Raw genomic sequence first — 57,671 nt, 5'->3', positions numbered from 1 at the left:
CCGATCCTGCCCTTGTGCCAGTGAAAAAATCAGGGCCTGATTCGCGGCAAATCCCGACTGAAACAGTATCGCCCGCGGGAAGCCCAGCCATCCGGCCAGGGTGTCTTCCAGCCGCTGATGAGCCGGAGTATGGCCGGTGACATGTCCGGAAGCGCCGGCCCCGGCGCCCCACTGGCTAAGCCCCTGCTGCCAGGCCGAGAGGATTTCCGGGTGATGACTCAGCCCGAGATAATCATTGGATGAGAAATGGAGAAATTCTTTCCCGCCGGCACGGATCCGTCCTCCGGACAGCGGTGTGACCGGGAGGCGTGTCCGCCAGAGCCCGGCCTCCTGCTGTTGCTGAAGTTCCTGACTCAGGCGTTGCTGCCAGCTCATTGCGCCGCCGCGTTATAAAACATCGGAGTATCGGCGGCCAGCACTGCCTGCCGGAGTGCCTCTTCCCGGGCCACATCCCCCTGGCCGGTCGCACTCTGCTCCGCTCTGAGCCCCAGTTTACGGAACAATTTCATATCATGATCTTCTTCAGGGTTCGGGGTAGTGAGTAATTTACAGCCGTAAAAGATGGAGTTTGCACCGGCCATAAAACACATGGCCTGTGTCTGTTCATTCATCTGCTCCCTGCCTGCCGACAGTCGGACATAGGAGGATGGCATCATGATGCGCGCGACCGCGATAGTGCGGATAAAATCAAACGGACAGACATCGTCGTTATCGGCCAGCGGTGTGCCTTTCACTTTCACCAGCATATTGATCGGGACACTTTCCGGCGGGACCGGCAGGTTCGCCAGCTGAACCAGCAGCCCGGCACGATCATTCACCGTTTCGCCCAGCCCGACGATCCCGCCGGAGCAGACCTTGATCCCGGCCTCTCTGACAGTCCCCAGGGTATCCAGGCGCTCCTGATAGCTACGGGTAGTGACGATACTGCCGTAAAACTCCGGAGAGGTGTCCAGATTGTGATTATAAAAATCCAGTCCGGCCCCGGCTAACCGCTCCGCCTGTGCCGGGGTCAGAGTCCCCAGCGTCATACAGGTTTCCATGCCCATCGCTTTTACCCCGGCGACCATCTGCTCCAGATAGGGCATATCCCGATCATTTGGGTTCTTCCAGGCCGCCCCCATGCAGAACCGGCCGGATCCGGCCTGGCGGGCCTTGCGGGCCGATGCCAGAACTTCCTCCACTTCCATCAGTCTTTCGGATTCGAGTCCGGTCTTATAACGGGCACTTTGCGGGCAGTATTTACAGTCTTCAGGGCAGGCACCGGTTTTGATCGACAGTAACGTGCTGACCTGCACGCTGCCGGGATCGAAATGTTGCCGATGGACCTGTTGTGCCTCAAACATCAGTTCAAGGAAGGGTTTTTCAAACAGGGCGTTCGCGCGGGATAAGGTCCAGCGTTGTGACATGACATGCTCCGGATAGTTAACAACCACGATGATTATGCGTATACTTGTAAATTAAATCTTTTAGTTTTGGTTTACAAGTCTATGTTAACAGCCGAAGATCTTCAATTTGATCGTCAACACATCTGGCATCCCTACACCTCCATGATCGATCCCCTGCCCTGTTACCCGGTGGTCTCAGCGCAGGGATCGACCCTGACACTGGCCGATGGCCGTACGCTGACAGAAGGAATGTCCTCCTGGTGGGCGGCGATCCATGGATATAATCACCCGCGCCTGAACAAGGCCATGACAGATCAGATACACCGGATGTCTCACGTGATGTTCGGCGGTATCACCCATCTGCCCGCCATAGAACTGAGCCGGAAACTCGTTCGTATCACTCCCGACGGACTGGATAAGGTTTTTCTGGCCGATTCCGGCTCGGTAGCCGTGGAAGTCGCGATGAAAATGGCCGTCCAGTTTTACAGCGGTGATCGCCTGCCGCGTAAAAAATTTATGACCATTCGTCATGGCTACCATGGGGATACCTTTGCCGCGATGTCGGTGTGTGATCCGGAAAATTCGATGCATGCCTTATGGAAGGGCTATCTGCCCGAACATCTGTTTGCTCCGGCTCCCCGAAGCCGTTTCGATGGCTGCTGGCAGGACGGGGAAATGGATGAGGCTGAACAGTTACTTAAGGTTCACCATTCTTCTCTGGCCGCCGTGATCCTGGAGCCTGTTGTGCAGGGGGCCGGGGGCATGCGGTTTTATCATCCCGGCTATCTGCGGCGGATGCGTGAATTGTGTGATCATTACGGGGTATTACTGATCGCCGATGAAATTGCCACCGGGTTTGGACGGACCGGCCGGTTATTTGCCTGCGAGCATGCGGGAATTACCCCGGATATTCTATGTCTGGGGAAAGGACTGACCGGAGGCACAATGACACTCTCTGCGGTCCTGACCCGTGAGCAGGTGGCGGAAAAAATCAGCCTCAGCCCTGCCGGGTGCTTTATGCACGGGCCGACCTTTATGGGGAACCCGCTGGCCTGTGCTGTCGCCTGTGCCAGTATTGAACTGCTCGAAGAAGGCCACTGGTCGTCACAGGTGGCGGCGATTGAACGCCAGCTCTGTGCTGATCTGATGCCACTGAAAAGTCATCCTCAGGTCGCAGATGTTCGGGTATTGGGTGCCATCGGGGTGGTGGAGTGTCATCAGCCGGTAAAAATGGCCGAAATTCAGCAATTCTTTGTGGATCAGGGGGTCTGGATCCGTCCGTTCGGTCGGCTGATTTATCTGATGCCCCCTTATATTATTCAGCCGCAGGAACTGGCTCAGCTGACCGCCGCTATCCGTAAGGCCGTCGAACATCCTGAGTTATTCAGTGACTGACAGCGCCTGACTCATCCCCCCGCGGGGCGATATTTCCGCCCTGCGGGATGACCGATGCCGTCCCCGCATCAACCGCCGGTAGCGGTATTCACCCACGACGGGATGCCGGCAAAACCAACACAGGGCGGGCCATGCACAAAATTAGCGGGCACGGCAGGCCCCCGGTTCGCCAGTCACCGGTGGTCCGGCCCCGCGTTATCTGTCAGAGCCCCTCAGCAGACCACGGAGATCTGCTGCCAAACCGTAAATACGGTCACCGGGTTGCCGGGATAACGGCTGAGGGTAAGCGACGGACCGTTTATTCTTTGAAGGTAAGACAGGACAGAGGATGCTCTGGCGGGAGTATAACGGGCTTCACCGTAAGAAGCCCTTCGGAATGTCAGCCGGGAATGGCAGGAACAGCCAGCCTGTGCTGGCGGTGCCTGCGCTAACCTCCCCGGCCGTCATCGCTGGCCGGAGTCAGAGACTAAGCCACCGCCGGCGAATAGAGCGTCACCCACATCGGGCCCTGGCCAACCGCATAGCGGTTAAGAGGCGTGAGCAGGCCATTCTGCTGTGAAATGGCATAGACTTCGATATGATGCGATTTTTGCCCGGCAGCAATCACAAACCTGCCTTCACCGTCAATATTAAAGCCACGGGGCTGTGTTTCTGTCGGCTGGTGTCCTTCAATGGTCAGGACTGCACCGTCTGCGCTGACAGAGAATACGGTGATGGTACTGCTGGTACGGTCACAGGCATAAAGAAAGCGGCCATCCGGGGTCAGATGGATATCCGCCGCCCAGCGCGTCTCATCGAAATCATCAGGCATCATATCCAGAGTCTGCACGGTTTCTGCGCCCTGCGGGGTCAGTTTTAGGACGCTGACCGTGCTATCGAGTTCATTCACCAGATAGGCATAGCGCCCGGCCGGATGAAACGCCATATGACGTGGGCCGGCACCGGCGACTGTAGGGATCTCTGCGCTGGCAGGCTCGGTCAGCTGATGTTCACTGTTCCAGCGGAAAGCACAGACGCGATCCTGCTTCAGGGCCGGAGCAAACAGCAGAGCATCATCGTTGCTGATATTCGTGGAGTGACACCCCTCCAGCCCGCTGATCACCTGACTCACGTCCTGCGGTAATCCCTGACCATCGAGCGGAGTGACACTGATTAACCCGTCATGATAAAACGCGGTGAACAGAGCGTTACCCTGGTGGTCGGTGGAAAGATGGGTCGGGCTGCCCGGAAGTGCCGCCTGACCGGCTTCGGTCAGACGCCCTTCCGCGCCAATATGATAAGCGATAACGCGAAATTCGGGACGCACACCCACATAAAGCACCGGCTTATCCGGATGAACGACCATAGGCTGTACCTGCCCGTTGACATCAATCACCTGCAATAAAGTCAATGCTCCTGCCTCAGAGAGTTGCCAGACATGAATTTGCTGACTTTCGGGGCTGGCGGTATAAATAACTTGTTGCATGTATTCTCCTTACCTGGAATATGTCTTTTTCGGGTTTACCCCACTCTATCGCAATATGCCAGCGCAAAAAATGATTTATTGATGCCCTCTTTTTTGGTAGCCCCTTCGTGACCGGGTTAAACTCTGTGAAACACATCATCTGCAGGTACAGATTTTATGAGCTATCGCGTCATTGCCCTCGATCTGGACGGGACGTTACTGAATTCCGCAAAAACTATCCTGCCGGAAACCCTGGAAGCGCTTCACAAAGCACAGCAGTCCGGCGTCGAAATTATTCTTGCCACCGGCCGTCATCACAGTGCAATTCATCCGTTTTATCAGGCACTGCAGTTAACCACTCCGGCGGTCTGTTGCAACGGTACCTATCTGTATGATTATCCGCAGCAGCGGGTGTCAGACAATGATCCTATGACTGCCGATCAGGCAGAGCTGATCATCCACAGCCTGGAGGCATACAATATTACGGGCCTGCTGTATGCGGATGATGCCATGCTTTACCAGCAACCTACCCCGCACGTCATTCGTACACGGGCATGGGGCGAAACCCTGCCGGAAGCACAACGGCCGGTGTTCCGTCAGGTGCCTTCACTGAGTGAGGCGGCACGTCAGGCTGAGCGGCTGTGGAAATTTGCCCTTTCTCATCAGGATAAACCGCAACTGGAGGCATTTGTGCAGCACATCACCGACGAAGCCGGCGTGACTTGTGAATGGTCCTGGGTGGACCAGGTCGATATCGCTCAGCAGGGGAACAGTAAAGGAAAACGTCTGCAGCAGTGGCTGACCCGTCGGGGGTTTTCCATGCAGGATGTGATTGCGTTCGGTGATAACTATAATGACCTGAGTATGCTGGAAAGTGCCGGTCTCGGGGTGGCGATGGGGAATGCGGATGATGCAATTAAAGCCAGAGCCGATTGGGTGATTGGTGATAACGATCATCCGTCGATTGCCAGGGCAATCTATCAGAAGGTGTTATAAGGCCGCGCGGTTTACAGAGGCGGCCTGCCCCCTGCGGACAGGTCGCATCGTGTCAATCAGTGGGTCGTCGAATGAGACGCCTGGTCATCATTACGACGGGAACCTGAAATCAGGTTAAACAACTCACCCAGTGCATAAATTAATCCCAGAATCAGGGCCGTTACAACCGGCACCATAATAATGGCCATCAACAGGCTTTGCAGCAGTTCCAGCATATGAACCTCAGTCTGTTTACAAAAGAGGTAGTTTATCGACTGCCCCGACGAATGCCCATTGCTTTTTGTGCTTTTATATTTCATTACTCCCCGGCCGCTCGCCTGTTCCGCCGATGATACGCGTCAGGTGAACCCCGGAAAGGAATTATCATGCAGGCAGATATCTCTCTGGTCATCCATCTCAGTAACAAACTGTTTGCCGACCCCCGGCGCATCAGGCTGCTGCTGGCCATCGAACAGACCGGCTCCATCACCCGGGGGGCCAGGCTGGCAGACATCAGCTACAAGACCGCCTGGGATGCGATTGATGCCATGAATACCCTGGCGGAACAGACCATTGTCGAACGGGTTGCCGGGGGGAAAGGCGGTGGCGGTGCCCACCTCACCGTCTATGGCCGACGGATGCTGCAGTTATATCAGTTACTGGAACAGATACAGCAGAAAGCGTTTGATGTGCTTCAGGAAGACGGCCTGCCTCTGAACAGTCTGCTGGGTGCCATCTCCCGCTTTTCGCTACAAACCAGTGCCCGTAATCAGTTATTTGGTACCGTGGCCGATCGGCATACAGACGGTGTGCTGGAAACGATCACGGTATTACTGGGTGATCAACAGACCCGTGTGCAGGTGACGATTACCCACGGGAGTGGTGAACGGTTACAACTGACACCGGATAAAGAGGTGCTGGTACTGATTAAGGCGCGCTGGCTGAACGTCCATCACCGCCCGACGACGCAGGAAAATCAGTTTCCGGTCACGATTTCCGCTATCACCCCCGGCCCCGCCGGGTCCGAAATTCTGATGCAACTGGCAAATGGCGAGGCGCTCTGCGCCACCCTGCCGCCCGGAGACACTGGTTTTACCGCCGGCCAGTCCGCCTGGGCCAGTTTTGATGCCGCCAATGCCTTGCTGGCCAGCCTGAATTAACCTTCGCGGTGACGATAATCGCGTAACCTGAACGTTTGACATCCGCCAGTCTGCCGGATACAACTGTGTAAAACAGTGCGTAAAATGGTATACAACATGGCATCATTGCATATTTCGCAAGGCTCATTCCGTTTAGGTAAACACCGGACGCTTGAGATTGAACAACTGAATATCCGCGCCGGTGAGAGCTGGGCGTTTGTCGGCACTAATGGCAGCGGGAAATCATCACTGGCCAAAGCCATTGCCGGGGAATTGCCGCCGGAAAGGGGTGAACTGACCGGCGACTTCCAGCGGGTGACCCGGTTGTCACTGGAACAGCTTTCGCGACTGGTGGCCGATGAGTGGCAACGCAGTAATACCGATCTGTTCAGTGAAGGGGAAAACGATCAGGGGCGGTTAACCCGCGATATTATCATGGACAGTGTGCAGGATGAGGCCCGTTGCCTGCAACTGAGCGACCTGCTGGGCATCCGATCTCTGCTGGATCGCCCCTTTAAATTTCTGTCCACCGGGGAAACCCGTAAAACCCTCCTCTGCCAGGCTCTGATGGCCGGGCCGGATCTGCTGGTGCTCGATGAACCCTTCGATGGCCTGGATGTGCTTTCCCGGCAGAATCTGACCCGGTTACTGAACAGTCTGTATATGCAGGGGACGACGTTAGTTCTGGTGCTGAATCGTTTCGAAGACATTCCGGAATTTATTGATCATGTCGGTGTTCTGGCAGAATGTACCCTGAGCTATACCGGCCCCCGTCAGCAGGTGCTGGCAGAGGCGCTGGTCGCCCAGCTTGCGCACAGTGAGAATCTGAGCTCCGTGGCCTTGCCCCCGCCGGATAACCCCGCCACGCTGCACAGTGATCAGGACGTGATCCCCCCGGTTATTCTGCGTAATGGCCGGGTCTCGTGGGAAGATAAACCGGTGATTGATGGTCTTAGCTGGCAGGTCAGTCCGGGAGAGCACTGGCAGATTATCGGGCCGAATGGGGCAGGTAAGTCAACCCTGCTTAGCCTGATCACCGGTGACCATCCGCAGGGCTACAGCAATGATCTGACATTATTTGGTATCCGCCGTGGCAGCGGTGAAACTATCTGGGATATTAAACAGCATATCGGGTATGTCAGCAGCAGCCTGCACCTGGAATACCGGGTCAGTGCGTCGGTGAGAACCGTCATTCTGTCCGGTTTCTTTGACTCTATCGGCTTATATGAAGCGGTATCTGACCGGCAGCAGCAACTCACCACCGGATGGCTGGCGTTACTGGGCATGAATAATGCTCTGGGGGATGCACCCTTCCACAGTTTGTCCTGGGGACAGCAACGTTTAGTGCTGATTGTCAGGGCGCTGGTCAAACATCCGCGATTGTTGATTCTGGATGAGCCCTTACAGGGACTGGATGCGATTAACCGGCAACTGGTTCGGCGGTTCATCAATATCCTGATCGGTGAGGGGCGTACGCAATTACTGTTTGTCTCCCACCATGCCGAAGATGCCCCGGACTGTATTACCCACCGTCTGAGCTTTGTGGCTGACGGACAACGCTACACTTATCTGCAGGAGACATTGGCTTCCTGACCCGGCGACGGCGGGAACCCCCTTCCCGTCGTTTTCTCGTCCCTGTTATCCCCCACTCACCGGCACCGGCAAAAATCGCTAAAAACAGAGTAATCCTTCTTGTGTAAACGCTTACATTTATCCACACTGATCGCCAATCCAGCCTATACTCTTTATCAGAGGCAGGCTTTTCTGACCCTGTCGCCAGGCCATTCTCAGGAATATATTATGTCTGAATTTAATCCGGTCGATCATCCGCACCGCCGCTTTAACCCGCTGACCGGTAAATGGATACTGGTTTCCCCGCATCGTGCTAAGCGTCCCTGGCAGGGGGCACAGGAAACGCCCTCAGAAGAAAAACTCCCCGCCCACGATCCGGACTGTTTTTTGTGTGCAGGTAACCCGCGTATCGGCGGAGAAAAAAATCCTGACTATACCGGTAGCTGGGTGTTTACCAATGATTTTGCCGCCCTGATGCCCGATACCCCGCAGGCCCCGGAAAACGGGGATCCTCTGCTGCGCTGTGAAAGTGCCCGCGGCACCAGCCGGGTGATCTGCTTTTCGCCGGATCACAGTAAAACGCTGCCGGAGTTATCCACTGACGCGATTGCGGAAGTTATCCGTACCTGGCAGGAACAGACCCGCGAACTGGGACAGTCATGGCCCTGGGTTCAGGTGTTCGAAAACAAAGGCGCCGCGATGGGATGCTCAAACCCCCATCCGCACGGTCAGGTCTGGGCTAACAGTTTCCTGCCCAATGAAGTGTTGCAGGAAGATCGTATGCAGCGCGAGTATTTTGAAAAACAGGGTTCCCCGCTGTTACTGGACTATGTCAGACGTGAACTGGCTGACGGACAACGGACTGTGGTGGAAACAGAGCACTGGCTGGCGGTAGTTCCCTGGTGGGCCGCCTGGCCTTTCGAGACCTTACTGCTGCCGAAAACCGCGGTCTTACGTCTGAACGAATTATCTGCGGCACAAAGCAGTGATCTGGCGATTGCCCTGAAAAAACTGACCAGCCGCTATGATAACCTCTTCCGGTGCTCATTCCCCTATTCCATGGGCTGGCACGGCGCACCGTTTACCGGTGACTCTGACCGTCACTGGCAATTACATGCCCATTTCTATCCGCCGCTATTGCGCTCGGCCACCGTGCGTAAATTTATGGTCGGTTATGAAATGCTGGCCGAGTCACAACGGGACTTAACCCCGGAACAGGCTGCCGGACAACTACGGGCAGTGAGCGATATTCATTACAGGGAGGCAAACTGATATGCAACTACAGGAAACCACAGTCACTCTTTTCAGAGAGGCGTTTGGGTATTCGCCTGACCGCAAGTTTCAGGCACCCGGTCGCGTTAATCTGATTGGTGAACATACGGACTATAACGATGGCTTCGTGCTCCCCTGCGCTATCGATTACCAGACGGTGATCAGTTGTGCCCGGCGTCAGGATAACCGGGTGCGGGTCATCGCTGCCGATTACGACAATGCGATGGACGAGTTTTCTCTCGATGATCCGATAGTGCCGGTGCAGGAACCTCTCTGGGCCAACTATATCCGGGGGGTATTCCGCCATTTGCGTCAGCGGCAGGACGGATTCGGCGGCATGGACATGGTCATCAGCGGGAATGTGCCACAGGGGGCCGGGCTCAGTTCATCCGCCTCGCTGGAGGTAGCAACGGGGACGGCCATACAGCAATTATGGGGACTGCCACTCACGCCGTCGGAGATCGCACTGATCAGTCAGGAAGCCGAGAACCAGTTTGTCGGATGTAACTGCGGCATTATGGATCAGATGATTTCCGCGCTGGGCAAACGGCATCATGCCCTGCTGCTGGATTGCCGTACTCTCGGGACGCGCGCCGTACCGATGCCGGAAAACGCGGCCGTGGTCATTATTAACTCTAATTTCAAACGCACTCTGGTGGGCAGTGAATATAACACCCGCAGAGAGCAATGTAATACCGGTGCCCGGTTGTTTAACCAGCCGGCTCTGCGCGATGTGACGCTTGCCCGGTTCAGCGCCGTCAGCGCAGATATCGATCCGGTCGTGGCGCGGCGGGTCCGCCATATTCTGACCGAGAATCAACGTACCCTGGATGCTGCCGAAGCACTCAGCAAGGGCGATTTAGTCACTATGGGACGTCTGATGGCCGATTCTCATGCCTCAATGCGGGATGATTTTGAAATCACGGTACCGCAGATAGACACGCTGGTCGAAATCGTGAAATCGGTGATCGGTGACGAAGGAGGTGTACGGATGACCGGGGGGGGATTTGGTGGCTGTGTGGTTGCGCTGATCCCTAAGCATAAGGTGGAAGAGGTCCGTAACGCCGTTGCCGGACAGTACGAAGCCAGAACCGGCATTAAAGAAACGTTTTATGTCTGTCATGCCTCAGAAGGAGCCGGCGAATGTTAACACACGACGCGTCAGGCCCCGACGGCATGCCGTTACGGGTGACGGTATTACGGAATGCCAATGGGATGGATGTCACCTTTATGGATCTGGGGGCCACCTGGCTGTCCGCCAGAGTGCCTCTGAGCGATGGCAGTGTACGTGAAGCCCTTCTCGGATGCGCGACCCCTGCAGATTATCTGCAGCAGTCGGCTTATCTGGGGGCCTGTGTGGGCCGTTATGCGAACCGGATTGCTCAGTCTTTTCTGACCCGGACTCAGCATTCCCTGACCCCGAACCAGCCTCCTCACCAGTTGCATGGCGGACCGGAAGGGTTCAGCCACCGCCGCTGGCTGATAGTCAGTCAGTCCCCGACAGAGGTGCGTTATCGACTGCACTCCCCGGACGGGGATCAGGGGTTTCCCGGTAATCTGACGACAGAGGTGCACTATCAACTGACGGATGACAATGCACTGATCATTACCTATCAGGCTGAAACGGATCAGCCCTGTCCGGTCGCGTTGACGAATCATGCCTATTTTAACCTTGATGCATGTCAAGGTGATGCCCGTCAACATCGGTTAAAAATAGAGGCAGATCACTATTTACCGGTTACCCGTGAAGGTATTCCTGAACGCGGGTTACACCCGGTTGAGGGCACCGGGTTTGATTTTCGTCAGCCAAAAACGATCGCCGATGATTTTCTGAAGGATACCGATCAGCAGACCGTCGGGGGATATGACCACGGCTATCTGCTCAGTCATCAGGGAAATCACTTAACAGAGGCGGCACGACTGTGGTCCGCGGATAATAAGCTGAGTCTGTCGGTCGCGACCTCAGCCCCGGCCTTACAATTCTACTCAGGGAATTTTTTAGACGGTACTCCGGCACGTCAGGGAACCTGGCGGAATTATCAGGGGATCGCCCTGGAGACTGGGTTCCTGCCGGACTCGCCTAATCACCCTGAATGGCCGCAACCGGATTGCTGGTTACAGCCTGGTGAAAAACTGCACTCTGTCACCCGCTATCAGCTGATCCCTGCATAGCCCGTTGACGAAATATACTGCGGACAACCCGCTCCGGACTTACACCGGCCGTTGTTTTCCGCTATGGTAAAGTCCTATTGTCCGGCCTGTCTCCGGCACAGACACAGTTTCCATAATCATAGAACGTTAAAAGCATTAAGGAGTTAAGCGATGGCAGTAACTAAGCTTGTTCTGGTACGCCACGGCGAAAGTCAGTGGAATCAGGAAAACCGCTTTACCGGTTGGTACGATGTGGACCTGTCTGATAAAGGCCGCGAAGAAGCAAAGGCCGCAGGTAAATTACTGAAGAAAGAAGGTTTCAGTTTCGACTTCGCCTATACCTCTGTGCTTAAGCGTGCGATCCACACGCTGTGGAGTGTTCTCGACGAACTCGACCAGGTCTGGCTGCCGGTTGAAAAATCATGGCGTCTCAATGAGCGTCATTACGGTGCCTTACAGGGGCTGAATAAAGCGGAAACCGCCGAAAAATACGGTGATGAGCAGGTAAAACAATGGCGCCGTGGTTTTGCTGTGACTCCGCCGGAGCTGGAGCGCAGCGATGAACGTTTCCCGGGCCATGACCCGCGTTATGCTTCCCTGACCGAGGAGCAACTCCCGACCACAGAAAGCCTGGCACTGACCATTGAACGTGTGATCCCGTTCTGGGAAGACGCTATTCTGCCGCGCCTGAAAACCGGAGAGAAGGTGATTATCGCCGCACACGGTAACTCTCTGCGCGCGTTGATCAAATATCTGGATAAAATGTCTGAAGATGAAATTCTGGAGCTGAATATCCCGACCGGTGTTCCTCTGGTGTATGAGTTTGATGAAAACTTTAAACCACTGAAACGTTACTATCTGGGTGATGCCGATGAAATCGCAGCGAAAGCCGCGGCGGTGGCTAATCAGGGTAAAGCAAAATAATTTCTCAGGCCTCTGCAGGTTCTGATAAAACGGCCGGATGCTCCGGCCGTTTTTTTAACCCGGCATTACTCTGCGCGACGGGTACGAACCGCTTGTGCAAGCTGCTGTAACACCTGTTCGGTAGCCTCCCATCCGATGCAGGCATCGGTGACACTCTGGCCATACACCAGTGTTCCGGCCTCCGGGCTCTGATTCCCTTCCACCAGATGACTTTCGATCATCACGCCCATAATGCTCTGATCCCCGCCAGCAATTTGTCCGGCAACATCCGTCGCCACTTCCAGTTGTTTCTGATACTGCTTAGAGCTATTGGCGTGGCTGAAATCGATCATGATCTTTGGATCCAGACCGGCGCGGACTAATCCCTCACGGACCTCTGCCACATCAGACGCCTGGTAGTTCGGTGCTTTACCGCCACGCAGGATAATATGGCAGTCCTGGTTTCCGGAGGTTTCGACGATCGCTGAATGGCCATATTTAGTCACTGACAGGAAGCAGTGCCCCGCAGCGGCGGCATTAATCGCATCGATAGCGACTTTAATCGTACCGTCGGTACCGTTTTTAAACCCGACCGGGCAGGACAGTCCGGACGCCAGCTCACGATGCACCTGTGATTCGGTGGTGCGGGCACCGATAGCCCCCCAGCTCATCAGATCTGCCAGATATTGCGGGGTGATCATATCCAGAAATTCACCGGCGGCCGGCAAGCCCGTATCATTAATGTCTGATAACAGTTTACGGGCAATTCTCAGACCCTCATTAATCCGGAAGCTGCCATCCATTTGCGGATCATTGATCAATCCTTTCCAGCCAACGGTGGTGCGGGGTTTTTCAAAATAGACACGCATAACAATTTCCAGTTCACCCGACAGTTGCTGGCGCAACTTTCGTAATTTACCGGCATATTCCAGAGCCGCCTGCGGGTCATGGATTGAACAAGGACCGATCACCACAAGCAAGCGATCATCCGTTCCCTGCAGAATCTTTTGGATGGCCTGACGGCATTCAAAAACCGTCGCCGCCGCCGCGTCAGAGGCCGGATACTTTTCCAGCAATGCTATTGGCGGGAGCAGTTCTTTAATCTCCCGAATCCTTAAATCGTCATTCTGGTAGTTCATAACGGTTCCAAAAAAAATGAATGTAGAAAATCCCTATCACTTTAGCCTGCAGCGCGGTCAGAGTAAATTAGCTTTAACCTTGCTATTCTGCTCACTTTAAAGAAGATTGACTGTTAAACCACTCACAGGTGTTAAACACCCCCCCGGATGGCCCTGCCACCGCCACCCGGTCCGGGCAACCTATGCCATACTGATAACATCTTATTACAGGCTGTCTGGCGAGTCTTCAGGGCCGGACAGGGTAACAATAACCACCACCAGGATGAATTTTTCCTATGGCTCATTCACATCAGCACGCCCCTGCCAGTGTTAACCGCTCCCGGTTACTGGCCGCTTTTATCGTCACCACGCTGTTTATGCTGGTGGAAGTCATTGGCGGCTGGCTTTCAGGCTCTCTGGCCTTACTGGCCGATGCCGGACATATGCTGACCGATGCCGGCGCCTTATTACTGGCATTACTGGCGACCCACTTCTCACAGCGCACTCCGGAAAAACATCAGACTTTTGGCTTACTGAGGCTGACTACCGTCGCGGCCTTTGTTAATGCCCTCGCGTTACTGGTGATCATTCTACTGATTGTCTGGGAAGCTCTGCTGCGCTTTCGCTCCCCGCAACCGGTGGCCGGCGGGCTGATGCTGGGGATTGCCGTGGCCGGATTACTGGCAAATATTCTCTGTTTTTATCTTCTGAAGCAGGGGCAGGGAAAAGAAAATCTTAATGTCCGGGCCGCGGCACTGCATGTGCTGGGTGATCTGCTCGGCTCTGCCGGGGCGATTGTTGCCGCCTTACTGATCTTATGGACCGGATGGACACCCTTTGATCCGATTTTGTCGATTCTGGTATCCCTGCTGGTGCTGAATAGCGCCAGGCAACTGATACGCGACAGTCTGCGTGAACTGCTGGAACATGCCCCGGCCAGCATTGATATTGATAAACTCAGCCGGCAGCTGACGCTGAATATTGCGGAAATACGTAATGTGCATCACGTCCATCTCTGGCAGGTGGGCGAAAAAACGCTTCTGACGCTGCATGCCAGAGTTATCCCGAATTACCAGCAGGATGCATTACTCGGCCGTATCCATAACTGGCTTAAAGAAAATTATTCAATCACCCATGCGACGGTACAGCTGGAATATCAGGAATGTACGCAGCCGGAATGTCAGTTAGGCACCGAAGCGGAGTCCGGGAATGATGATCACCACCACTCCCGGGACTATGAGGGATCGTTACATCATTAAGGGCGGCTGAGCGCGCGGGAATGATGTTCCCGCGCACTGGCTATCCATAAACGGCAACCATTTAAAGCAATAAAGGTCAGTACGACATACTCCAGAGACATCGCATACACCCCTTGCAGGGCAAAGACACCGATACTGATAAGATTGATCACCACCCATAGCAGCCAGTTTTCCACATACTTACGGGTCATCAATACCATCGCAACCACCGACAGAACGGTCATGCAGGCATCCCAGAACGGATAGGCGTCCGGCTGTAACGGGGGTACCGACACACTGAAACCGGCCAGCTGAAGCAACTTAACCATGGTGGCAGACAGAGCGCCGAAAACGGGGTCAATAAAGCGGGTCAGTAAGCCGATAGCAATCACCACAACGACCAGCCAGACCAGTGTCTGTCGGCGTGACATCCAGCGGACAGATAAGGTGGGATCGCTGCCGGCCGCATGGCGGGTCCAGGCATACCAGCCATAAATATTGGCCAGGAAAAAGAAGATCTGCAGCAACAGGCTGGAATAGAGTTGGATCTGGAAGAAAATCAGTGCAAACAAAGTGACGTTGATCAGGCCAAAAAGATAATTAATAATTTTTTCTTTACTGGCCAGCCAGATACAAAGTAAACCGCAGAGCGTTCCTATCGCTTCAATCCAGGAGAGGTTATACCCTCCCCGGCCGATAGGAATATGAACCAGCAAATGGTTAATACTGAAAAAATCCATCCTCTCTCCTCCGGGTGACGCCGGACGCCGATTGTTTACTATAAAAAACCAAGAAACCGGATAATGCCACAATATTTACTGATAACACAGTTTTGTTTTATAAATTAAACACCGCCCCGGGAATGAATCTCCTGAATTAACTGACGTCCGTCAGGTAATTCTTCGCCTCGAGCGAGAGTAATTGCTGCTTAACCTCCAGTCCGCCGGCAAAACCGGTCAGACTCCCGTTGGCACCAATGACCCGGTGACAGGGAACGATCACCGATAGCGGATTTCTGCCATTGGCTGCGCCGACCGCCCGCATGGCTTTCGGGCGATGGATACGCCCGGCTATCTCACGATAACTCCGCGTTTCACCGTAGGGAATTTCTCTCAATGCCTGCCATACCTCGCACTGGAAAGGTGTGCCTTCAAACTGTAGCGGTAAATCAAAGGTTTGTCGCTGGCTGTCAAAATATTCTGTTAACTGTTGTGCTGCCCGTTCCAGCACCGGATGATCCGTGACCCGTAATTCAGGAAATGCCCGGATGCGTGAAGGGCGTTCATTTTCCCAGGCCACAGCGGCCAGCCCCTGCTCCCCGGCAATCAGGGTCAGTTCACCGACCGGTGTCAGCAATAATCTGTAATAGTACATATAACATCTCCCTGCGCTGCACGATGCTGAACATTATGCCACGTTCGCGCCGGGTCACCGGCGGTTTTCGGACAGCGGATTATTTAGTTTCCCTGTCCGGAAACCGCCAGCCAGTCAGGCGTTATACTTATACGCTGAGCGCCTGAACAGGAGAGAACCATGAATGATGAAGAGAGTGCTTATCAGGCGATGGTCAGCCGGGACAGCCGGTTTGATGGACTATTTTATGTCGCCGTACGGACAACCGGCATTTACTGCCGGCCGGTCTGCCCGGCGCGTAAGCCCTTACGTAAAAATTGTCATTTTTTTCGCTATGCTGAACAGGCTGAAAAAGCCGGCTACCGGCCCTGCCTGAGATGCCGGCCGGAGCTCGCCCCCGGCAACGCACCGATAGACCAGGCGGCTTCACTCTGCCAGCAATTCATTGATGCTATTGAAGCCGGTCTGCTGGATAGCGACAGTCATCTGCCGGAAATAGCCAGACGCTTTTCGCTCAGTGAACGTCAGTTCAGGCGTATTCTGCATCAGCAACTGGGGATAAGCCCGCAGGAGTTACGTCAGAGCCGGCGACTAAAACTTGCCCGCCAATTGCTGACCGAGACCCGGTTGCCGGTGACGTCCATTGCATTTAGCAGTGGCTTCGGCAGTATCCGTCAGTTCAATTCCGCGTTTGTGACACATTATCATCTGGCCCCGACAGCCTTCAGAAAAAGTCTGCCTGCCCTGCCTGACCCGCAGCAACATCAGACGGAAAAAGTCCGGTTATCTTATCGGCCGCCTTTTGCATGGTCTGCCCTGCTCCGTTTTCTCGCCAGGCGCAGTATTAAAGAGGTTGAGTGGATAGACGGTGAGTATTACCTGCGCACCCTGGCGATTGGCCAGTGCCGGGGGTGGATCCGCGTGGGGGATGATCCCCGGCAACATTGTCTGAGGGTAGAATTCAGCCACTCACTGACCCCCGTGTTACCGGTGTTATTGCAGCGGTTGCGGCAACTTTTTGATTTGAGTGCGAGGCCGGACCAGATAGCCGATCATTTGTCCCGGGATCCTCTGCTGGCGCCATTGGTTCTGAAAAGCCCCGGTCTGCGGGTGCCTGGTTGCTTTGACCCGTTTGAACTGGCAGTCAGGGCTATCCTCGGGCAACAGGTCACCGTCGCGGCAGCGACGACACTGAGTCAGCGGCTGGCGGCCCGGTTCGGACAGCCGGTGGTTACCCCCTTCCCTGAGCTAAGCCGCCTCGCGCCGACAGCAGAGGATTTTACCGGAGCGACCGCGGACGATATCGGCTCTCTGGGGATCGTGGGAAGCCGCATCAACGCGATTCTGGCGCTGGCGGATGCCACCCGGAACGGCCTGTTCAGAGAACTGCAACACGATCCACAATCCCGGGGGCCGCAACTGCTGACTGAATTACCCGGCATTGGCCCCTGGACGGCACAATATATTGCGATGCGGGCCTTTTCGCTGACAGATGCGTTTCCTAAAGAAGACATTGCGCTGCGTAAAGCCCTCGGCGGACTGACACCGCGCGCTGCAGAACAACGCTCGCGGGTCTGGAGCCCCTGGCGGAGTTATGCCGTCATGCTGCTCTGGCAGGCGGAAGAAAATAAGAAAGCGACGGCAAAGCCATAAACGCAGCTCCGGCGACGGAGGCGAAAGAGCCTCTCTCCACAGGCGACGGGTTGTCAGGCAGGGACGGACTCCCGGCCCTGTGCTCCCCTTCCTGCTGACCGCAGGGTATCTGTACAGTGCCCATAACAGGGAGGACCGCCAGCAGATACCCGGCCACGGAGGACAGTCTTAACGGAGAGACTCATTCGCGGACTTAGCGGCCCCTGAGCGACAGGGAGGCTGGCAGAAACAGGCCGGTGACCCGTACGGGTTCCGCATTATCCCGACTCCCCCCGGATTTCCGGCAGATATTTTCACGACAGCGCGAAGAGATTCAGCGTGAAAAGCAGGCCCCCTCCTGAGAGAGGATTTTCCGGGCCGGGGAATTTGCCTGTGTATTAGATTCTGTTCCGGCCGGAGAGCAGCGTGCTGTCACCACAGAAACGCCCGAGCCTGCGCGATTATACCCGTAATACCCCGCTGAACCTGCCGTTGAGGGACAGTGTGCTTTGCAGAGAGAATATGAGTTGCAGAAACGGATGCCGGCTCTGCGGCGGCCACAGATCGCAGCGCAAGACCCGCCAGCTGAATGACCGGTAGGATCCCCGGGGGCAGAAACGAAAAAAGCCCCCTGAGGGGGCTTTTTCCTGAAATTGGTGGGTCGTGCAGGATTCGAACCTGCGACCAATTGATTAAAAGTCAACTGCTCTACCAACTGAGCTAACGACCCCTCGCGGGATATTCCCTTAGCGAATCTTTCTCCGAGAGGTTCTTTAAGTTATCGCTTAAAGAGTGGTGGGTCGTGCAGGATTCGAACCTGCGACCAATTGATTAAAAGTCAACTGCTCTACCAACTGAGCTAACGACCCCTCGCGGGTTGCTTTGTGTCGATGTATTCATCAGATGAATGGTGGGTCGTGCAGGATTCGAACCTGCGACCAATTGATTAAAAGTCAACTGCTCTACCAACTGAGCTAACGACCCGTCAGCCACAAAACAAATAAAAGAGGTTATCACCCCCACCCTTCACAACAGAAAGATGGTGGGTCGTGCAGGATTCGAACCTGCGACCAATTGATTAAAAGTCAACTGCTCTACCAACTGAGCTAACGACCCTCTTTTACCGCCACCGAATGCATATCGCTTATCACCCGGCAACGGCGGCATATATTACTGATTTAACTGGGTAGCGCAACTCTTATTTGAAAAATAACTGACTGGTTGCTTAGCTTTCACCCGCTACGCCCATAAATCGCACGATTACGGGTGGATCCGCTAGTTACTGAACGGCTGCCAGTCGTTTTTTTGCATCCCTGGCCGATACTGTGCCGGGGTAAAGTTTCGTCACCTGTTCAAATACAGCCTTCGCTTTCGCGGTATCTTTTTTATCCTGCATCACAACACCGACCTTAAATAAGGCTTCCGGGGCTTTAGGTGATTTAGGGTAATTTTTGACCACGGTCGCGAAATAGTACGCAGAATCGTCCAGCTGACCTTTGTTGTAATACAACTGCCCCAGCCAGTAATTGGCATTCGGCTGGTACGTTGAGTCAGGATATTTTTTTACCCACGTCTGCAATGCAGAGATTGCCTGATCAAACTTCTTCTGTTTCAGAATAAGGTCAATGGCGGCATTGTAGTCGGAGTTTTCATCTCCTGACTGTGCGGCCGGGCTGGCAGCCGCTGCCGGAGCACTGGCGGGTGCAGACGTCGCCGTAGAGCCAGCACTGTCAGTATTTGCGGGGGTCGCCTGAGAGGTATTATTGCTGCTCAGCGCATCTATCTGCTGATAGATCTGTTTCTGCCGTTCAACCACCTGGTTGAGCTGATAACTGTTTTCCTGAATCTGTCCACGCAGAGAGTCAATATCACTTTGGGTATCATTCAGCTGCTGCTGCAACTGCTGCATAAGTTGTGACTGTGCATTGGAAATACGTTCGAGGGTGGTGACCCGGTCTTCTACCGAGCCAGAGCCAACGCTACTGATTGACGCCTGTGCAAAAGCGGCCGGAACGGCCGCTACACCAATCAGTAACGACAGACTCAGTGCATGACGTCTGAAGTTACTAATCATATGACTCTCTTAGTACACCAGTACGGCGCGACGGTTTTTAGCCCATGCGGCTTCGTCGTGGCCCAGTACTGCAGGTTTTTCTTTACCGTAAGACACGATAGACATCTGGTCAGCAGATACGCCTTTGCCTTGCAGGTACATTTCAACAGCGTTAGCACGACGTTCGCCCAGGGCGATGTTGTATTCCGGAGTACCACGTTCGTCCGCAAAGCCTTCGATAGTCACTTTGTAAGACGGGTTGCTACGCAGGAAGTTCGCGTGCTGATCCAGCATTGCTGCATACTCAGGCTGGATGTCATATTTGTCCAGGCCAAAGTAGACAATATTATTCTGCTGAAGCTGCTGCATTTGCATACGCGCTTGTTCATCAGAAGACATATTGCCACCGTTCTGGCCGCTACCGTAAGCGCTATCAGCACCGGTAGTTGAGCCACTTTGGTCATTGTTATTTTTGTGCGAGCTACAAGCCGCAACAGCCAGTACAGGCAGGGCCAGCATGAGGCCTTTCAGCATTTTATTCAGTTGCATTTCAACACCCTATTATTGTTTGCCATACATATTTACACATGCATCACATATACGGAGACCAGGCAGGCGAAGATACCTGTCCATCAGTCGCCGGAAGACGCGCTTTGAAACGCCCGTCAGTTGAAACCAACTGCAATACGGAGTTATAGCCCTCAGTCGAGCCATAGATAACCATTGTGCCGTTAGGTGCAAGACTTGGCGTCTCATCCAGATACGTGTCCGTTAATTGCTGAACGGCTCCCGTCTCCAGATCCTGTTTAGTGATATGTTGTGCACCGCTTGCGGTACTGACCATCACCATAAATTTACCATCCGATGAAACATCCGCATCCTGGTTCTGACCACCCTGCCAGGTGATGCGTTGCGGAGTACCACCGTTAATATTCATTTTATAAATTTGCGGACGTCCTGCCTGATCCGACGTATAGGCCAGTGTTTCACTGTCCGGGAACCAGGTCGGTTCGGTGTTGTTATAGCGCGCATTGGTCAGCTGACGAATTTGTCCGGACGCCAGGTCCATCACATACAGGTTCAGACTGCCGGTCTTGGACAAGGCAAATGCCAGTTTTTTACCGTCCGGAGAAAACGCCGGAGCCCCATTATGGCGCGGGAAATCAGCGATAGTACGGATAGAACTGTTCGACAGGTTCTGTACAACCAGTGCTGAACGTCCGGTTTCAAAGGACACATAAGCCAGCTGATTACCATCCGCAGACCAGGCCGGTGACATCAGAGGTTCCGGTGACCGATGGACCACAAACTGGTTGTAACCATCGTAATCGGATACGCGCAGTTCATACGGGAACTGTCCGCCGTTGGTCTCAACCACGTAAGCGATGCGTGTGCGGAATGCCCCTTTAATGCCGGTCAGTTTCTGGAACACTTCATCGCTGGCTGTGTGCGCCGCATAGCGTAACCACTGCTTAGTCACTTTATAACTGTTCTGTGACATGACGGTGCCCGGGGAACCGGCGGTATCGACCAGTTGATAAGAGATCTGATAGCTGCCATCGGCATTCGCCTGGATCTGCCCCACAACCACAGCATCAATACCTAACGCAGACCACGCGGCAGGCTGAACCTGTTGAGCGGTGGTTGGCTGCTGTGGTAAACGTGAACGATCCAACGGGTTAAATTTACCACTGTTGCGTAAATCTGCGGCAATAATACCACCAATATCTGCCGGCGCAGGGCCTGAGCCTGTCCACTGGAAAGGCACGACACCGATAGGACGTGCAGTATTTACCCCCTGGGTGATTTCAATGCGGACTTCGGCCTGCGAAACCACCGCCCATAATAGTAAAAATACACCTAACGTTATACGAAATGCCTGCTTCATCTTCTCTCCCTTATCTGAACTCACGCCCATGATAATTCGTATAAATTCCGGTAATTGTCTGGCGTAAGTACCGCCTGCTATACCTAGCATAGACGATACTTACGCCGGAGACACGGTTAAGGTTTAAACTCCAGTGTCGCATCTTTCACTGCCTGCCAGACATCCTGGCTTGGCGGTTTCGGAATATGCGCCATTCTTGCAGCGGTGATCGCGGCCTGACACAATGCAGGATCTCCGCCCGCCGGCGTTGCTGAGATCAATAACCCGTCAGGAGCCAGCTTAATGTGCACATCACAGGTTTTTCCGGCATAGTTATCAGAGTCGTAAAACTTACTCTGGATAGCCCCCTGAACCTGACCGATATAGCTCTGGATAGCCGCTCCGGATGCGCCGGATTTACGCTGGTTACCCTGCCCTGCGGCAGACGCACCTGCGTTTTTGCCTGATTTAGGTGCATTCTTACCGGACGCTAAACCTCCCAGTAAATCATCCACTTCACTGGAATTTTTTGCTGCAGCCGCTTTGGCTCTGGCGGCAGCTTTAGCATCTGCTGCGGCTTTGGCTTTGGCTTCCGCTGCGGCTTTGGCTTTAGCATCTGCTGCTGCTTTGGCTTTGGCTTCCGCGGCTGCTTTGGCTTTCGCCTGCTGTTCCGCCTTTTCTTTAGCTTCAGCAGCCGCCTGAGCTTTCGCCTGCTGTTCCGCTTTTTCTTTAGCTTCGGCAGCCGCCTGAGCTTTCGCCTGCTGTTCCGCCTTTTCTTTAGCTTCGGCAGCCGCCTGAGCTTTCGCCTGCTGTTCCGCCTTTTCTTTAGCTTCGGCAGCCGCCTGAGCTTTCGCCTGCTGTTCCGCTTTTGCTTTCGCAGCTGCGGCTGCAGCGTCTGCTTTAGCCTGTTGCTCTGCCTGAGCCTTCGCTTCGGCAGCAGCGGCTTTCGCCTGTTGCTCTGCCTGAGCTTTCGCTTCGGCGGCCGCGGCTTTCGCCTGTTGCTCTGCCTGAGCCTTCGCTTCGGCGGCCGCGGCTTTCGCCTGCTGGTCTGCCTGAGCCTTCGCTTCGGCGGCAGCGGCTTTCGCCTGCTGGTCTGCCTGAGCCTTCGCTTCGGCGGCCGCAGCTTTCGCCTGCTGATCTGCCCGGGCTTGTGCTGCAGCCTCGGCTTTCGCTTGTGCGGCTTCTGCGGCTGCTTTTGCCTGTTGCGCGGCTTTTGCTTGCGCCTCAGCAGCTACAGCTTTCGCCTGTTCGGCTTTCGCATCTGCATCAGCATCCTGTTGCTGTTCTTCCTTCGCGTCGTCCTGTGAAGGTGTGGCATTTGGCTGTTGCTGTTGTGAGGGCTGACTGGCGCTCTGCTGCTCATTCTCGCGGTTGTACTGTTCAACCACCGCCCCCGGGTCCACCATGACTGCATCGATATCGCTGCCGCCACCGCCACCACTGGTTTCGATATTTTCATTCAGCGAGCTTATAATCAGTATTGCAATCAATATGATATGCAGAATCACCGAAATGATAATCGCGCGCTTTAATTTATCGTTTTGCTCGGTTGCCTTCGACACTCTCGGTTCCCAAAAACGGATTAAACTTAAATCGGCTGCGTCATCAGGCCAACTGACTTAACACCCGCCTGATGGAGTAAATTCAGTGCTTTGATAATTTCATCATAAGGCACGTCTTTCGCTCCCCCGATTAAAAACACCGACTTAGGATTCTCCTGAAGACGACGTTGTGCTTCACTGATGATCTGTTCCGGAGGTAATTGCTCCAGTCGCTGATGATCTTCAACAATGCTGTATTGCCCCACGCCGGAGACTTCAACAATGACCGGCGGATTATCATCCGTTGACACTGTTTTTGAATCTGTTGCATCCGGCAGGTCGACATTGACACTCTGGGTAATAATCGGTGCCGTGGCCATAAAAATCAGCAGCAGCACCAACAGTACATCCAGCAGCGGGACAATGTTTATCTCAGACTTCAGTTCGCGACGAGCGCGACCACGCGTTCTGGCCATGAGTCAACCTCTGCTTACTTAGAACTATCGCTGGTGAATGCCTGGCGATGCAGGATAGCGGTAAACTCTTCGGTAAAGTTATCGTAGCCCTGCTCCAGCTTATTCACCCGCTGATTCAGACGGTTATACGCCATCACTGCCGGGATTGCCGCAAACAGGCCGATAGCGGTAGCAATCAATGCCTCTGCTATTCCGGGAGCAACCATCTGAAGTGTTGCCTGCTTGACGGCGCCCAGGGCGATAAAAGCATGCATAATTCCCCAGACCGTACCAAACAGACCGATATAGGGACTGATGGAGCCTACGGTTCCCAGGAAAGGAATATGGTTTTCCAGACTTTCCAGTTCACGGTTCATCGAGATACGCATGGCCCGGCTGGCACCTTCCACGACAGCCTCTGGCGCATGGTTATTCACACGGTGTAATCTGGCAAATTCTTTAAAGCCTGCATAAAAAATCTGCTCAGAGCCGCTAAGCTCATCGCGGCGCCCCTGACTTTCCTGATAAAGACGTGAAAGATCCACACCAGACCAGAACTTATCTTCAAAGGCTTCGGCCTCACGGCCTGCAGCATTCAGGATGCGTGTACGTTGAATAATGATGGCCCAGGAGGCGATAGAAAACACAATCAAAATCAACATAATGAATTTGACCAGAAGGCTCGCCTTCAGGAACAAATCAAGGATGTTCATGTCAGTCACTGCTTGAACTCCGCGACAATAGACTTAGGAAGCGCAATTGGCTTCATACGATGTATGTTGATACAGGCAATCAGCACTTCAGCTTCGTTAATAATTTTGCCTTCACTATTCACGATACGTTGACGGAATGTCATTGTGACCCGCCCTGTCTCGCTGACTTCGCTCTCAACGTGCAGCAAGTCATCAAGTTTTGCGGCAGCAATATAGTCCACCGTCATACGCCGTACCACGAATGCCACCTGCTGTTCTAACAGCGTCTGCTGCGTAAAACCACACTGGCGCAATGCTTCGGTACGTGCCCGTTCATAGAAAGCAATATAGCTGGCGTGATAAACAACGCCCCCGGCATCGGTGTCTTCGTAGTAGACCCTGACCGGCCATTGAAACTGAAAGTGACTCACTCTGCATCCCGGCATTAATTTTAAACCAGCCTACTATACGCAAGAGAAATCGCCTTTGGAATGGGACAACACTGAGCGGAGAAAATAATTATGCCTTCTGACACAACCTGCACCGGTTTCAGTGTACAACCTGACAAACACTTAACTTTTTTTACCTTTTAACGCACTCAGAATACGTAGCAGACCGCCCGGATTCCGGCTGACCACAAAAAACTCCCCTGAAAGGGAGACTTTCAGGGGAGTTCCGGGTCGACGGACCTAAGATGACTGTTTCAGCTGACTCAGCGAGTCGCACAAAAATAGCAGATAATCGCAGGGAACAAAATAAGCCACGCCAGCAGAGGGCTAAAAATTCCCTGCCAGCAGGTTTTTTGCAGGCGTAAACCGCTCCCATGAATGACGCCGGTACAGACAGACCAGATAAGCGCCAGTCCCCACCACAGGATATAGGGAGGAGGAACGACAGAAAAACGGGTCGGGTCCCACATCACACATCCGGCCACCAGCAGCGCGAGGATCAGCGAAAGGGCCCGCAAGGGGCCCTTATCGGTCAGCTGATAGATCCGGTGAATAATACCGGCCATCAGGACGGATCACTCTCGTTATCTTTATTGGCATTCTCAAAGGCCAGTGCAGCCATGACACCGAAAGAACAGGCCAGAAGCGTGCCGAGGATCCAGGCAAAATACCACATAATTGACCTTCCTGATTAATATAATGAATGAGAGTTACGTTCGATATCTTCTTTCGTGATACGACCATACATTTTGTAATAGCACCAGGCGGTGTAGGCCAGAATGATAGGTACGAAGATTATCGCGGCAAATGTCATCGTCGTCAGCGTACGCAGGCTCGAGGTGGCATCCCACATCGTCAGGCTCATGCCCGGGTTGGTCACCGAAGGCATAATGAACGGGAACATCGCAATACCGGCCGTCATAATGACGCAAGCGATGGTCAGTGACGAGCTGATAAATGCCAGCGCACCCTTGTTCTTACCTGAGAACAGCACGGTCAGTAACGGTAATACAACGCCCAGGACAGGGAATACCCATAACACCGGAGACTCTCTGAAATTCACCATCCAGGCACCCGTCTCACGGACAACATCTTTACCGATCGGGTCAGAAGCTGCGTGATGGTCAATGACGCTTTTCAGTACATAACCTTCAATACCGTAGGCGACCCAGATACCGGCCAGGATAAAGCAGACCATCATGACCAGTGTCGCAATCTGCGTCACCCGGCGGGTACGCAGGTGAAGTTCACCTGTTGTACGCATCTGTAAATAGGCGGCACCCTGGGCAAGGATCATCGTCAGGCTGACAATCCCGGCCAGTAAGGCAAAAGGATTCAGCAGCATAAAGAAGTTACCGGTATAGAACAGGCGAAGGTACTCATCCATATGGAAAGGCACACCCTGCAGTAAATTACCGAAAGCGACACCAATAACTAATGGCGGGACAAAGCTGCCGATAAAGATCCCCCAGTCCCACATTCCCCGCCAGCGGCTGTCACCCAGTTTCGAGCGATAATCAAAGCCGATAGGACGGAAGTACAGAGAGGCCAGCACCAGAATCATAGCAATATAGAAACCGGAGAAAGCGGCTGCATAGACCGTTGGCCAGGCAGCGAACAGCGCCCCGCCCGCGGTGATCAGCCAGACCTGGTTGCCGTCCCAGTGCGGCGCAATACTGTTTATCATAATGCGGCGTTCGGTATCCGTGCGGCCGATAATACGGCACAGCATACCGACACCCATATCAAACCCGTCGGTGACCGCAAAACCTATCAGTAAGACACCGATAAGCAGCCACCAGACAAAGCGCAGAACTTCATAATCAAACATATGTGCCCCCTGAATTAATGTGTCAGCTGCGACGGTGCGGCCAGTTGTTCATGATGATAACGACCGGTTTTCAGACTGCTTGGCCCCAGGCGAGCAAACTTAAACATCAGATACATTTCAGCAATCAGGAACAAGGTATACAGACCGCAAATCAGCCCCATTGAGAACAGCAGGTCACCTGCCGTCAGCGATGAGTTAGCCACAGCGGTCGGTAACACTTCACCGATAGCCCACGGCTGACGCCCGTATTCCGCCACAAACCAGCCGGCTTCCACAGCAATCCACGGCAGCGGGATGCCATACAGTGCGGCTTTCATCAGCCAGCGGCTTTTCCCGACACGGTTACGCAGCACGCTGAAGAAGGAAAGCGCAATCACCGCCAGTAACAGAACACCACACAGCACCATGATGCGGAAAGCAAAATACAGTGGCGCGACACGTGGGATAGAATCCCGGGTGGCTTTTTCAATCTGGGCTTCTGTTGCATCTGTGACGTTAGGTGTATAGCGTTTCAGCAGCAAGCCATAGCCGAGGTCTTTCTTCGACTTATCAAAGGCTGCGATAACCGCAGGATCTTTACTGCCGTCACGCAGTTCATTCAGTAAGGCATAGGCTTTCATCCCGTTACGAATACGAATCTCGTGCTGAGCCAGCAAATCTTTCAGACCAATCACCGGCGTGTCCGTGGAGCGGGTGGCGATTAATCCAAGCAGATAAGGGATGCGGATAGCATAATGGTTGGTTTCCTGGTCCTGATCGGGGATGCCGAACAGGGTGAATGAGGCCGGAGCCGGCTGAGTATCCCATTCTGCCTCGATGGCGGCCAGTTTGGTTTTCTGTACATCACCGATCTCATACCCTGACTCATCACCCAGAAGGATCACGGACAGTACCGCGGCCATCCCGAAACTGGCGGCGATGGTAAAAGAGCGTTTGGCAAAAGCCATATCACGCCCTTTAAGCATGTAAAACGCGCTGATCCCCAGAATAAACATCGCCCCGGTGGTATAACCTGCCGCCACGGTATGCACAAATTTCACCTGCGCCACCGGATTCAGGACCAGCTGAGAGAAGCTGACCATCTCCATACGCATGGTTTCATAGTTAAAGACGGACGCGACAGGGTTTTGCATCCAGCCATTGGCCACCAGGATCCATAAGGCGGACATATTTGACCCCAGGGCGACCAGCCAGGTCACCGACAGGTGCTGAACTTTTCCCAGACGATCCCAGCCAAAGAAGAATAAACCGACAAAGGTAGATTCCAGGAAGAATGCCATCAGTCCTTCGATAGCCAGCGGAGCCCCGAAAATGTCTCCGACATAGTGGGAATAGTATGACCAGTTAGTCCCGAACTGGAACTCCATCGTCAGGCCGGTGGCCACACCGAGGGCAAAGTTAATTCCGAAGAGTTTTCCCCAGAATTTGGTCATATCTTTATAAATTTGTTTACCTGACAATACATAAACCGTTTCCATCACGGCCAGCAAAAACGCCATACCGAGCGTAAGTGGCACAAACAGAAAGTGGTACATTGCAGTCAAGGCAAACTGTAGACGAGACAGTTCGACGATATCAAACATCCTGACTCCTTGCTCTTATAATAAAAAACTCTCTTCACAGGTCCGGTTATCATTTCAGGACTTCAGTGACTAAGTCGTTAATTGTCACGGTGAATTATATTTTCTTTCTTTTAGCAAAAAGTTGATCCGCTAATCAGAATAGTATTTTGCTATTCCCCGATAAAACTCAGACTTTAACCATTTATTCACATCTCATTATGGTTAATGAATTGTGAACAAATGATGATTCTCAACTTCCGGTTAAAAAGAGAAAAAATAAGAAAAACCCCAAATTGACACAGAGCAATTTAATCTTAAACGCTTAACTATATCCAGCGGATAAAATAGATATAAGTCATCATTTATTGATCTGAATCGTTATTTTCCGAGAAGATGTTTGATATGTAAAAACCTGCAAGGCAGGGGTTATCTGACTGTTCCGGTCGCCGGGGTGCCACAGACCGTTATTGCAGACAAGGGGCCTGGCGCGTCGGCCATGGCCGGAAACGAATAAGTCATATTTATCGTTTTGTCGTAAGTGTAGTCTGCCCCGGGGGATCAGAAAACAAAAAATTTACAGCCCATATATAAATAATAAACAATAGCATGCTTATATTTCAGATTAGCTAAGCGACTGACTGCAGACGACTGGGTTAATTCCCCTAAAAAAAAGCCACCGGCTGACCGGTGGCTGGAAGATGGAATACGCAACTTATTATCGTGCAGGTAAAACAGATTTCACGGCATCACCAATATCGGCCAGACTATGCACTGTCCTGACCCCCGCCGCTTCCAGCGCCGCAAATTTTTCATCCGCAGTGCCTTTACCGCCGGCGATAATGGCACCCGCATGCCCCATTCGTTTTCCTTTCGGCGCGGTGACCCCGGCAATATAACTGACGACCGGTTTGGTGACATGATCTTTGATATAAGCCGCGGCCTCTTCCTCGGCACTGCCACCTATTTCACCAATCATCACAATCGCTTCGGTCTGCGGGTCTTTTTCAAACAGGCCCAGAATATCAATAAAGCTGGACCCCGGGATCGGGTCGCCCCCGATACCGACGCAGGTGGACTGACCATAACCGATATCGGTGGTCTGTTTTACGGCCTCATAGGTCAGGGTGCCGGAACGGGAAACGATGCCGACACGACCTGGCTTATGAATGTGGCCCGGCATAATCCCGATTTTACATTCCCCGGGGGTGATGACGCCCGGGCAGTTAGGCCCGATCATCCGGACACCCGCTTCATCCAGTTTCACCTTCACGGTCAGCATATCCAGCGTCGGGATCCCTTCCGTAATGGTGATAATCAGTTTGATACCGGCATCAATGGCCTCAAGGATACTGTCTTTACAGAACGGCGCCGGCACATAAATTACCGACGCGGTGGCACCGGTTTGCTCTACAGCTTCACGCACAGTATTAAAGACCGGCAACCCGAGGTGCGTTGTCCCGCCCTTGCCCGGCGTCACGCCGCCGACCATTTGTGTTCCGTAATCGATGGCCTGTTCAGAATGGAAGGTGCCCTGCCCGCCGGTAAATCCCTGGCAGATGACTTTGGTATTTTTATCGATCAGAATTGACATTATTTGCCCTCCGCCGCTGCAACCACGCGTTGTGCCGCGTCAGTCAGACTGGTTGCTGCGATAATATTCAAACCACTCTCAGCCAGTTTTTTGGCGCCAGATTCTGCGTTATTACCTTCCAGACGCACCACCACCGGCACATTGACACCCACTTCAGCCACTGCGCCGATAATGCCGTCAGCAATCAGGTCGCAACGGACAATGCCCCCGAAAATATTCACAAATACCGCTTTTACGGCATCGTCAGAGAGAATGATTTTAAACGCTTCGGTCACACGCTCTTTGGTCGCACCGCCGCCAACATCCAGGAAGTTCGCCGGCTGGCCACCATGATGTTTAACGATATCCATGGTCCCCATCGCCAGGCCTGCGCCATTGACCATACAGCCAATGTTTCCGTCCAGTGCAACATAATTGAGTTCCCACTGCGCAGCACGGGCTTCTCTGGCATCTTCCTGACTTGGGTCATGCATCTCGCGTAATTCCGGCTGGCGGAACAGCGCATTACTGTCGATGCTCAGTTTGCCATCCAGACAAATCAGGTCATCGGTCGTGGTAATCACCAGCGGATTAATTTCGACTAACGCCAGGTCGCGTTCCAGGAACAGCGTGGCCAGCCCCATAAAAATTTTGGCAAACTGACTGACCTGTTTTCCTTTCAGTCCGAGCTTAAAGGCCAGTTCACGCCCCTGATACGGCTGTGGCCCGGTCAGCGGATCGAGCGCCATTTTGTGAATCAGGTGCGGGCTTTCTTCCGCCACTTTTTCGATTTCCACGCCACCTTCGGTGGATGCCATAAATACGACGCGGCGACTGCTGCGATCGACCACGGCCCCCAGGTAGAGCTCGTTAGCAATATCTGTGGCGGCTTCAACCAGAATCTGATTAACCGGCTGACCGTTTTCATCGGTCTGATACGTCACCAGCGACTTACCTAACCAGTTCTCAGCAAAGGCACGGATCTCTTCTTTACTCTTCACTACCTTGACGCCACCCGCTTTACCGCGGCCACCGGCATGGACCTGGCATTTCACTACCCAGGGACCTGCACCGATCTTCGATGCCGCTTCTTCAGCTTCACGCGGGGTGGTACAGGCATAACCGACAGGTGCAGGCAGGCCGTACCGGGCAAACAGTTGTTTAGCCTGATATTCATGTAGATTCATGATGTGCTATCCATTCAGTTCAGAAAAGAATTAAAGTCAGGCGTACCTGCGTACGCCTGGTGAAAAATCAGACATCCAGTAATAAACGGGCCGGATCTTCAAGCATCTCTTTGATAGCCACCAGATATCCGACGGATTCACGGCCATCGATTAAACGGTGATCATAGGAAAGCGCCAGATACATCATTGGCAGGATCACGACCTGACCCCCGACCGCCATCGGACGATCTTTAATCGCATGCATACCGAGAATAGCGCTCTGCGGCGGGTTGATGATCGGTGTCGACATCAGCGAACCGAACACGCCGCCGTTAGTGATAGTAAAGTTCCCGCCGGTCAGTTCCTCAACGGTCAGCTTGCCATCACGTCCCTTCACGGCCAGCTCTTTAATTTTCTTCTCAATGTCTGCCATGCTCAGGGCGTCAACGTCTTTCAGGACCGGTGTCACCAGTCCGCGAGGTGTTGAGACCGCAATGCTGATATCGAAGTAATTGTGGTAAACCACATCATCACCATCAATAGAGGCATTCACTTCCGGGTAACGTTTTAGCGCTTCCACAACGGCTTTCAGGTAGAAAGACATAAACCCGAGGCGGACGCCATGGCGCTTCTCAAACGCTTCGCCATATTGCTTCCGGAGATCCATGATCGGCTTCATGTTGACTTCATTAAATGTCGTCAGCATGGCGGTGCTGTTTTTAGCTTCCAGCAGACGTTCAGCCACACGCTTACGTAAACGCGTCATCGGTACACGTTTTTCACTGCGGTTGCTTATGGCAGGTGCCGCGGCTGACTCCGCTGCCGGAGACGCGGCGGCTTTCGGTTGTGCTGCCAGATGTTTTTCGACGTCTTCCCGGGTCAGACGTCCCCCGACTCCACTGCCAGTGATTTTCGCCGGATCCAGTGAATGTTCAGCGATCAACCGGCGGATAGCCGGGCTCAGCGCATCATTGGACTCTTCTTCCAGCGACGCATTCTGACGTTGTGCCGGCGTTGACTCTTTCGCCTCTGTTTTAATATCCGATGCTTTGCCGCTGCTATCGCTCTCTTTCAGGCGCCCCAGCAACTGTCGGGAAATGACGGTCGCACCTTCATCTTCCAGTACCGCGTCCAGCACACCATCGGCAACTGCAGGCACTTCAAGGATGACTTTGTCGGTTTCAATCTCAACCAGCACCTCATCACGCAGGACACTGTCACCGGGTTTCTTGTGCCAGGTCGCCACGGTGGCATCGGCAACAGATTCAGGCAAATCGGGAACGAGAATATCTAAGCTACTCATTTTCTTTCCTTATAATCAATCAACGTTCAGCGCATCATTTACCAGCTGCTGCTGCTGCTGCTGGTGAACCGACATATACCCCACAGCCGGTGAGGCGGATGCCGGTCTGCCGGCGTAGTGCAGTGACGATCCCTGCGGTACAACTTCACGGAAATTATGCTGACTGGAATACCAGGCCCCCTGATTCAGTGGTTCTTCCTGACACCAGACAAAATCAGTGACATGTGAATACGGCTGCAGGAGTTCCTGAACCACCTGGTGCGGGAACGGATAGAGCTGCTCGATTCGGAGGATAGCCACATCCTGCTGACCCTTTTTACGGCGCTGTTCCAGCAGATCGTAATACACTTTACCGGAACACATCACCACACGGCGGATAGTCTCTGCCGGCAACGGATCGATTTCGCCTATCGCTGGCATAAACTGACCTGATGCCAGTTCATCAAGGGTAGAAACCGCCAGCGGGTGACGTAACAGTGACTTCGGTGACATAACAATCAGTGGCCGGCGCATCCCCCGCAGAGCCTGGCGGCGAAGCATGTGATAGACCTGGGCCGGGGTGGAAGGAACACACACCTGCATATTCTGTTCTGCGCAAAGCTGCAGATAACGTTCCAGACGGGCAGAGGAGTGCTCCGGTCCCTGACCTTCATAGCCATGCGGTAATAACATGACCAGGCCACACATACGGCCCCATTTCTGTTCACCGGAACTGATGAACTGGTCAATCACGACCTGAGCGCCGTTCGCGAAATCACCGAACTGAGCTTCCCAGATGGTCAGTGTCCTGGGTTCGGCAGTGGCATAACCATATTCAAAGGCCAGTACCGCTTCTTCTGACAGTACAGAGTCCCAGACCCTGAACTCTCCCTGTCCGTTATGGATATGCTGTAACGGAGTGTAGGTTGAACCGTTGGTCTGATTATGGATCACTGCATGACGGTGGAAAAAGGTCCCTCGCCCGGTATCTTCCCCGGAAAGACGGATAGGCACGCCTTCATCCACCAGCGTCGCGTACGCCAGATTTTCCGCGCCGCCCCAGTCGAATAATTTACTGCCTTCGGCCATTTCCTGGCGGTCACGGTAAATTTTTTGTACCCGCGATTGCGCCTCGATCCCCTCAGGGACCTGACTGATACGCCGCGCCAGCTCCTGCAGACGTTTCATCCCGACCTGTGCCGGATAGCTCTCGTCCCACTCATGATTCAGGTACGGTGACCAGGTATAGGAGTTAAGGGACATTGGCCGCCATTCGTCGACCACACATTCCCCGGCATCCAGCGCATCCCGGTACAGATTGACCATCTCGGTGGCATCCGCACTGCTGATCACCTCTTCTTCCTGCAGGCGATCGGCATAGATTTTACGCGGGGTCGGGTGTTTTTTGATCTGTTTATACATCACCGGCTGAGTCGCACTTGGCTCATCGGCTTCATTGTGGCCATGACGGCGATAACAGACCAGATCGATAAATACATCACGTTTGAAAGTATTCCGGTAATCCAGGGCCAGCCGGGTCACAAAAGCAACGGCTTCAGGATCGTCGGCATTCACATGGAAGATCGGGGCCAGCACCATTTTGCCGATGTCGGTACAGTAGGGTGTTGAACGGGCATCCAGCGGATTCGAGGTGGTGAAACCGACCTGGTTATTGATAACAATCCGGACGGTCCCCCCCACTTCATAGCCCCTGGCCTGGGACATATTCAGGGTTTCCTGGACGACCCCCTGGCCGGTGATCGCCGCATCACCATGAATGGTGACCGGTAACACCTGATCGTGAGAACGTTCATTCAGCCTGTCCAGCCTTGCTCTGACCGACCCCATGACCACCGGGCTGACAATTTCCAGGTGAGACGGGTTAAACGCCAGGGCCAGATGCACCAGACCGCCCGCGGTTTCCACATCCGAGGAAAAGCCCATGTGATATTTTACATCCCCGGTCCCCAGTGATTCTTTGTGCTTACCGGCAAACTCATCGAACAGGTCCTGGGTTTTCTTACCCAGCACATTAATCAGAACATTAAGCCGTCCGCGGTGGGCCATACCCAGTACGACTTCACGGGTACCGTTTTTTCCGGAGTGACGGATAATCTCGCGCAGCATCGGGATCAATGCATCCCCGCCTTCCAGAGAAAAGCGCTTAGCGCCGGGGAATTTGGCCCCCAGATATTTCTCGATCCCTTCAGCCGCCGTCAGCTCTTTAAGGAATTCTTTCTTTTCCTGAACGGAGAAACTGGCACGCCCGACCACCGATTCCAGTCGCTGCTGGATCCAGCGTTTTTCTTCGGTGTTGTTGATGTGCATATATTCCGCACCGATCGAACCGCAATACGTTTGCTTCAGTGCTTCATACAGGTCGGCCAGTTTCATGGTCTCTTTGCCGATGGCAAAAGAGCCGACATTAAAACTTTCCTGAAAATCATCGGCCGTCAGATCATGAAAGGCAGGATCAAGATCCGGTACCGGCTCCTGTTTCCAGAGCCCCAGAGGGTCGAGTCTGGCCTGCTGATGACCACGAAAGCGGAAGGCATTAATCAGTTGCAGTACTTTGACCTGACGGGAATTCACGGCCGGATCAGTGACCGATGACGTATAGCGGGTCGAATCTTTTGCCAGGCGACGAAAATATTCACGGGTCGTGGAATGGAACTGCTCCTGACGGAGATCATTCGCCGGGAATTGTTCGAATATTTCCCGCCAGACCGGCTCGACGGAGGCAGGATCGATGAGGAAGTCCTCATACAATTGTTCTATGTAAGACTGGTTAGCTCCTGCCAGCCAGGAGGAGTCCAGCCAGGGCTTCATTGCGTTGTTCTGCATGGTGATCCCTTAAGCATTTTCATGCTTTTGGTTGTTATTGTTGCCGTTTACACGGATATTCCGGGACAGTGCATAGGTCAATGAATGCCATTCCCTCAGATTTCCCTATCTTCTGTTGATGCAGTGACATTCCCTACGGCCCGGCCTGTTCAGACATTGACCCCGTGTCATGCCCGCAATCATCACCTTGTTTTATATCATTAAACACGGTACAGCATGCAAGATTCTCTCACCTGAAAGGGGGGCTTACCGGCAAAGTAAGCCCGCAAATGTCATTTTCATGACAGGTCAGAGATATCCCGGTAAGAGAAAACCGTCCAGGTGATGACAGATCCCCGCTTACCCGTGTGACTCCCTGCCGGGGGAAGGTATCCCCCGGTACAAGGGATCAGGCGTTGCGTTGCAATAACATCGACTTAATATGACCAATGGCTTTAGTCGGGTTCAACCCTTTCGGACAGACGCTGACACAGTTCATGATGCTGTGGCAGCGGAAGACGCTGAAAGCATCATCCAGATTGTCCAGCCGGGCATCGGTTTCGGTATCCCGGCTGTCGATCAGGAAACGATACGCTGCCAGCAAACCGGCCGGACCGATAAACTTGTCCGGATTCCACCAGAAAGACGGACACGACGTCGAACAACAGGCACATAAAATACATTCATACAGCCCGTCCAGATGTGCCCGTTCTTCCGGAGATTGCAGGTTTTCGCGGGCGGGCGGATTGTTGTCATTGCTCTGCAGATAAGGTTTAATTTTTTCATACTGAGCATAAAACTGCCCCATATCGACCACCAGGTCACGGATCACCGGCAGCCCCGGTAAAGGGCGGACCACAATTTTCCCCTTACCCCGGAGTGCCGACACCGGGGTAATACAGGCCAGACCGTTTTTACCGTTCATATTCAGGCCGTCTGAGCCACAGACCCCCTCACGGCAGGAGCGACGAAAGACCAGGGTCGGGTCCTGCTCTTTCAGCAGGATCAACGCATCCAGCAGCATCATATCCCGCCCTTCTTCCGCCTCCAGAGTGTAGTCCTGCATCCGTGGAGCATCATCGACTTCCGGGTTGTACCGGTAAACAGAAAACTCAAGTTTCATTTGTCTCTCTCCGCCGGTTAATAGGTACGTACTTTTGGCGGAAACGCCGCACGTAACTTAGGTTGCATATTCACTGTACGCCGCGTCATGCTTTCGTTATCCGGTAAATAGAGGCTGTGGCAAAGCCAGTTCTCGTCATCGCGATCCGGGAAGTCAAAACGGCTGTGCGCTCCGCGGCTTTCGGTGCGATAGTTCGCAGCCATGGCCGTGGCATAGGCGGTTTCCATCAGGTTATCCAGTTCCAGACACTCTACCCGCTGGGTATTAAAATCCGGTGAACGATCATCGAGACGGGCGGATTTCAGCCGTTCGCGGATAGCTTTTAATTCTTCAAGCCCTTTAGCCATCGCTTCGCCTTCGCGGAACACCGAGAAATTGTGCTGCATACATTGCTGTAAGGCTTTACGGATTTGGGCAGGATCTTCACCGGTGGTGTTGTTATCCCAGCGCTGATAGCGGGCCAGTGCCGCAGTGATTTCCTCGTCTGTCGCCTCTGTCAGCGGGCCCTGTTCGGCAATCGATTCTGACAAGTGAAGACCGGCGGCGCGTCCGAACACCACCAGGTCCAGCAACGAGTTTCCGCCCAGACGGTTAGCCCCATGAACCGAAACGCAGGCGATTTCCCCGACCGCAAACAACCCGGGGATCACTTTATCATTACCGTCTGCATCAATGGTCAGCGCCTGACCGGTGACCCGGGTCGGGATGCCTCCCATCATATAATGGCAGGTCGGGATCACCGGAATCGGTTCCTTCACAGGGTCGGCATGGGCAAATGTCCGTGACAACTCAAGGATCCCCGGTAGCCGTGATTCCAGCACCTCTTTCCCCAGGTGGTCCAGTTTCAGCTTCAGGTGAGGACCCCATGGGCCATCACAACCTCGTCCCTCGCGAATTTCGATCATCATTGAACGGGCGACCACATCCCGTCCGGCCAGATCTTTGGCATTCGGGGCGTAGCGCTCCATAAAACGCTCACCATGCTTATTCAGCAGATACCCGCCCTCACCCCGGCACCCTTCGGTGACCAGCACGCCGGCTCCGGCAATCCCTGTCGGATGGAACTGCCACATCTCCATATCCTGAACCGGAACCCCGGCCCGTAATGCCATCCCGACACCGTCACCGGTGTTAATATGGGCATTCGTCGTGGACTGATAGATACGTCCGGCACCGCCGGTTGCCAGAATGGTTGCCTTCGCTTTGAAATAGACCACTTCGCCGGTTTCGATACATAAGGCCGTACAACCCACAATGGCCCCCTGCGCATTTTTCACCAGATCCAGGGCATACCATTCAGAGAAGATGGTGGTATGGTTCTTCAGGTTTTGCTGATAAAGCGTATGTAATAACGCATGTCCGGTACGGTCAGCCGCCGCCGCTGTACGCGCGGCCTGCTCACCCCCGAAGTTTTTCGACTGTCCGCCAAACGGCCGCTGATACACCCGGCCATCATCGAGACGTGAAAAAGGCAGCCCCATATGCTCCAGCTCCAGAATGGCTTCCGGGCCGGTTTTGCACATATATTCGATAGCATCCTGATCACCGATATAATCAGAACCCTTCACGGTGTCATACATATGCCATTCCCAGTTGTCTTCGTGGGTATTGCCCAGCGCAACGGTGATACCGCCCTGTGCAGACACGGTATGGGAACGGGTAGGAAAGACTTTTGATAACAGGGCACAGCTCTGCCCTGACTGAGAAATCTGTAGCGCGGCACGCATTCCTGCGCCGCCTGCACCAATAACGACTGCATCAAACTCTCTGACCGGCAAGCTCATTTACACACCCCACACAATAATCGTTCCATAAATTGCATACGTCAGTAGCGCCAGCACTATCACGCCCTGAAGCACCAGCCGTAACGCAATGTTTTTCACATAATCGGTCAGGACCTGCCACATACCGATCCAGCCATGAATAAGAATCGACAACAGTGCCAGCAAGGTGAACACACGGGTAAATGTCAGAGCGAAAAAACCACGCCAGACATCAAAGGTCAGCGGGCCGGAAAAAACGAAAAATCCGAGAATGAACAGCACGTACAGTGCAATAACAATCGCGGCGCCACGTAACAGTAGCCAGTCATGAATACCATTACGGCCAAGTGCAGATACGCTGGTTACCATAATAAGACCCCCGCCAGAACCGCCAGAATCACTGTAATTACGAAGCTGATTTGTGCAGACCGTTTACCGGCCTCCAGGGTTTCATCCAGCACGCCAAAGTCCATCAGTAAGTGACGAAGGCCACCGACGATGTGGTAAGCCAGGACGGTCATTATCGCCCACAGGATAAACCTGACGATAACACTGTCCAGGATTGCGGAGGCTTGCTGAAAACCTTCCGGGGAAGAGAGAGAAAGTCCAAGTAACCACAGCAGAATGCCCACAGCAACAAAAGTGATCACGCCGGAGACACGGTGGAGAATGGATGCTATTGCAGTCACGGGAAAGCGGATCGTCGAGAGATCCAGATTGACAGGTCTTTGTTTTTTCACGATTTGCCCACACAGCTCTTTATTATTTTAGCTTCCTCCGGTCTTGCAGGAAACGTAAAAATCTGCATCACGACTGACTTTTACGAGACCAGTACAAGTAACATCCAGTGTTAAATGACGCGAAAAAACGCTGGGTGCCTCCCGATAACAGGAGATTCCGAAGACCTTTTCAAAGTATAGGGTTATCACAATCTGATTACAATTACCCTACAAATTGTTTGGATAACTTTGCCCGGAACAGTGATCAGTATCACGCTACAGACAGATTCTCCTTATGCTGAACCAGTTTTTACATAAAAAGAACATTATTGTCACAACATGCGCTAATTAATGAGTATGATACCTCCTGAGTGGCGGGGATAGACTTTCAGTTATCTGTAAGTTATATAACTGTTTAGGAAAAAACGCTAAAACGATGACTATAACGATACTTTTTATGTCATTCTGAGGCGAATAACTCCAGATATTTCCTGCTATTACGGAAGCATTTAACCCGGAATAACTTCACAAAGCGTGTAACTTGTATTTATTTTGTAAAGCCAGTATTACGCATATTTTGGCGTCCGGAGAGTCTCTGCCGGGCGCTAAAGGAGACCGAGATGACAGACAAGAAAGTGACGCTTACCCTGGATGGGGCCGAGCCATTAGAGCTCAATGTCCTGCGTGGCACACTAGGTCAGCATGTGATAGATGTTCGTGCATTAGGGAACAGCGGGCTATATACCTTCGACCCGGGATATACCTCCACCGCATCCTGTGAGTCCAGGATAACCTATATCGACGGCGAGGAAGGTATCCTGTTGCATCGGGGTTACCCTATCTCACAGTTAGCAACACATTCGAACTATCTGGAAGTCTGTTATATTTTGTTATACGGCGAGACCCCGACCCGCGAGGAGTATGAAAAATTCCGCATCTCGGTCACCCGGCATACGATGATCCATGAACAGATCACCCGGTTATTCCACGGTTTTCGCCGTGATTCGCATCCTATGGCCGTCATGTGTGGCGTTACCGGAGCACTGGCCGCGTTTTATCATGACTCGCTGGACGTGAATAATGAACGCCATCGGGAAATTGCCGCCTTCCGTTTGCTGTCTAAAATGCCGACCGTGGCTGCCATGTGTTACAAATATTCCATCGGACAGCCGTTTGTCTATCCGCGCAATGATCTGTCATACGCCGGCAATTTTTTACACATGATGTTTGCCACCCCCTGTGAAGAATATGTCGTGAATCCGGTGCTTGAGAAAGCGATGGATCGAATCCTGATATTACATGCCGACCATGAACAGAATGCATCGACGTCGACGGTCAGGACGGCAGGCTCTTCAGGCGCGAATCCGTTTGCCTGTATCGCCGCCGGGATTGCCTCTCTCTGGGGACCTGCGCACGGAGGTGCCAACGAAGCAACGTTACGTATGCTGGAAGAGATTGAGACGGTTGAGCATATCCCTGAGTTTATTCGCCGTGCGAAAGATAAAAATGACTCTTTCCGTCTGATGGGCTTCGGTCACCGCGTCTATAAGAACTATGACCCACGGGCCACCGTCATGCGCGAAACCTGCCATGCCGTGCTTAAAGAGCTGGATATGAAAGATAACCTGCTGGAAGTTGCCATGGAACTGGAGCACATTGCGCTGAATGACCCGTATTTTATCGAGCGTAAACTCTATCCTAATGTCGATTTCTATTCCGGCTTGATCCTGAAAGCGATGGGGATCCCGACGTCTATGTTTACGGTGATCTTTGCAATGGCCCGTACCGTCGGCTGGATCGCACACTGGATCGAAATGCATGAAGAGGGAATGAAGATCGCACGTCCACGTCAGTTATATACCGGTTATACGGAACGGGAGTTCCATACCAATCTCACCGAATAGTACTGACCGCAAAACACCTCCCGGACGGAGGTGTTTTTCCTTCCGGCCAGGCAGTTCCTGTCCTTAATAACGCCCGACGGAGGCAGGCAGATACCCAATCTCCCGACAATCCCGACAGTAACAGCGGTCTGTCACAAAGGAAGCCATGCAGGGAACAACACGGATCTCAGTGCTCAGCCCTGCAGGCCAGCCCCGGAAGAGCCTCCGGATCCAGCCAGCCGGTCAGCTCTCCCCTCTTTCGTCCGGATTAGCCGGTGAAGAGTTTCTGTAAAACTTTACGCATAGGTTCTTTATCTGCCTCTTTATCGAACCAGTAGGTGAGGTTTAATGCGCCCTGATTCACCAGCATGTTTAATCCATTCAGTGTCCGGCAACCTTTATCTGCGGCTTTTCGTAAAAGCGCCGTCTGTGGTGGATTCGGAATAACATCAGCAACAAACAACGAGCTTTCCAGACTTTCCGTCTCTATGTCCGGAATGGCATCCGCATCATCCAGTCCGACCGAGGTCGCATTCACCAGGATATCCGGAAGCGGATCAATCCGTAATCCTGGCGTCCAGGGGGTAAAAGTCGCTTTAGCCTCAGTATTATCGTTGATCAGATCCACCAGCTCCTGACCTTTTTGCTTATCACGGTTAATAATAGTGATTTCTTTTGCCCCGGCTAATGCCGATTCCACAGCAATTGCGCGGGCGGCCCCCCCGGCCCCCAGTAAGGCCAGCGTTTTACCTTTGATGTCAATCTGCTCACTTAATGCCTCAACAAATCCCTTGCCGTCGGTATTCTCTCCCGTCAGTTTACCGTCACGGATAATGACACAGTTAACGGCACCGATGACTTTGGCTGAGGTGCCCAGTTCGTCGATATACTCAATAATGGCCTGCTTATTGGGAATAGAGCAGTTAAAGCCCCGCCAGCCCATGGCTTTGGCTCCGGCCACCGCCTGTTCAAGCTGCGCTTTACCGACATCACAATTGATATAGCGGGCCGGGATGCCCTGATGCTGGTAGGCAGCTTCCATCACTGCGACGGTGGGATTTTCGGCACAAGGTGAAGAGAAAGAACCGGTCAGGTCACTCAGAAAATTTTCTTGTTCAGCCATCAGAAACTCCTGTTATCAGAATGTTTCTTTAAGCCTCGAACAGAATGGCAGTACTGTCAACGTGACTGCCATTACTAATATGAATCATAATATTACCTGCAGGGATGGCCGCGATGCACAGAGCCTGATGTGCCTTTGCGGCCTCCGGGCGGGCAGGCTATTGTGCAGTGATTGTAATATTTTCCCGCTGAAAAGCGGCACATAACTCGCGGGCGAACAACAGTGCATGTTCACCATCGCCATGCAGACAGACCGTCTGCGCGGTAACATGAACACGCTCACCACTCACCGCGGTCACCTCTCCCTGTTGTATCATCTGCAGGGTCTGTGTGATGGCCTGACTGGCCTCAGCAAGTAAGGCACCGGGTGCTCCGCGAGGGACCAGCTCGCCCTGCGCGGTATATCCCCGGTCCGCGAACACTTCCTCACGCGTTGCTAAACCGTAATGCCGCCCCGCGGCAATTAATTCGCTGCCGGCCAGCCCGACCAGAATCAGACCCGGATCAATCGCGGCGACCGCCCGGGCGATCGCGTCGGCCAGTGGCCTGTCACGCGCCGCCTGGTTATACAGCATACCGTGGGGTTTCACATGGGCTAACGCCATACCTTCACTGGCGGCAATAGTTTTTAACGCACCGATCTGATAAAGCTGCTGCGCATAAACCTCCGATGCCGGTAACGTCATCGCTGTCCGGCCAAAATTCTCACGATCCGGAAACGAAGGATGGGCGCCGACCTGCACCCCGTAGCGTTTTGCCAGTCGTACAGATTGCAGCATGGTGGATGCATCACCGGCATGAAAACCGCAGGCGATATTGGCTGAGCTGACCAGTTGCAGCAATTGGTCATCGCTGGCTGAGCCTTCGCCCAGGTCTGCATTTAAGTCTATTTTCATCTCTCTGAGAGTCCCCATTTCATCATCTCCAGCACATGCTGCTGGTGTTGTGTGGCCAGTCCTGCGTCTTCAGGGGTACAGTGAACAAAATGTATCGGTTCCCCCGGACGGATCTGTGCCAGGTGATAAAGATCCGCCGAAATCACCACCCCAATCCGGGGATACCCCCCGGTCGTCTGGGCATCCGCCATCAGAACCACCGGTTGCCCGCCATTGGTGACCTGTATCGTACCCGGCAGCACCGCATGGGATAATAATTCCCGGCCGCCCGGCCGGTGGAGTTGCCGGCCCTGTAAGCGGTAGCCCATCCGGTTACTCTGCGCAGATAAGGTCCAGCCGGTACGCCAGAATGCCTGACCGGATTCGCGGCTGAATTCATGGTATTCAGGCCCCGGAATGACCCGCACGCGATTTCCCCACAGTAACTGCCTGACTCCGGCGCTGTGTGAAAACTCCCGGGTCGGCAGATTCAGGGGTAACTGATCCCCGTCACGCAGATAGCGCCCCTGCCAGCCACCGAACCCGGCTTTCAGATCCGTACTGACCGATCCCATCACTTCCGGAAGATCAAAGCCGCCATTGATCGCCAGGTAGCTTCGTACTCCGCGCAGTGCCCGATGCAATGTCAGCACCTGTCCGGCTCTGGCAAAAATACGCCACCCCGTCCAGACAGGTTTACCTTCGAGTTCGGCCTCACAGCCTGCACCGGTCAGGGCAAACCAGCTGTCACGACCAAAACTGAGCTGAGCCTGTCCGAACGTTATCTCAAGGACAGCGCTGTTCTCAGGGTTACCTGCCAGCAGATTCGCCGTCTGCATGGCGGGTAAATCCAGGGCTCCGCTCAGGCTGACCCCGGACTGGCTGTAGTGAAAGCGTCCGGCATCCTGAACCGACGTGGCCATACCGGCCCGCAGAATAGTTAACATTGCCCCTCCTTTTGAGGCACAAAGCGTACGGTATCGCCGGGAGCCAGCAGAACCGGAGGCGTACGTTGCGCCGAAAACAGAGATAACGTGGACTGTCCGATAAGCTGCCAGCCCCCCGGTGTCGGTAGCGGATAAATGCCGGTCTGGCTTCCGCCAATCCCGACACTCCCTGCGGGTACCGAGACCCTGGGTTCAGCCCGGCGCGGGCAGTGAAGACTGACATCCAGCCCGCCCAGATAAGGGAACCCGGGCTGGAAACCGATAAAATAGACGGTATAGAGCGCAGCACTGTGTCGTTCAATGACCTGCGAGGGAGAGAGCTGGCAATGGCGGGCTACCTCAGCCAGATCCGGCCCCGCGGCCCCTCCATAGATCACCGGGATAGTGACGGTCCGCGACTCAGGGATAGCCGCAGAGCTGTTTTCCCATTGCTCACGAAGTCCGGCCAGCGCGGCCCTGCTATCTGCCGGGATAGCCTGCAGAATAACGGTCAGATTATTCATGCCGGGAATGACTTGCCGGACCCCTTGTTCCTTTTCCAGTTGCCGTGCCATTCCCCAAATTTTTTGCTGCGATTCAAGGGAGACCGGAGGAGATAACTCCATAACCAGTGCCTGTTCTCCCAGCATGTAATATCTGATTTGCTGCACCACCTGCCTCCACATTAAAAACGCAGGCCACTAAAGCCATTGTCGTGCCCGCAGACACCTGTAATTCCGTCCTAACGTTATCCGAAACTGAGGGATTTGTGTCAACACTTTTAATAATTCAGTGACATACGGTTAAATGATGAAGCCCTCCCCGGGAGAGAAAACGTAATATCTTCAGTGAACAGGGGATGAACGTCGCCGATAAAAAGGCTCTATCGAAAAGGCGGTGCACTCCGGGTCCCCCACCGGGAAACCACAGACCATAAGGATTAAACAGGCTGCCCTGAGGGAAACGGCCGTATCAGGGAGAAGGAAGAGTATCGCTGGTTTTTACAGCCGGGCAGCAGAAATTACGCGAAAATGAGAAATACAACACGGGAAAGTCCGCCAACTCTGCGAAAAAAGTGATCACTCCGGGTTCCCCACCGGGGAAACAGCAGACCATTGGGAGTAAACAGGCTGGCCGGGAAAGCAGAAACATAAGGATCAGGATATAAGCCGGCAAAGCCGTCCTGTAAACGGTAAGCGAACGCTAAGCGGATGATCACTGCCGGTGAAATCAGGATGACCCGGGGCTGGCCCTACCCCGGTGATCTCCGGTGCGGCCAGCCCCGTAAAGGAAAACTCAGGCCGGGTTGTCGATATCGACAAACGTGACCTGCAAACCGTGCTGTGCGCTCAGCCATTCTCCCAGGGCGCGGATACCTCCGCGCTCGGTCGCATGATGACCGGCCGCATAAAAATGAAGGCCACGCTCACGGGCAACGTGGATAGTTTTCTCCGACACCTCACCGGTGATAAATGCATCAACACCAAAATCGGCCGCATCATCGATAAAGCCCTGCCCCCCGCCGGTACACCACGCGATACGGGTGATGGTATCGGGGGCATTATCGCCGCTATAGAGAGGTTCACGACCCAGCTTATCCTGAATCAGTGCTTTCAGCGCCTCACCGCTCAGCGGCGTGGTCAGTGATCCATAAGGCACCAGCGGAACGATTTCACCTTCCGGCTGAATACCGAGCAGCTTCGCCAGTTGGGCATTGTTGCCCAACTCAGGATGGGCATCCAGAGGAAGATGCCAGCCATACAGATTGATATCATTCAGTAACAGGGTGCGCAGGCGCTGACGCTTCATCCCTTTCACCAGCGGTGACTCATTTTTCCAGAAATAACCATGATGCACGATCACGGCATCTGCCTGTAATTTTACCGCCTCATCCAGTAAGGCCTGACAGGCGGTCACTCCGGTGACCACCCGATTCACTTCCGGACGGCCTTCAACCTGCAGACCGTTGGGTGCATAATCGCTGAAACTGTGGCTGTTCAGTTGCTGATGGATCAATTGCTCAAGCCGGGTATTATTCATGCTGTTTCTCATTTTCCGGGGGATGGATTGTGCTTCCGGGCAGCCTCGTAGGCCTGCAGAGTCGTCTGACGTGCCTGCTTATGATCAACAATCTGTGCCGGATAATCCAGTGTTTTACCCTGTTTTTTCGCCCAGTTAACCGGATCATGGATAGCCTTATCCGGGACAGAGGACAGCTCCGGGATCCAGCGCCGGATGAAATTACCGGCGGGGTCAAAGCGCTCCCCCTGTAGCTGCGGGTTAAATATGCGGAAGTACGGTGCAGCATCGGTGCCGGTGGAGGCCGCCCACTGCCAGCCGCCGTTGTTAGCGGCCAGCGAACCATCCAGCAATTGCGACATAAAATACCGTTCCCCTTCCCGCCAGTCGATCAGCAGATCCTTCACCAGGAAACTGGCGACAATCATCCGTAGCCGGTTATGCATCCAGCCGGTTTCGTTCAGCTGCCGCATGGCAGCATCTACCACCGGAAACCCGGTCTTACCCTGTTGCCAGGCCTGTAATTGTTTATCATCTTTCCGCCAGCGGACATGTGCCGTCCAGTCGGTGAAGGGCTGATGACGACACAATGCCGGGTAGGCCACCAGCAGATGCAGATAAAATTCGCGCCAGAAAATTTCATTCAGCCAGCTGTAGGCATTCCCGCCGGACAGGGCTTCGGGGTGGTCATGAAGGATACGTAACAGGCACTGCCGGGCCGAAACCTGCCCGGTGGCCAGATACGGAGATAACACGCTGGTTCCCGCATGTTCAGGGAAGTCTCTCAGACGATGGTACTCTGCAGCGCCTTGCTGACTGAACTTACGCAGGCGCTGCAGGGCCTCCCGATGGCCGGGGGGAAAGCTTTCTCTGTCATAGTCGCGGCTCTGTTCACTCAGTGACGGGATATCATCTGCCTGAATATCTGCCGGATGTGCCCGCTTGTCAGGTGCGGGATAGCACTCCGGAAGTTCACGTGAGAGCATTTTAACCAGAGCTTTGCTGAAGGGTGTATAGACGTTATACATCGTCCCTTTTCCGGTCAGTACGCTGCCGGGAGGAACCAGGGTTCCGTCATGAAACCCCTGGATCACGATATCCTCTTCCGCGAGTTTCTCCTCTGCCCGCCGGTCACGGCGATGTTCATTCAGTTCATATTGGTAGTTATAAAAAACCTGAGAAACCGCATACCGGTGACAGATAGCGGATAACTCTGCCACGCTCTGCGTAAAATCATCACAGGCAGCAAACAATAGCGGGATCCCCAGCGCCGTGAGGTCTTCACTCAGGCATTGCAGACTGTCACGAATAAACGACAGCTGGCGGCCGGACACATCGTGCTGCTGCCATTGCCCCGGAGTGGCAATGTACAGGGCTATCACCCGGGCATCCGCCTGCTGGCAGGCCGCATAGAGTGCAGGATTATCATTCAGACGTAAGTCATTTCTTAGCCAGACGAGATGAGTCTTCACAGGTCCTCCGTTTGCAGTGAGATTTCTGCGACAGATGGCAGACGGGGAAAAAGATAACGCTGGGATGACAACCAGCTGTGTGGGTAGAGAGAAAGGTAGCGCTTCAGTTCTGCCACCGGCGCTGACAGCGGCAATTCTCCGCGACGGAAATTATCGATCAGCGCCGCCAGAGCTTGTCTCTGCTGCCCGCTGAGATGCGGCCGGAAGTATCCCTGAATATGCATCAGTACATTGGTATGATTTTCACGCGTCGCAGGACAGCTGAGAATTTCCATCAGCTTACTGCGATACGCCAGCGCAAAGGCTTCCAGCGATGGCCAGTCAGACATGCCGGCAACCAGCGGCCCTGACTGGCGATACAGCGGCTGGGAATGCGCCAGTAACTGATACTTATAGCAGGTATGAAACTGCATCAGACGGTTTGCGGTCAGTTCTCCGTCACACAGGGCATCAAATTCCGCACGCACTGCCACTGACTCCAGAAACTGCTGACGCTGTTCCGGGCGGGCGATAGCCGTTTCATCTGTCAACGGCAGAGAAGGCGCCGGCCCGGACAAGCTTTCATACTCCGTCCGGCTCACCTGCTGAGACACAATAATCCCGTTGACGGGCCAGAGCGTTAATTTCTGTCGGCTGGTCAGTGACGGATGCTGTGCATGTTCGCGGTTCACCAGTGACGTAAAATCCTGTACTGTGATGTGCTTCAGCCGGAAACCGGAAGGTAAATCAGCCGCCAGGCGTGTCATGGCACTGTCCCGGGACTGCGCGGTCAGAACTCCGATGAGCGGAGAATAGGTCATAAACCTGTACCTCACTTTTAAAGTTGTACAGGTTTGAAGTATAACGCCAATAACAGAAAAGATCTCCCGCTATCGCTTTTCCCGGTTTTTTCCCAAAAAAAAAGCGCCTGGCGGGCGCTTTGTTCATCTTATCGTCGGACCGCCATCAGGCGTTCTTCAGGACTTCACTGACGATATCGACGGCTTCTTTTTCGATTTGCTCACGGTGTTCTGCTCCCAGGAAGCTCTCACAATAAATCTTGTAAGCATCTTCGGTGCCGGAAGGACGCGCTGCAAACCAGCCGTTTTTGGTCATGACTTTCAGGCCACCGATCGCCGCGCCATTCCCCGGAGCTTCGGTCAGGCGGGCGGTAATTGGGTCACCGGCCAGAATATCCGCACTCACCATTTCCGGTGATAATTTCGACAATACCGCTTTCTGAGCCGTGGTGGCCGGGGCCTGAATACGGTTATAACTCGGAGAACCGAATTTATCCGCCAGGGCATCATAGTGCTGCTGTGGATTCAGTCCGGTAACCGCAGTGATTTCCGCTGCCAGCAGGCACATGATGATCCCGTCTTTATCCGTCGACCACGGCGTACCGTCGAAGCGCAGGAAAGAGGCACCGGCACTCTCTTCGCCGCCAAATCCCAGACTGCCCTCAAACAGGCCATCAACAAACCATTTAAAGCCGACCGGAACCTCTATCAGCTGACGACCAATATCCTGTACCACCCGGTCGATCATCGCACTGGAGACCAGTGTCTTACCGACGGCTACGTCGGCGGACCACTGCGGACGATGGCGGAACAGATAATTGATCGCTACCGCCAGATAATGGTTTGGATTCATCAGCCCGGACGGCGTGACAATACCGTGACGGTCATAATCCGGATCATTGGCAAACGCCAGGTCAAACTTGTCGCGCAGCGCCAGCAGTCCCGCCATTGCACATTCAGACGAACAATCCATACGAACCACACCGTCTTTATCCAGATGCATAAAGCGGAAGGTCTGATCGATGGCGTCATTTACCAGCGTAATATTCAGCTGATAATGTTCCGCGATACGCTGCCAGTAGGCAATACCGGAGCCACCGAGTGGGTCCACACCCAGCGTGAGGTTCGCTTTTTTAATGGCGTCAAAATCGATAACCCCGGCCAGTCCTTCGACGTAGGGCTGGATCAAATCTTCTTCACGGATACGTCCGCTGGCCTTAGCTTCCGCCAGGGTCATACGTTTGACGTCTTTTAAAGCGTCCCGGATTAACTGATTCGCCCGGGCTTCGACGACTTTCGTGACATTGGTATCGGCCGGTCCGCCATTCGGTGGATTATATTTAATCCCTCCGTCTTCCGGCGGGTTGTGTGATGGCGTGATCACAATACCATCGGCCAGCACTGAGCTATGTTGATTATGCTGCAGGATAGCGTTAGAAATGGCCGGAGTCGGCGTATAACCATTGTCCTGCTGGACAATCACTTCCACCCCGTTGGCGACCAGAACTTCCAGCACGGAGATCATCGCCGGTTCAGATAACGCATGGGTATCTTTACCCACATAGCAAGGCCCGGTAATCCCGTTTTTGCTGCGTTCTTCTGCAATTGCCTGGGCAATCGCCAGAATGTGCGTCTCATTGAAACTCTGACGCGCGGAACTGCCACGGTGACCGGAGGTCCCGAATTTCACCGCATGATCATTGTCAGACAGATCCGGTTTCAACACATAATACTGTGATGTCAGTTGCGCGACATTAATAAGATCGCTCTGTTGAGCAGGTTGTCCTGCCCGTGGGTGACTGGCCATTGCCGTTTCTCCCTAACGCTAAGTTCGGATTAAATAGTCCCGCAAACTTTGTCAGCAAGTTCCTGAGGAAACTTCATCGACTGCATAATGTGTTCGATCATGCTGCATTTGCGGCCGGTATTGGTATTGGTGATCACCCAGTAAGGTGTTCCCGGAATATGTTTTGGTTTAGTATGCGTACCGCTCTGTAACAGCGTCTGCTCATCACCCGCGAAGTAGACACGTGTACGTCCCTGCATCGTCGTGGTTGCCTGACGGAATTCCTGAGGATCCAGACGATACAGGGTCGACAGCACCATCATAAAGCGGTTAACAGCGCGCTTTTGTTCCGCGTATTCATCGGACAATAACAACTCACGCACGGTACGAACACGATCCTGCGGGCGCGATTCAACACGCGCACTGGCCAGTAGCGAAGTTTCCTTACTGTCAGCCTTCTCATCGGGGGTATCAGTGATTGCCTGCTCAGAAACCTTAAGCATTCTGCGCAAAATATCGGAGGCACTTTCGCCGATATGACGTGTATGGCTGGCAATATAGCGATAAAGCTCATCGTCTACTTCAATCGTTTTCATCTTTTTCCGTACTGTTATGGCTAATGTAAAATTCCGAATAATGGCAGTATACCGGAAATAATCTGATATTCTGCCCCGGTAAATTACCAGTTGATTATAAAATTAAACAGAGACAAGCAGGTAGAACTGAATTACCGTTCAGGTAAAAGTCAGAATATGCCTTAGAATCCCCTGCCGGATTTCCTGAATAGTCACCCATGATACCCTAAGCCAGGGTCGCAACCGTAAGAACTTTGCCATGATTTTAAACAGTCGTCTGCAATCTGCACAAATTGATGAAGAATCATCCCCGGTTCTGCTGATCCACGGCCTTTTTGGCAGTATGGATAACCTGGGCGTGCTGGCCCGTCACCTGCATCCGCACCGCAGTGTCTTACAGGTGGACGTTCGTAACCATGGCCGTTCTCCGCGGGCCGCCGGGATGGACTACGCGGCGATGGCACAGGATATGTTGCAGACGCTGGATAGCCACCAGCTGGATAAGGTGGATGTGATAGGTCATTCGATGGGTGGCAAAATAGCGATGGCGATGACAGCGCTGGCACCGGAGCGGATCAACCGTCTGGTCATTATTGATATCGCGCCCGTCAATTATCAGACCCGCCGGCATGATGCCATTTTTGCCGCACTTCAGGCCGTCAGCGACGCAGGCATCCGCCAACGGGAAGCTGCGGCGCAACTGATGCGCCCGCTTCTGCAGGATGAGATGGTCATTAATTTCCTGCTGAAGTCATTCCGCCAGGGGGAGTGGTTATTCAATGTGCCGGCCCTGTGGGATAATTATACGACCATCTCCGGCTGGGAAGCATGTCCTGCCTGGCCTGGCCCTGCCCTGTTTATCCGGGGCGCCTTATCCCCGTATCTGGATAATCACTATCGCGAGCCCCTTCTGGCGCAATTTCCTGCGGCGAAAGCCCATATAATTGCCGGGGCCGGTCACTGGGTCCATGCAGAAAAACCCGATGCGGTGATAAGCGCGGTGCAACGTTTTCTGCCCGTAGCCTGAAATCCAGTGACCGGGCGTGTTTTAACATTGGCGTCTGTCATCTCACTGGAGTATGATTGCGCGCTAAAATTTTATCGTGTGCTTTTAACATGATAACCGTATTCATTCATCACTATGCTGCGTGTATCTGATACATCGCAGGTGTTCAGTTTCAAAAATCATGGCAAAAGAAAATACGGATCGTACTACGCTCGATTTATTCGCGAATGAACGCAGACCCGGTCGCCCCAAAACCAGTCTGCTTTCCCGTGACGAACAGTTACGGATAAATAAACGCAACCAGCTAAAACGGGACAGAGTGCGCGGATTACAGCGGGTAGAGCTTAAAATGAACAGTGAAGTGGTCGATGCCCTGAATTCACTGGCGGCAGAACAGCAGTTGAGCCGCAGCGAACTCATCGAACAAATCATCCTGGCGCAACTGAAAAAGAATTGAGTCTGTGTTGCGCACTCAGGGATAAATCTGACTCGTTTACAAGTACCGCACATATCTCAGGTCTGCTATTATTCGCGCATCTGTACTGAAATTACATTCATCTGATTCGAAGATTCAAGAGGTTAACCCCACATGGCAATCGTAGGCATCTTTTTTGGCAGCGATACCGGCAACACTGAAAACATCGCAAAAATGATCCAGAAACAATTGGGTAAAGACGTTGCTGAAGTGCACGACATCGCTAAAAGTACCAAAGAAGATTTGGACGCTTTCGATATTCTGTTGCTGGGGATCCCGACCTGGTATTACGGTGAAGCACAGTGTGACTGGGATGATTTCTTCCCGACGCTGGAAGAAATTGATTTTAACGGCAAACTGGTGGCACTGTTCGGCTGCGGCGACCAGGAAGACTATGCGGAATACTTCTGTGATGCATTAGGGACACTGCGCGACATCATCGAACCCAAAGGTGCGGTCATCGTCGGGCACTGGCCGACAGAAGGCTACCATTTTGAAGCCTCTAAAGGACTGGCCGATGATAAACACTTCCTGGGCCTGGCCATTGATGAAGACCGCCAGCCAGAACTGACCAACGAACGTGTCAGCCAGTGGGTCGTCCAGATTTCCGATGAACTGCAGCTGAAAGAAATCCTCAACGCTTAGTAGGGTTTTTTGTATCAGTTGTGATAGTGTTCACTTCAGCATCTGCAGAGCCGGCTAAAATGACCGGCGGGCTCTGAGCTATTTTTCCCGGCATGTGTGCATCAGTTTTTACGTGGGTGCGATTTCCGGGAATATCTTTTTTGTATCAGATTGTCACTATCCCTGGCAGGCCTGCATTTTGCGGTGATCCGCGATTTTTCCTCAGGGAAAACCGGCCCGGACCTGTTGTTTCAATTTCGATACTTCGGTTCTATAATGGACCTAAAAAAATAAGGTCATTACCGAACTTCATGGCGCTTTGCCAAAGTCATTTTCAAAAGTAACAGGACAACAACTGCATGACTGACAATAACTCCGCACTGAAAAAGGCTGGTCTGAAGGTCACGCTTCCGAGACTGAAAATTCTGGAAGTTCTTCAGGAACCTGAATGCCATCACGTCAGTGCGGAAGATTTGTACAAACGCCTGATCGATATGGGCGAAGAAATTGGTCTGGCGACGGTGTATCGCGTACTGAACCAGTTTGATGATGCGGGTATCGTTACGCGTCATAACTTCGAAGGCGGTAAGTCAGTCTTTGAATTGACCCAACAGCAGCACCATGACCATCTGATTTGCCTGGATTGTGGCAAGGTTATTGAGTTCAGCGATGAGTCAATTGAACAGCGTCAGCGTGAAATTGCCAAACGATTTGGCATTAAGCTGACCAACCACAGTCTTTACCTGTATGGTCATTGCACCACCGGCGATTGCCGCGAAGACGACACGTTACATAACGATAAATAAGCGTTCCTCTTGTTCGTTTCGTACCAGGCCGCCTCAGCGGTCAATGTCTTCTGCCGGTGACAGACCGGTCGTCTTCTTAAAACCGTGACCCTGTCGCGGTTTTTTATTACCCCAATGAACCATAGCGCTTTCTTATGACTAAAACCCTTTGATTTTAAAGGTCTCTGTACCGGTTTTTCAGCCCCGTCCCTGCCCTTTCTCCCCTGCTTTCCTCTGTGGCAATTTTAATCTGCCGGATTTTCATGGTAAGGTTACCAGTAACATCATGACTATCTGTTACAGATTAAGGAATGCATTTGACTACAAAAAGAACTGAACAATCGGTCTGGCTGCATCTTGGTGCAGGTGCTTTTCATCGGGCTCATCAGTGCTGGTATCTGAATGAGTTACATGAAAGCGGGGATACCCTCTGGTCTGTTTCTCTGGCCAATATTCGTAACAGCAGCACACAGCAGACACTGAAACATCTCGAACAGCAGCAAGGACGTTACACTCTCGAAGTTATTTCTCCTGAAGGCAATATCGCCTACAAAACTCTCTCAGTCATTAACAACGTCATCCTCTGGGACCCGCAATTACAGGCATTAGTCAGCGAAGGTTCCCGCCCTGACACCAGAATCATCTCTTTTACCGTGACCGAAGGCGGTTATTTCCTGACTGACGACGGCCATCTGGATCTGAATGCAGCACCTATACAAAGTGATCTTGCCGGTACCGCAGACACGGTTACCCTGTATGGTGCTCTCTATAAGATCCTGTCTGCACGGCGGGAAAATAATGCAGGCCCGGTCACGCTGCTGAGTTGCGATAACCTTCGCAGTAACGGTGAAAGTTTCCGTCGCGGATTAACAGAATTTGTTGCCGCCCGTGAAGATGGCGCATTAGCTGAATGGCTGGAACAGAACATCAGTACGCCGGACGGAATGGTTGACCGTATTACTCCCGCGTCAGATGACGGTCTGCTGCAGCGCCTGCGGGCGCAGGGGATCAAGGATGATAATGCGCCGGTCAGTTGTGAGTCATTCACACAATGGGTCATGCGCGATGATTTTATTGCCGGTCGTCCGGCGCTGGAGAAGGCAGGCGTGGAGTTCGTGGACGATGTCATCCCTTATGAAGAAGCTAAAATCCGCGTTCTTAATGCCAGCCATAGCGGTATCGCCTGGGCTGGAGGGTTACTCGGTAAGGAATATATTGACCAGAGCCTGTTACCTGAAGTCCGTCAGTGGATCACTGAGTATGTCAGCCAGGACGTGATTCCGGCCCTGGGTGACTCACCGATCGATTTAAACCGCTACTGTCAGACGGTGCTGCAGCGTTTTGGTAACGAACGGGTACGTGACACCTGCCAGCGGGTTTCCTCTGACAGCATTGCCAAATTGCATGAATTTATTGTTCCGACCCTGAAGGCACGCTATCAGCAACAGCAGACGCCGCAGGCAACGCTTCGCCTGGTGGCGCTCTGTTTCCTGTTTATGCAGAAATATGCGAACAATACCCTGCCCTTTGAGTATCAGGATCGGGCGAATGACAGTGTCGATTTCCGGGCAGTTTTTGCCAGCGATGATCCGGTGGCCGCCTTCGCCGGTCAGCAAAAGTTATTAGGGTCTCTGGCCGGAGAGCCACAATTCATCGCGGATCTGACCCGAACGATTGACGATATGCAGCAACAGTTGACGATAATGGGGGACGACAAGCAATGAAAAGTGTCTATATCGTTGTGGTTACCGCCATGCTGGCGTTGCTTGCGACCTATTTTCTCTCCCCCTGGCCCGTGGCCCTGGGTACCGTCGCGGCCTGGGTGACGACCGGTTCGTTTTTTCTGCAGGTACTGCATATTATCCGTAACCGGGATACCAAAGCCCTGTCGCTGGGTATGTGGTCTGCACTGTTTTTCGGCGTATCCTGCTGGACCTGGTACGGGTTCCGCGTCGGTGATGTGCCGGTAATGACAGCCAACGGTTTAACCGCTCTACTGGCCTTCTCGGTCATTGTTCTGAAGCTCTATCACGAACGTCCGGCTAAAAATCAGTTACGCCGTAAGTTACGCGCCATGCCGGGTGTGATCCTTCGTCCGCGGATCCGCAGGCTGCGGCCTTATACCCCGGGGGAAGCCGCGCTGCCGGAACAGGATCCTGTTTCACTCCGGGAGCCGGCATCGCTGAGCCCTCTCAGTAAACTAAAAAAATAATCCGCAAACCGTCGCCACTTTCGCAGTAATGCGGGGGTGGCGGTCATCAGCCAGCCTGAGGGCTGACCACTCTTCCGCTACGGCGCCCGTCCGGACTGCGGGTCCTGACCAGCACTTTCCCGGCGACTGCCGGAGGTTGTTGTGGCTGATAATCTCTCCAGTGCTGCCCCTCATCGACAGAGTATTCAATTCTGATGCCAGGCAGAGAGGTGTTTGCCTCCAGAACGCCGTTGCGGATACGCGCTCCGGCCACCGGGATCCGGTAGCGGATACCGGCGGTATCCAGCCCCGGCAATACCGACCGTCCCAGAAGTGTCGCGAAGCGGTTCCAGTCCGCCTGCAGTTGTTGCTGATTCACCTGCCGGGTTTTTCCTTTTTCGAAGGCCTGCCCCTGCTGACCGGGCAATTCCCAGTCCGCCTGATGCCAGGCCCTTTCTGCCACGGCCAGCAGTCTTGGATATAACCGGTATTCCATTTGCTCGTCGGTTCTGACGATTTCGCTCCATAACTGGGCCGACATCCCCGCAGCCCCCGGCCAGCTACCCTGACCTGTGGCTGAAAAGGCTTTACCGTCACGGTCGGTGGAGGTTTCTGCGTTCATGGCCAGATTGTCCGGTGAGAATGTGAAAATTTTCTGCTCATCAGTAAACCGGGTCGCCCAGTAATAACCGGGCTCCTGCGGATCAACCTCATAAGGCATATCAAGATAGAGATAATCCGGGGAAGAAATAATGATCCGGTACCCCTTCTCTGCCCATTCACTGGCAGAGTTGACCCCGCCCCAATACAGCGTATCCCAGAAGTTCAGGGCCACGTTCTCTGTCGCAAATTGACCTGCTGAAGGAATCGCTTTCAGTCCGTCCTGCCAGGCCTGCATGTTTTTAAGCCCTGCCGATTTCGCCCACTGACTGACCTGTAATGCAAACCAGCCGGGCAGCTGCGTAAAGTCACCGGCCTCTCCCTGTTGGATCCGCTGACGGCAACTGGCAGATTTCGCCCACGGCTTATCCTGCCGGCTCAAATCACGCTGGCCTTTGCCGGGTTGCGGATGATTTTTATCGGTATACCCCGGGCCCGAATAGATGTTTTTTGCTTCATCCCCGCCAAAATGCCAGGTTTCCAGCGGTTGCCCCGCTTCCCGGTGCATTGCGATAAGTTCATTCATGATTTTTCGGACGAAGCGTTGCGCGGAGGGCTGGCAGGGATTGATAAAGCTGGTACGATCATAAAACTGTACGGTGGTCACCCTGGAGTCATCACCATCTTCCTGTAAACGATACTGGTTTGCCTCGTGCACTTTGCCCGCGGCCATCAGATTTTTATACCGTGCTTCCATGGCGATGACAGCCGCGCGGGCATGGGCCGGCATATCGATTTCAGGGATCACCGTGATCTGCCGTGCCCTGGCATAGCGGAGGATCTCAATATAGTCCTGACGACTGAAGTAACCGCTGCCGGTTGTCGAAGTATCAGGGCCGGATCCCAGTTGCGGTAACAGACAGCGTGTTTCAGACAAATCATGACAGCGTTTTGCCCCGACAGACGTCAGTTCAGGCAGCCCCGGGATCTCAATCCGCCAGCCTTCATCATCGGATAAGTGTAAATGCAGGATATTCAGTTTATACCGTGACATCTGCTGCAGGGTACGCAGGATGGCCGCCTTTGAATGAAAATTCCTGGCGACATCGATAAAAACAGCGCGGTAAGCAAACCGTGGCGCATCGCTGAGGCTCATGACAGGGATCACCGGTTCTCCCGTTGGCGGTATCAGTTGCATCAGCGACTGTAAGCCGTTAAAAACACCGCGGCTATCATAGCCGGTAATGACGGCGCGCTCCTGACTGATCCGTAACCGATAGGCACCTTCCTTAACGCCCTCATCGGTGAACCCCGCCGGATCAATCGCAGTGTTCACCGGGAATCTGCCATCGGTGCGGAGACCGGCCGCACGAAACTCTTCGGTGATCACGCGGGCACTGTCTGCTGGTAAAACCCGCAAGTCCGCGGCTATCCCCTGCTTCAGGCTGACATTGTCTGCGGTGATATCCACGCGACGCGGTGACGGAAGGATCCGGCCGCGTAACTCTGCCGGCGATACCGGCGATGTTGCCTGGTTTTTCAGATAACGGTTTTCTGCGGTCATCAGAATATTGGCGTCATCCGGGGTCCGCTTCCATTGTGTGGCGGGCAATGTGGTGATATCTGACAGCTTTTCGGTCACCGTTGCCGTAATTACTTTGGGCGTCCCCTGTGAAGAGGTGACATACCAGCGGGGTAGCACATCCGTAAGGGAAAGCTGCCAGTATTCATTCACCACCGGTAAGACGACCGATCCTCCGGACGGGAATCCCCGGAACGCTGCTGTCGGCTCAATTTTATGTAAATCGCCGACAATATGGGTAATTTTAAACTGGTCATTACCTGTCGCGAGTACCTGACGGATCCCTGAAAACCAGATAGCCCAGTCATGGCTTTGCAGAGCCGCGCCGGGATTGGTGAGAGTTATTGTGGCCTGGTAGCAGGCTCCCCAGTCCGCGCCCAATGCCGCACAATTGACCCCGTGCTGCGCGGCAAGATTACCTTTCACCGCCACCCTGACGCCCAGGTGACTTAGTTGATCAATCACCTGCTGATCCGCCAGGGCAGAGGCTGACATGAA

The 57,671-nt window shown here is 53.5% G+C and carries 53 protein-coding genes and 4 tRNA genes (2 of these 57 cut by a window edge); 17 read left to right on the top strand and 40 right to left on the bottom strand.

Annotation, left to right across the window (positions count from 1 at the left end; translation table 11 throughout):
* On the bottom strand, positions 1–375 hold the start of the coding sequence (gene bioF / locus ABD035_RS12860; RefSeq protein ID WP_343870652.1) for an 8-amino-7-oxononanoate synthase. It extends 777 nt beyond the left edge of the window; only the first 375 of its 1,152 coding nucleotides appear in the window; the start codon lies at positions 373–375; its stop codon lies off the left edge, out of view.
* Positions 372–1,406, bottom strand: coding sequence for a biotin synthase BioB (gene bioB / locus ABD035_RS12855; protein WP_343870651.1), 1,035 nt, complete (start codon positions 1,404–1,406; stop codon positions 372–374). The genes bioF and bioB overlap by 4 nt, the downstream gene beginning before the upstream one ends.
* Positions 1,407–1,487: 81 nt before the next feature.
* Here bioB and bioA point away from each other — a divergent pair, with 81 nt between their 5' ends.
* Entirely contained in the window at positions 1,488–2,780 is a 1,293-nt protein-coding gene (gene bioA / locus ABD035_RS12850; protein ID WP_343870650.1) for an adenosylmethionine--8-amino-7-oxononanoate transaminase, read from the top strand.
* Positions 2,781–3,246: 466 nt separating this feature from the next.
* On the opposite strand, the gene pgl is transcribed toward bioA, so the two are convergent.
* Positions 3,247–4,245 carry a 6-phosphogluconolactonase gene (gene pgl / locus ABD035_RS12845; RefSeq protein WP_212713920.1) on the bottom strand — a complete coding sequence of 333 codons (999 nt, stop codon included), beginning with the start codon at positions 4,243–4,245 and terminating at the stop codon, positions 3,247–3,249.
* A 156-nt stretch (positions 4,246–4,401) separates the two neighbouring features.
* On the opposite strand from pgl, the gene ABD035_RS12840 reads away from it, so the two are divergent.
* On the top strand, positions 4,402–5,220 hold the full coding sequence (locus ABD035_RS12840) for a pyridoxal phosphatase (protein ID WP_343870649.1): 819 nt from the start codon (positions 4,402–4,404) through the stop codon (positions 5,218–5,220).
* Between the two features lie 56 nt (positions 5,221–5,276).
* Here the strand turns inward: ABD035_RS12840 and ABD035_RS12835 are convergent, their stop codons facing one another.
* Positions 5,277–5,435 carry an AcrZ family multidrug efflux pump-associated protein gene (locus ABD035_RS12835; RefSeq protein ID WP_212713922.1) on the bottom strand — a complete coding sequence of 53 codons (159 nt, stop codon included), beginning with the start codon at positions 5,433–5,435 and terminating at the stop codon, positions 5,277–5,279.
* A 150-nt stretch (positions 5,436–5,585) separates the two neighbouring features.
* Between ABD035_RS12835 and ABD035_RS12830 the strand changes: the two genes are divergently transcribed.
* From ABD035_RS12830 to gpmA, 6 genes are all read left to right on the top strand, one after another.
* Positions 5,586–6,359, top strand: coding sequence for a TOBE domain-containing protein (locus ABD035_RS12830; RefSeq protein ID WP_343870647.1), 774 nt, complete (start codon positions 5,586–5,588; stop codon positions 6,357–6,359).
* Positions 6,360–6,455: 96 nt separating this feature from the next.
* Positions 6,456–7,931: a molybdate ABC transporter ATP-binding protein ModF gene (gene modF / locus ABD035_RS12825; protein ID WP_343870646.1), complete on the top strand. Its 1,476-nt coding sequence runs from the start codon at positions 6,456–6,458 to the stop codon at positions 7,929–7,931.
* Between the two features lie 207 nt (positions 7,932–8,138).
* Positions 8,139–9,182: a galactose-1-phosphate uridylyltransferase gene (gene galT, locus ABD035_RS12820; protein ID WP_343870645.1), complete on the top strand. Its 1,044-nt coding sequence runs from the start codon at positions 8,139–8,141 to the stop codon at positions 9,180–9,182.
* A 1-nt stretch (position 9,183) separates the two neighbouring features.
* Entirely contained in the window at positions 9,184–10,332 is a 1,149-nt protein-coding gene (galK, locus tag ABD035_RS12815; RefSeq protein ID WP_343870644.1) for a galactokinase, read from the top strand.
* Positions 10,326–11,354, top strand: coding sequence for a galactose-1-epimerase (gene galM, locus ABD035_RS12810; RefSeq protein WP_343870643.1), 1,029 nt, complete (start codon positions 10,326–10,328; stop codon positions 11,352–11,354). Before galK ends, galM begins: the two co-directional genes overlap by 7 nt.
* Before the next feature lie 150 nt (positions 11,355–11,504).
* Entirely contained in the window at positions 11,505–12,257 is a 753-nt protein-coding gene (gene gpmA, locus ABD035_RS12805) for a 2,3-diphosphoglycerate-dependent phosphoglycerate mutase (RefSeq protein ID WP_212713928.1), read from the top strand.
* A gap of 65 nt (positions 12,258–12,322) precedes the next feature.
* On the opposite strand, the gene aroG is transcribed toward gpmA, so the two are convergent.
* Entirely contained in the window at positions 12,323–13,375 is a 1,053-nt protein-coding gene (gene aroG, locus ABD035_RS12800) for a 3-deoxy-7-phosphoheptulonate synthase AroG (RefSeq protein WP_343870642.1), read from the bottom strand.
* 275 nt (positions 13,376–13,650) lie between these two features.
* Here aroG and zitB point away from each other — a divergent pair, with 275 nt between their 5' ends.
* Complete coding sequence (zitB, locus tag ABD035_RS12795) at positions 13,651–14,613, top strand: CDF family zinc transporter ZitB (RefSeq protein ID WP_212713930.1); 963 nt, start codon at positions 13,651–13,653, stop codon at positions 14,611–14,613.
* Here zitB and pnuC read toward each other — a convergent pair.
* Both pnuC and ABD035_RS12785 read right to left on the bottom strand, forming a co-directional pair.
* Positions 14,610–15,332, bottom strand: a complete 723-nt coding sequence (pnuC, locus tag ABD035_RS12790; RefSeq protein ID WP_212713931.1) for a nicotinamide riboside transporter PnuC — start codon at positions 15,330–15,332, stop codon at positions 14,610–14,612. The genes zitB and pnuC overlap by 4 nt on opposite strands.
* 136 nt (positions 15,333–15,468) lie before the next feature.
* Positions 15,469–15,966 carry a methylated-DNA--[protein]-cysteine S-methyltransferase gene (locus ABD035_RS12785; RefSeq protein ID WP_343870641.1) on the bottom strand — a complete coding sequence of 166 codons (498 nt, stop codon included), beginning with the start codon at positions 15,964–15,966 and terminating at the stop codon, positions 15,469–15,471.
* A gap of 159 nt (positions 15,967–16,125) precedes the next feature.
* On the opposite strand from ABD035_RS12785, the gene ABD035_RS12780 reads away from it, so the two are divergent.
* Positions 16,126–17,598, top strand: coding sequence for an AlkA N-terminal domain-containing protein (locus ABD035_RS12780; protein ID WP_343870640.1), 1,473 nt, complete (start codon positions 16,126–16,128; stop codon positions 17,596–17,598).
* Between the two features lie 633 nt (positions 17,599–18,231).
* Here ABD035_RS12780 and ABD035_RS12775 read toward each other — a convergent pair.
* The 23 genes from ABD035_RS12775 to sdhC all read right to left on the bottom strand — a co-directional run bounded on the left by ABD035_RS12775 (position 18,232) and on the right by sdhC (position 38,509).
* Positions 18,232–18,307: transfer RNA gene (locus tag ABD035_RS12775), tRNA-Lys, on the bottom strand.
* A 63-nt stretch (positions 18,308–18,370) separates the two neighbouring features.
* Positions 18,371–18,446, bottom strand: a tRNA-Lys gene (locus ABD035_RS12770).
* 39 nt (positions 18,447–18,485) lie between these two features.
* Positions 18,486–18,561 (bottom strand) — tRNA-Lys (locus tag ABD035_RS12765).
* Between the two features lie 56 nt (positions 18,562–18,617).
* Positions 18,618–18,693, bottom strand: a tRNA-Lys gene (locus ABD035_RS12760).
* A gap of 163 nt (positions 18,694–18,856) precedes the next feature.
* Positions 18,857–19,651 (bottom strand): cell division protein CpoB, encoded by a 795-nt coding sequence (gene cpoB, locus ABD035_RS12755; RefSeq protein ID WP_212714837.1) that lies wholly within the window; start codon positions 19,649–19,651, stop codon positions 18,857–18,859.
* A 9-nt stretch (positions 19,652–19,660) separates the two neighbouring features.
* Entirely contained in the window at positions 19,661–20,179 is a 519-nt protein-coding gene (pal, locus tag ABD035_RS12750) for a peptidoglycan-associated lipoprotein Pal (protein WP_212714838.1), read from the bottom strand.
* Positions 20,180–20,222: 43 nt separating this feature from the next.
* Positions 20,223–21,518, bottom strand: coding sequence for a Tol-Pal system beta propeller repeat protein TolB (gene tolB / locus ABD035_RS12745; protein ID WP_343870692.1), 1,296 nt, complete (start codon positions 21,516–21,518; stop codon positions 20,223–20,225).
* Positions 21,519–21,634: 116 nt separating this feature from the next.
* Positions 21,635–23,059, bottom strand: a complete 1,425-nt coding sequence (tolA, locus tag ABD035_RS12740; RefSeq protein ID WP_343870639.1) for a cell envelope integrity protein TolA — start codon at positions 23,057–23,059, stop codon at positions 21,635–21,637.
* A 26-nt stretch (positions 23,060–23,085) separates the two neighbouring features.
* Positions 23,086–23,514, bottom strand: coding sequence for a colicin uptake protein TolR (tolR, locus tag ABD035_RS12735; protein WP_212714840.1), 429 nt, complete (start codon positions 23,512–23,514; stop codon positions 23,086–23,088).
* 14 nt (positions 23,515–23,528) lie between these two features.
* Positions 23,529–24,215, bottom strand: coding sequence for a Tol-Pal system protein TolQ (tolQ, locus tag ABD035_RS12730; protein ID WP_212714841.1), 687 nt, complete (start codon positions 24,213–24,215; stop codon positions 23,529–23,531).
* Complete coding sequence (ybgC, locus tag ABD035_RS12725; protein WP_212714842.1) at positions 24,212–24,631, bottom strand: tol-pal system-associated acyl-CoA thioesterase; 420 nt, start codon at positions 24,629–24,631, stop codon at positions 24,212–24,214. Before ybgC ends, tolQ begins: the two co-directional genes overlap by 4 nt.
* 266 nt (positions 24,632–24,897) lie before the next feature.
* A complete protein-coding gene (gene ybgE, locus ABD035_RS12720) occupies positions 24,898–25,200 on the bottom strand; it encodes a cyd operon protein YbgE (protein WP_343870636.1) in 303 nt (100 codons plus the stop codon).
* Complete coding sequence (gene cydX / locus ABD035_RS12715) at positions 25,200–25,310, bottom strand: cytochrome bd-I oxidase subunit CydX (protein WP_212714844.1); 111 nt, start codon at positions 25,308–25,310, stop codon at positions 25,200–25,202. Before cydX ends, ybgE begins: the two co-directional genes overlap by 1 nt.
* A gap of 15 nt (positions 25,311–25,325) precedes the next feature.
* A complete protein-coding gene (cydB, locus tag ABD035_RS12710; RefSeq protein ID WP_343870635.1) occupies positions 25,326–26,465 on the bottom strand; it encodes a cytochrome d ubiquinol oxidase subunit II in 1,140 nt (379 codons plus the stop codon).
* A gap of 14 nt (positions 26,466–26,479) precedes the next feature.
* Positions 26,480–28,048, bottom strand: coding sequence for a cytochrome ubiquinol oxidase subunit I (gene cydA / locus ABD035_RS12705; RefSeq protein WP_212714846.1), 1,569 nt, complete (start codon positions 28,046–28,048; stop codon positions 26,480–26,482).
* A 694-nt stretch (positions 28,049–28,742) separates the two neighbouring features.
* Entirely contained in the window at positions 28,743–29,618 is an 876-nt protein-coding gene (gene sucD / locus ABD035_RS12700) for a succinate--CoA ligase subunit alpha (RefSeq protein ID WP_343870633.1), read from the bottom strand.
* On the bottom strand, positions 29,618–30,784 hold the full coding sequence (gene sucC / locus ABD035_RS12695; RefSeq protein WP_212714848.1) for an ADP-forming succinate--CoA ligase subunit beta: 1,167 nt from the start codon (positions 30,782–30,784) through the stop codon (positions 29,618–29,620). The genes sucD and sucC overlap by 1 nt, the downstream gene beginning before the upstream one ends.
* A gap of 67 nt (positions 30,785–30,851) precedes the next feature.
* Positions 30,852–32,066, bottom strand: a complete 1,215-nt coding sequence (gene odhB, locus ABD035_RS12690) for a 2-oxoglutarate dehydrogenase complex dihydrolipoyllysine-residue succinyltransferase (RefSeq protein ID WP_212714849.1) — start codon at positions 32,064–32,066, stop codon at positions 30,852–30,854.
* 15 nt (positions 32,067–32,081) lie between these two features.
* Positions 32,082–34,889 (bottom strand): 2-oxoglutarate dehydrogenase E1 component, encoded by a 2,808-nt coding sequence (gene sucA, locus ABD035_RS12685; RefSeq protein ID WP_343870632.1) that lies wholly within the window; start codon positions 34,887–34,889, stop codon positions 32,082–32,084.
* A 388-nt stretch (positions 34,890–35,277) separates the two neighbouring features.
* On the bottom strand, positions 35,278–35,991 hold the full coding sequence (locus ABD035_RS12680; RefSeq protein ID WP_212714851.1) for a succinate dehydrogenase iron-sulfur subunit: 714 nt from the start codon (positions 35,989–35,991) through the stop codon (positions 35,278–35,280).
* Positions 35,992–36,008: 17 nt separating this feature from the next.
* The gene (gene sdhA / locus ABD035_RS12675; RefSeq protein WP_343870631.1) at positions 36,009–37,775 is read right to left on the bottom strand and encodes a succinate dehydrogenase flavoprotein subunit; all 1,767 of its coding nucleotides are present in this window, start codon (positions 37,773–37,775) and stop codon (positions 36,009–36,011) included.
* On the bottom strand, positions 37,776–38,123 hold the full coding sequence (gene sdhD, locus ABD035_RS12670; protein ID WP_212714853.1) for a succinate dehydrogenase membrane anchor subunit: 348 nt from the start codon (positions 38,121–38,123) through the stop codon (positions 37,776–37,778). It abuts the gene before it with no gap.
* Positions 38,117–38,509 carry a succinate dehydrogenase cytochrome b556 subunit gene (gene sdhC, locus ABD035_RS12665; protein WP_343870691.1) on the bottom strand — a complete coding sequence of 131 codons (393 nt, stop codon included), beginning with the start codon at positions 38,507–38,509 and terminating at the stop codon, positions 38,117–38,119. The genes sdhD and sdhC overlap by 7 nt, the downstream gene beginning before the upstream one ends.
* A gap of 584 nt (positions 38,510–39,093) precedes the next feature.
* On the opposite strand from sdhC, the gene ABD035_RS12660 reads away from it, so the two are divergent.
* A complete protein-coding gene (locus ABD035_RS12660; protein WP_212714854.1) occupies positions 39,094–40,377 on the top strand; it encodes a citrate synthase in 1,284 nt (427 codons plus the stop codon).
* Between the two features lie 247 nt (positions 40,378–40,624).
* Here the strand turns inward: ABD035_RS12660 and aroE are convergent, their stop codons facing one another.
* From aroE to seqA, 9 genes are all read right to left on the bottom strand, one after another.
* Positions 40,625–41,479, bottom strand: a complete 855-nt coding sequence (aroE, locus tag ABD035_RS12655; RefSeq protein WP_343870630.1) for a shikimate dehydrogenase — start codon at positions 41,477–41,479, stop codon at positions 40,625–40,627.
* A gap of 157 nt (positions 41,480–41,636) precedes the next feature.
* The gene (gene pxpA, locus ABD035_RS12650; protein WP_343870629.1) at positions 41,637–42,374 is read right to left on the bottom strand and encodes a 5-oxoprolinase subunit PxpA; all 738 of its coding nucleotides are present in this window, start codon (positions 42,372–42,374) and stop codon (positions 41,637–41,639) included.
* Entirely contained in the window at positions 42,371–43,300 is a 930-nt protein-coding gene (pxpC, locus tag ABD035_RS12645) for a 5-oxoprolinase subunit PxpC (RefSeq protein ID WP_343870627.1), read from the bottom strand. The genes pxpA and pxpC overlap by 4 nt, the downstream gene beginning before the upstream one ends.
* Positions 43,294–43,950 (bottom strand): 5-oxoprolinase subunit PxpB, encoded by a 657-nt coding sequence (gene pxpB, locus ABD035_RS12640; protein WP_343870626.1) that lies wholly within the window; start codon positions 43,948–43,950, stop codon positions 43,294–43,296. The genes pxpC and pxpB overlap by 7 nt, the downstream gene beginning before the upstream one ends.
* 625 nt (positions 43,951–44,575) lie before the next feature.
* Entirely contained in the window at positions 44,576–45,319 is a 744-nt protein-coding gene (locus ABD035_RS12635; protein ID WP_212714859.1) for a type 2 GTP cyclohydrolase I, read from the bottom strand.
* Positions 45,320–45,327: 8 nt separating this feature from the next.
* A complete protein-coding gene (phrB, locus tag ABD035_RS12630; RefSeq protein WP_343870625.1) occupies positions 45,328–46,770 on the bottom strand; it encodes a deoxyribodipyrimidine photo-lyase in 1,443 nt (480 codons plus the stop codon).
* Positions 46,767–47,570, bottom strand: coding sequence for a YbgA family protein (locus ABD035_RS12625; protein ID WP_343870624.1), 804 nt, complete (start codon positions 47,568–47,570; stop codon positions 46,767–46,769). Before ABD035_RS12625 ends, phrB begins: the two co-directional genes overlap by 4 nt.
* Before the next feature lie 145 nt (positions 47,571–47,715).
* Positions 47,716–49,356, bottom strand: coding sequence for a phosphoglucomutase (alpha-D-glucose-1,6-bisphosphate-dependent) (gene pgm, locus ABD035_RS12620; RefSeq protein ID WP_212714862.1), 1,641 nt, complete (start codon positions 49,354–49,356; stop codon positions 47,716–47,718).
* Between the two features lie 29 nt (positions 49,357–49,385).
* Positions 49,386–49,931: a replication initiation negative regulator SeqA gene (seqA, locus tag ABD035_RS12615; protein WP_212714863.1), complete on the bottom strand. Its 546-nt coding sequence runs from the start codon at positions 49,929–49,931 to the stop codon at positions 49,386–49,388.
* Between the two features lie 238 nt (positions 49,932–50,169).
* Between seqA and ybfF the strand changes: the two genes are divergently transcribed.
* The 6 genes from ybfF (at position 50,170) to ABD035_RS12585 (ending at position 55,012) form a co-directional block, all read left to right on the top strand.
* Positions 50,170–50,937 (top strand): esterase, encoded by a 768-nt coding sequence (ybfF, locus tag ABD035_RS12610; RefSeq protein WP_343870623.1) that lies wholly within the window; start codon positions 50,170–50,172, stop codon positions 50,935–50,937.
* A 160-nt stretch (positions 50,938–51,097) separates the two neighbouring features.
* Entirely contained in the window at positions 51,098–51,373 is a 276-nt protein-coding gene (gene ybfE / locus ABD035_RS12605) for a LexA regulated protein (RefSeq protein WP_343870621.1), read from the top strand.
* A gap of 132 nt (positions 51,374–51,505) precedes the next feature.
* Positions 51,506–52,036: a flavodoxin FldA gene (gene fldA / locus ABD035_RS12600; RefSeq protein WP_212714866.1), complete on the top strand. Its 531-nt coding sequence runs from the start codon at positions 51,506–51,508 to the stop codon at positions 52,034–52,036.
* Positions 52,037–52,374: 338 nt separating this feature from the next.
* On the top strand, positions 52,375–52,821 hold the full coding sequence (gene fur / locus ABD035_RS12595) for a ferric iron uptake transcriptional regulator (RefSeq protein ID WP_025902138.1): 447 nt from the start codon (positions 52,375–52,377) through the stop codon (positions 52,819–52,821).
* Positions 52,822–53,117: 296 nt separating this feature from the next.
* The gene (dalD, locus tag ABD035_RS12590; protein WP_343870620.1) at positions 53,118–54,524 is read left to right on the top strand and encodes a D-arabinitol 4-dehydrogenase; all 1,407 of its coding nucleotides are present in this window, start codon (positions 53,118–53,120) and stop codon (positions 54,522–54,524) included.
* Complete coding sequence (locus ABD035_RS12585; RefSeq protein WP_212714868.1) at positions 54,521–55,012, top strand: SemiSWEET family sugar transporter; 492 nt, start codon at positions 54,521–54,523, stop codon at positions 55,010–55,012. The genes dalD and ABD035_RS12585 overlap by 4 nt, the downstream gene beginning before the upstream one ends.
* Positions 55,013–55,058: 46 nt before the next feature.
* Here the strand turns inward: ABD035_RS12585 and ABD035_RS12580 are convergent, their stop codons facing one another.
* Positions 55,059–57,671: the 3' portion of a family 20 glycosylhydrolase gene (locus tag ABD035_RS12580; protein WP_343870618.1), read on the bottom strand. Its footprint extends 45 nt past the window's final position; 2,613 of the gene's 2,658 nt are visible here — the last part of the coding sequence; its start codon lies beyond the right edge, outside the window — the gene reads right to left on this strand; its stop codon occupies positions 55,059–55,061.

Source organism: Tatumella terrea (genome assembly GCF_039523755.1).
GTDB classification, from domain to species: Bacteria; Pseudomonadota; Gammaproteobacteria; order Enterobacterales; family Enterobacteriaceae; genus Tatumella; species Tatumella terrea.
The sequence above is the reverse complement of the archived record's forward strand: the minus strand, read 5'-3'. Positions and strand labels throughout refer to the sequence as shown.

Excerpts from the sequence above, each read along its gene's own strand:
- bioB (WP_343870651.1), bottom strand. The coding sequence starts at position 1,406 with ATGTCACAACGCTGGACCTTATCCCGCGCGAACGCCCTGTTTGAAAAA.
- bioA (WP_343870650.1), top strand. The coding sequence starts at position 1,488 with ATGTTAACAGCCGAAGATCTTCAATTTGATCGTCAACACATCTGGCAT.
- pgl (WP_212713920.1), bottom strand. The coding sequence starts at position 4,245 with ATGCAACAAGTTATTTATACCGCCAGCCCCGAAAGTCAGCAAATTCAT.
- ABD035_RS12840 (WP_343870649.1), top strand. The coding sequence starts at position 4,402 with ATGAGCTATCGCGTCATTGCCCTCGATCTGGACGGGACGTTACTGAAT.
- ABD035_RS12835 (WP_212713922.1), bottom strand. The coding sequence starts at position 5,435 with ATGCTGGAACTGCTGCAAAGCCTGTTGATGGCCATTATTATGGTGCCG.
- ABD035_RS12830 (WP_343870647.1), top strand. The coding sequence starts at position 5,586 with ATGCAGGCAGATATCTCTCTGGTCATCCATCTCAGTAACAAACTGTTT.
- modF (WP_343870646.1), top strand. The coding sequence starts at position 6,456 with ATGGCATCATTGCATATTTCGCAAGGCTCATTCCGTTTAGGTAAACAC.
- galT (WP_343870645.1), top strand. The coding sequence starts at position 8,139 with ATGTCTGAATTTAATCCGGTCGATCATCCGCACCGCCGCTTTAACCCG.
- galK (WP_343870644.1), top strand. The coding sequence starts at position 9,184 with ATGCAACTACAGGAAACCACAGTCACTCTTTTCAGAGAGGCGTTTGGG.
- galM (WP_343870643.1), top strand. The coding sequence starts at position 10,326 with ATGTTAACACACGACGCGTCAGGCCCCGACGGCATGCCGTTACGGGTG.
- gpmA (WP_212713928.1), top strand. The coding sequence starts at position 11,505 with ATGGCAGTAACTAAGCTTGTTCTGGTACGCCACGGCGAAAGTCAGTGG.
- aroG (WP_343870642.1), bottom strand. The coding sequence starts at position 13,375 with ATGAACTACCAGAATGACGATTTAAGGATTCGGGAGATTAAAGAACTG.
- zitB (WP_212713930.1), top strand. The coding sequence starts at position 13,651 with ATGGCTCATTCACATCAGCACGCCCCTGCCAGTGTTAACCGCTCCCGG.
- pnuC (WP_212713931.1), bottom strand. The coding sequence starts at position 15,332 with ATGGATTTTTTCAGTATTAACCATTTGCTGGTTCATATTCCTATCGGC.
- ABD035_RS12785 (WP_343870641.1), bottom strand. The coding sequence starts at position 15,966 with ATGTACTATTACAGATTATTGCTGACACCGGTCGGTGAACTGACCCTG.
- ABD035_RS12780 (WP_343870640.1), top strand. The coding sequence starts at position 16,126 with ATGAATGATGAAGAGAGTGCTTATCAGGCGATGGTCAGCCGGGACAGC.
- cpoB (WP_212714837.1), bottom strand. The coding sequence starts at position 19,651 with ATGATTAGTAACTTCAGACGTCATGCACTGAGTCTGTCGTTACTGATT.
- pal (WP_212714838.1), bottom strand. The coding sequence starts at position 20,179 with ATGCAACTGAATAAAATGCTGAAAGGCCTCATGCTGGCCCTGCCTGTA.
- tolB (WP_343870692.1), bottom strand. The coding sequence starts at position 21,518 with ATGAAGCAGGCATTTCGTATAACGTTAGGTGTATTTTTACTATTATGG.
- tolR (WP_212714840.1), bottom strand. The coding sequence starts at position 23,514 with ATGGCCAGAACGCGTGGTCGCGCTCGTCGCGAACTGAAGTCTGAGATA.
- ybgC (WP_212714842.1), bottom strand. The coding sequence starts at position 24,631 with ATGCCGGGATGCAGAGTGAGTCACTTTCAGTTTCAATGGCCGGTCAGG.
- ybgE (WP_343870636.1), bottom strand. The coding sequence starts at position 25,200 with ATGGCCGGTATTATTCACCGGATCTATCAGCTGACCGATAAGGGCCCC.
- cydX (WP_212714844.1), bottom strand. The coding sequence starts at position 25,310 with ATGTGGTATTTTGCCTGGATCCTCGGCACGCTTCTGGCCTGTTCTTTC.
- cydB (WP_343870635.1), bottom strand. The coding sequence starts at position 26,465 with ATGTTTGATTATGAAGTTCTGCGCTTTGTCTGGTGGCTGCTTATCGGT.
- cydA (WP_212714846.1), bottom strand. The coding sequence starts at position 28,048 with ATGTTTGATATCGTCGAACTGTCTCGTCTACAGTTTGCCTTGACTGCA.
- sucD (WP_343870633.1), bottom strand. The coding sequence starts at position 29,618 with ATGTCAATTCTGATCGATAAAAATACCAAAGTCATCTGCCAGGGATTT.
- sucC (WP_212714848.1), bottom strand. The coding sequence starts at position 30,784 with ATGAATCTACATGAATATCAGGCTAAACAACTGTTTGCCCGGTACGGC.
- odhB (WP_212714849.1), bottom strand. The coding sequence starts at position 32,066 with ATGAGTAGCTTAGATATTCTCGTTCCCGATTTGCCTGAATCTGTTGCC.
- sucA (WP_343870632.1), bottom strand. The coding sequence starts at position 34,889 with ATGCAGAACAACGCAATGAAGCCCTGGCTGGACTCCTCCTGGCTGGCA.
- ABD035_RS12680 (WP_212714851.1), bottom strand. The coding sequence starts at position 35,991 with ATGAAACTTGAGTTTTCTGTTTACCGGTACAACCCGGAAGTCGATGAT.
- sdhA (WP_343870631.1), bottom strand. The coding sequence starts at position 37,775 with ATGAGCTTGCCGGTCAGAGAGTTTGATGCAGTCGTTATTGGTGCAGGC.
- sdhD (WP_212714853.1), bottom strand. The coding sequence starts at position 38,123 with ATGGTAACCAGCGTATCTGCACTTGGCCGTAATGGTATTCATGACTGG.
- ABD035_RS12660 (WP_212714854.1), top strand. The coding sequence starts at position 39,094 with ATGACAGACAAGAAAGTGACGCTTACCCTGGATGGGGCCGAGCCATTA.
- aroE (WP_343870630.1), bottom strand. The coding sequence starts at position 41,479 with ATGGCTGAACAAGAAAATTTTCTGAGTGACCTGACCGGTTCTTTCTCT.
- pxpA (WP_343870629.1), bottom strand. The coding sequence starts at position 42,374 with ATGAAAATAGACTTAAATGCAGACCTGGGCGAAGGCTCAGCCAGCGAT.
- pxpC (WP_343870627.1), bottom strand. The coding sequence starts at position 43,300 with ATGTTAACTATTCTGCGGGCCGGTATGGCCACGTCGGTTCAGGATGCC.
- ABD035_RS12635 (WP_212714859.1), bottom strand. The coding sequence starts at position 45,319 with ATGAATAATACCCGGCTTGAGCAATTGATCCATCAGCAACTGAACAGC.
- ABD035_RS12625 (WP_343870624.1), bottom strand. The coding sequence starts at position 47,570 with ATGACCTATTCTCCGCTCATCGGAGTTCTGACCGCGCAGTCCCGGGAC.
- pgm (WP_212714862.1), bottom strand. The coding sequence starts at position 49,356 with ATGGCCAGTCACCCACGGGCAGGACAACCTGCTCAACAGAGCGATCTT.
- seqA (WP_212714863.1), bottom strand. The coding sequence starts at position 49,931 with ATGAAAACGATTGAAGTAGACGATGAGCTTTATCGCTATATTGCCAGC.
- ybfF (WP_343870623.1), top strand. The coding sequence starts at position 50,170 with ATGATTTTAAACAGTCGTCTGCAATCTGCACAAATTGATGAAGAATCA.
- ybfE (WP_343870621.1), top strand. The coding sequence starts at position 51,098 with ATGGCAAAAGAAAATACGGATCGTACTACGCTCGATTTATTCGCGAAT.
- fldA (WP_212714866.1), top strand. The coding sequence starts at position 51,506 with ATGGCAATCGTAGGCATCTTTTTTGGCAGCGATACCGGCAACACTGAA.
- fur (WP_025902138.1), top strand. The coding sequence starts at position 52,375 with ATGACTGACAATAACTCCGCACTGAAAAAGGCTGGTCTGAAGGTCACG.
- ABD035_RS12585 (WP_212714868.1), top strand. The coding sequence starts at position 54,521 with ATGAAAAGTGTCTATATCGTTGTGGTTACCGCCATGCTGGCGTTGCTT.